The organism is Mesobacillus subterraneus (assembly GCF_003937825.1).
In the GTDB taxonomy this organism is placed as follows: Bacteria; Bacillota; Bacilli; order Bacillales; family Cytobacillaceae; genus Mesobacillus; species Mesobacillus subterraneus.
Map to the genome: position 1 here is coordinate 1 of NZ_RSFW01000026.1, position 57,671 is coordinate 57,671.

Genomic DNA, 57,671 nt, shown 5'->3' on the forward strand with positions numbered 1-57,671 from the left:
TTCAGTAGCGTCTTCTTCAGTAGCGTCTTCTTCAATAGCGTCTTCTTCAGTCACGTCTTCTTCAACAACTTCTTCTTCAGCAGCCTCTACAGCAAGGACAGCTGAACCAGGAGCAGCGTTTTCTTTAGCTGTTTCGCTTGCATGCTCATAAGCCTGAGAATTGATTTTGTTAGCAGCAGAAGGGTTTACTTTTTCATCAGTTTCCTCTTCTTCATCTGCATCCTCATCTTCTTCAGTCTTGATTGTTGCATCTTTATCAAGCTTGATTTCTTCAGATTCAGAGTCATTGTCTTCCTCATCTTCTGGTTTCACAGTTGCATCTGTGTTAAGGTCGATGTTTTCAGTGTCTGAATCTTCTTCGTCTTCTTCATCTTCCTTTTTTACATTAGTATCAAGCTCAGGTTTCTCATCCTCTTCTTCTGGCTTTGCAGCTACATCACTTTCAAGTTCAACAGTTTCTTCGGAGTCCGTTTCTTCCACGATTGGCTCGAGTTCAACAACTTCTACTTCTTCAACCACTGGTTCAAGAGTAACTGTTTCTTCAGCTGGTACTTCCTCAACTGGAGCTGAAGCTGCTTTTCCATGAACAGCTGCATTTGGTGCAGCGTGCTTTTTGGCAGTCTCGCTTGCATAGATGCTAGCCTGTGATTTAGCTGCTTTTTCTTTCACTGCCTTTTCATTCTTTTCAGCTTTTGGTGCTGCTTTTGGCTCAGCTTTGGCAGCTGGCTTTGCTGGAACTGCAGGTTTTGCTTTTACAGACGGCTTTTTAGTATCTGCAGTTTGCACCTTTACAGATTTTGCTTTATGAGTTTGCTCAACCTTTACTTTTTCAGGACCTGCAGCTTGTGTGAACTGGCCTCCTGTAAGCACTCCGACCGACAATACTCCCGCTAAAATAAATGACTTAACAACTTTCGTTCCATTAAATGTATTATTCATTTTCAAATTCGCTCCCTAATTTAGTATCGTGCCCGTGGCTTATGCTGCGGAATACGTTAAAAAATCAGGAGCCTGGAGGGGCGGCGGTGAAGGAGGGGCATTGACCCACTGGCTTCGGTATATAACAATTCGTGACGTGTACGGCTGGATGAGAGTTAAGTAGTATGACTCGTTCCAGATGAACCACTTATCAGTGAATGACGTGCTTGTATTTCCAAAGCTTGTCCTGTCACCGGAAGGCCCCCCTGAAGCCTTCGAGCGTGAAGGAGGATTAGGCAGGTTATCGCCTTTTGGATATCCCTCATTTTTGGATGATGATTCCTGATGATCTTTCTTCTCATGAGAAGGTTTTATGACTGGCGACACTGTGACAGTCTTCTTTTCAATGACTGGTGTCACAGTGGAGTCCTTTTGCAGCTCAACCTTATCCTTCAATCCAGGTGTGATACGCGTTGTATTTGTTGCGTATTCAACCTCATTATGTATGGATTTTAAAGCACTTTTATTGCTGGTTTTTGTTGTCTTTTTTGGCTGATTAGGCTTCGCCTTACTGACTCGTGTAGCCTTCGAAGGCTGGGCTGCTTTTTCATTTTTCTTAATGGATGGTGCTTTCCCATTGGACTTTGCTGCGTCAGCAGGATTTGTTGGAGGTTTTGCCTGGACAGGCCTTTGGTTTACAGGCTTCTTTTGTACCTGCATTTGGACCTCGGGTTTCTTTACCTGCTGTTGTCTATTAGGAGATTTTTCTCCTGGCAGGCCATTTACCGCCTTATCTGGCAATGCAACCTGTTCAGACTTTCCGGCATTGTTCCCTTTTTCTGCAAAAGCAAGGTCAGGCACCAGCATGACAGCACCAGCAATGAAACCAGTAATGATCAGTTTTCGGAAGTGCATCCTTTCACCTCCTTTCAAAGCGTTATTGGAGCTTTCAGGAATAGCATTCTGAATTTTAAACCTCTTTTTGTCGGTTTTTGGAGGAATTTATCATAAACCGTTCTTTTCACCTAGCAAGCTATGAAAAAGATACGAAAATAACTGCTCCAATTATCCTTTGTTTTTGGTACATATTATTTCGGGTGGAAAATACATGGAATTGCTTTCTCTTGCCCTTTTATAAAAAAGGAGTAGAATGATAGGTATGCTTTAATCGTTTAAATGAAAGAAGGATACAACATGAATAACCTTAGAATATATCTGATTCTGGCCGGTACTATGATTCTGTGGGGGCTGAATGTAACGGCATTGAAGGTAATTGTCGGGAACTTTCCGCCGATCACAATTACTTCACTCCGTGTCTTCACGGCGGGAGTCTCGGTTTTTATCATTCTTTATTTCTTTAAAAAAGTTCGGCTGCCATCCCGGAAAGAATGGACCTATATAATAGGAGGAGGACTCCTGAATGTCACGGGGCATCATCTCTTTCTGGGCGTTGGTTTGACTGAAACCTCTGCAGTCAATGGAGGCTTGATCCTCGGTTTGGGACCATTGCTGACCGCCTTGATGGCCATCTTATTTCTCGGCAAAAAGCTTACATTCGTACGGACGCTTGGCTTTATTTTCGGAGGGATAGGGGTAACCTTGACGGTGCTGGCAGGCAGCACAGGGATATCCGGGATGTCGCTCGGTGATTTTTATATATTCCTGTCGATTCTTTCACAGGCGATCAGTTTTATTATCATCTCGAAGGCAGCAAAAACCCTTGACCCCCGTCTGTTGACAGGCTATATGCTTGTCTTCGGTTCCGTGCTATTGTTTATCATCGGACTCTGGAAGGAGCCTAACGGTTTGTCCAGTTTAGGGAGCGGCACTTTTGGATTGTGGAGTATATTTTTCGCATCGGCTGTCTTTGCCACCGCAATTGGACATATGCTGTACAATTATGCCATTGGCCAGGCGGGACCTGCTGAGGCGTCGATTTTCCTTAACTTGAATACGTTCCTCTCCATCTTGTTCGCAGCCATTTTCCTGGGAGAAAGTATCACGTCTTCGCATCTCCTGGGGCTGATTTTCATCGTATCCGGGGTAATCTTCGGCTCAGGTGCACTGGAGGAATTGATGCTGAAGCGCCGGGCAAAACGGAATGCAGCTTAATAGGAAACTCAGATGCAGGGCCACAGGCTCTGCATTTTTTCAGCAGGAATGTGTCCGGATTTTTAAAAAACTGTCCAGATTCTGTACACACTCCTGTCGGTCACCCTTATTTTTCAAGTGAATCGGGTTTGGCACGATTCTTGCTTCATATATATGTAAGAATCTATGAAAAGTGGAGGTCTTACTTATGAAAATGAATGAAGCAAGGGCGATTGTAACGGGTGGAGCATCTGGTCTGGGTGAAGCAACGGTCAGACGCATAGTGAAGAATGGAGGCAAGGCTGCGATTCTCGATCTGTCTGAAGAACGCGGCCGCTCTCTCGTTGAAGAGCTAGGTGAACAGGCGGTATTTTTAAAAACAGATGTTGCGAGTGAGGAAGAGGTCTCGACTTCGGTCAATAAAGCAATCGAGACCTTCGGTTCAGTTAATACGGTTGTTAACTGCGCCGGTATTGGCATCGCGGCAAAACTGCTTTCCCGCAAAGGAATTCATTCACTGGATATGTTCTCAAAGGTGATTTCAATTAACCTGATCGGCACTTTCAATGTGATCAGGCTTGCTGCTGAGCAAATGTCCAAAAACGAGCCGAATGAAGCCGGAGAGCGTGGTGTGATCATTAATACTGCCTCGGTTGCTGCTTTTGAGGGGCAGATTGGCCAGGCAGCTTACAGTGCCTCGAAAGGCGGGGTTGTCGGCATGACGCTGCCGATAGCACGTGAACTTGCTTCGTATGGAATCAGAGTCATGACGATTGCTCCGGGTTTATTCCATACTCCAATGTTCGATTCCCTGCCAGCTGATGCAAGGGATTCCCTCGGTAAAATGGTGCCATTCCCGCAGCGGCTGGGTTTCCCGGAGGAATATGCGCAGCTTGCAGAAAGCATTATCACAAATACAATGTTAAACGGTGAAACAATTCGCCTGGACGGTGCAATCCGGATGCAGCCGAAGTAACTCATACTATAAGCCCTTTCCTTTTACAGGAAGGGTTTTTTTATGATTCCTTGGAAATAATTTCGCGTTGTTGAAAACCCTGAAAAAGAATATGATATTTTTGCAATATAACATTTTAAGAGAACAGGGGACAACGAGAGTGACAACAAAAGTTTTTAGAATTTTCATACTATTACTGTTGGCTGTGATCATATCATGCCCGCAATTCGCATCGGCAATGGCAGAAATCACATCATTCAGCCAGTCAACTGGAACGGTTGCGTACCAGGGAAACAGCGTGCCTGGGTATGTTTCTTTTGAGCTGAAAACAAGCGAGCCAACACGAGGGTATATTTTAGCGGTAGGCAATGGTGTCCAGACGAAGATCAATCTTTCTACCATGGATTATAAAACGGTTCACAAGGTGGACTGGGTGCCATGGGATGATACGAAGAAAACTCCATTGCCTGCAGGGGAATACCAGCTGAAGGCTTATATGACAGACCAGGGCTACAACCAGTTGAGCGGTTACCCGCTAGGAAAACTGACAGTTGTCTCAGAACCCAATCCAAAACCGGTGATTGACCAGGTATCTGTGAATCCTGCCGTTTTCTCACCAGCATATGGCGGCGCATCAACAGTCAAGATACCTTTCAACCTGAATCGTCCCGCTGAAGTTCAGCTGGTCATCTGGCAGAATGGAGCCGAAATTTATACAGGAAGTAAAACGAAGCTGTTGCCTGGCAGCCATTCAGTGAGCTGGAATGGTACGGATAAAATGGGCAGGATCGTCCAGGATGGCAGCTATGAAATCCATTTCAAATATATTGAAACGGCCTTCAATTATCCTGCAACTACTCCATCCGGAATAAAAGCAGGCACCGTGACAATTAAGGACAGCGATTATGATATCCCACAATGGAGACTGCAACAAGTCGTCACGAATGCCGTCTTCCACTCTGATACCATCAGTCCGGATGGCGACGGTGTGAATGATAAGGCATCCGGCCAGTTTACACTTGCAGAACCAGCTAAGCTGTCCATTTTTATTGCCAATGCAGCAGGCGCTCATGTAAATAAAGTCGTCAACGAACAGACCTTCCCAGCGGGAACCCATACCCTTGAATGGAACGGAACCGACTTTATGGGAGGCAAAGCGGTAAACGGGAACTACTTCATAAAAGTTCAGGTCATTGAGGGAGCAAATTCTGGTTACATCACTTTTACGGACACTGTAAAATATGAAGGCGGATATGAAATTAAAGCACTTCAGCCTGAAAAACGAGTCAGGGTCATTACGGATACAGCGAGCCTTTCCATTGACCCAATGGGACAGGGCTATACTGCCGTAAAAGGTGATACCTTCCCGTTGATATCTGAAACGATTGAATCTGGAAAATACCACGTCCTTGTTAAGGAAGGTGTATCAGGGACAATCAATGCAAGTGATGTGGAACTTGTCGTTGAAACGACTGCACCAAATATTCCAAACACGACTGAATACACTGTGGTCAGCGGGGATACTCTGTGGAAAATCGCAGCTAAGTTCAACACGACCATTTCTGAAATTGTAAGATTGAATAATCTTGATCCAAATAAGTACTTGTATATTGGGCAAAAACTGAAGGTGCCTGCAGCAGGTTCACCTGAACCAGTGCGTGACCCTGTCATCCACACGGTCCAATCAGGGGACACCCTTTGGAAAATTGCCCAAAAGTATGGCACAACCATTGATGCCATCGTCAAGGCAAACAATCTTGATCCAGCAAAGCACTTGTACATTGGACAAAAGATTACGATTCCGTCTGAAGCGACGAATCCAGAACCGCCGGCTGTCCAGCCTGTCATCCATACAGTGGTCAGCGGTGACACTCTCTGGAAAATCAGCGTGAAATACGGGACTACGATTGATGCAATCGTAAAAGCCAATAATCTCGACCCGGCAAAATATCTGATGGTCGGCCAGAAGCTGACCATTCCTCGGTAAGTTTCAAACCTGCTCCGAATTCGGAGCAGGTTTTTTATGTTCAATAAAGGAAACGTGCTTTATAATGAATGATATGAGATTGAATATTCAGATATTTATACAGAGAGGAGGGATAGGTTGCTCAGGTTCAAGGATATTGTAACGCCAATTGACTGCTTAATTACGAAAGAGACTACGCTTGAAGAGGCAATTCTCCTTTTCAAAGAGAAAAAGTGGAACTTGCTGCCGGTAACTGATGGCGACCGCAACCTCCATGGTATTTTTACAAGGAGCGGGCTTTATCAGATGATCATGGATGGTCATTCCCTTGCCTCAAAGATCCAACCATACATAAAGAAGGAAGTAAGGTCGATCAGGGTGGATACTCCTTTTCGTAAAATTGAGGAGATCGTCAAAACGAGCAAGGTTGGGACAGGAGTCGTGCTTGATGAGGGTGACAAGGTGATCGGTCTGCTGACAAAAACGGATATGGTTGTCGCCCTGCTGAAAGCGGCCAGCACACTGAAAGACCAACTCGAAACGATCCTGAAGAATTCCAATATAGGTGTTCTGATGACGAATGGGCAGATGGAAATCATCTACGCCAATGATGCTTTTTCAAAAATCAGCGGCCGCCTGGTGGATTCAATTTTAAACAGGCAGCTCGGGGAAGTGTTTCCTGGCTTGCTGAACGAAGGGACTGCACTTCATCATTATCATTATGAGGAATTCAAGTCCATCCTCCATATTTCTTCCTATGAAACCGTCACCCATGAGCAAGGAAAAATCCTGTTATTCCAGGACCTATCTGAAGTGGAAAAGATGGCGGAGGAGCTCGAATCGGTCAAAAAGCTGAAGCTGACGATCGAAGCAGCACTCGAGAATGCCTACGATGGGATCCTCATGGCCGATGAAAGTAAGAAAGTGACGATGGTAAGCCCGCCGATGCTGGAACTGTTCAACCTTGAAAAATCCGACGTATTGCATAAGCCGGTGGAAGAAGTGCTGCCTCAGCTGGAGCTGGGCAAAGTCTTCAAGTCAGAAACAGCTGAAGTCAGTGATTTTCACGAGCTGAACGGAATTAAATATATCGTCCACCGTATTCCAATCAAAAAAGAAGACAAGGTCATCGGGGCGATTGGCAAGGTAATGTTTCGCCAGCTGAACGAGGTCAGCGAGCTGTTCAAAAAGCTGCAGAAGGCCGAGAATAAGGCAAGCTTCTATCATCAGCAATTGAAAAAATCCGAGTCTGCAAGGTTTACTTGGGAGCATATTTTCACCGAGGATCCTTATATGGAAAAATTAAAGAAGAGTGCAGCCAAAGCAGCAAGGGGCCGATCCACCGTCCTGATCCGCGGGGAAAGCGGCACCGGGAAAGAACTGTTCGCCCACGCGATTCACAACAGCAGCGCCCGTACCGATGGCAAATTTGTCGTCGTAAATTGCGCCGCCATTCCGGAGGATCTGCTGGAATCTGAATTCTTCGGTTATGAAGAAGGTGCCTTTACCGGAGCGAAGCAGCGCGGGAAAATCGGGAAATTCGATCTTGCAAATGGAGGCACACTTTTCCTCGACGAAATTGGCGATATGTCCCTTGCCCTCCAGGCAAAACTGCTTCGGGTCCTGCAGGAGCGGGAATTTTACCGGGTAGGCGGAAATGTCAGGGTGAAGGTCGATGTCCGGATCGTTGCCGCAACGAACCGGAACCTTGAAGATATGGTCAAGCAAGGAGAATTCAGGGAAGACCTGTACTACCGGCTGAACGTCATCTCCCTGAACATTCCACCTCTGAGGGAGCGGGTCCATGATGTTGAACACTTGATCAATGGTCTGATGAAAGAGTTGAATTCGATGCTGGGAACGAGCATCACCGGGATTTCGCCTGATTCCAAAACAGCATTGCTGCGCTACGATTGGCCGGGAAATGTCCGTGAACTTCGGAATGTCCTCGAACGCGCCATGACCTTTGCCGAGCATGGAAAAATCCAGCTCGAAGATCTGCCTGACTATTTAATCTCGCAGATTCCCAACAAGTTTGAACCCAAAGTCAGCCTTGCCGAAGACGCAGAACTGGGTGCGATCAAAAAAGCACTCTCCCAAACGAACGGCAACAAAGCACAGGCTGCCAGACTGCTTGGCATCAGCCGCTCCGGTCTTTACGAAAAAATAAAAAAATACCAGCTGCCGGTTTAGGATTTCTGGTTCCATTGATTTTTCATCTCGTGTATTCAATTTTGAAGCGTTACGGAAATAAACATGAAGACTAGCAGTGGACGTGACGGACAAGAAATGGGGAGCAACTGATTTTACTGTCCGTCTACATCTCTCGTTATTCCGGTCTCCCCAGTTGTATTACTGTCCAAAATGAGTATCCAGAAATTGGACACTCATCACTGAGAAAACTTTCTCAGATGTTCGTACAAATGCATTTCTCTTTTTCGGAAAATTGGCATAATTATTGCATATAGAAATATGTATGCGTTTCCAAAATGAATGCAAGGGGGAAGTCGAGTATGGATATTGGTTCTTTTTTAGCACAGAATGCAAGGAAAACACCGGAGAAACTGGCAATTGAGTGTGAGGGAAGGAAGTATAATTACCGTCAGTTTAATGAGGAAGTGAACAGGCTGGCTCATGGATTGCTCAATATGGGTATCGTAAAAGGCGAAAAACTGGCTTTGATGATGAAAAACTCGGATCAGTTCGTTTTTGCTTTTTTTGCGGCAGCTAAAATTGGTGCTGTCATCGTCCCGGTGAATTTTCGACTTACAGCTTCTGAGGTCCATTACATACTCGAACAGTCTGGCACTGTAATAGTTGTTTGTGATGAGGAATTCGAGGATATCATTACATCCGCCCGGGAAGGGACACAGGTCTTGCATGTGATCACAACCGGCACACCGACAACGGTCGGGCATCATTCGTTCAATAGTGTGTTAACGGCAAACACGGATAATCCGCAAGTCGAGGTCGGAGATCATGATGACCTTGAAATCTTATATACATCAGGAACGACCGGGAAACCAAAAGGAGCTTTATTCGACCATAAGCGGGTGTTCAATGTCGGCCTGACGATGATGATCAGCATGGGAATCAACCAGGAGGAGCGGTTTCTCCATATCGCCCCGCTGTTCCATTCGGCACAGCTTAATCTGTTCCTGATTTCCGGTGTGGTCCTCGGGGCAACACATATCATCCACCGTGACTTCCATCCGGTAAAAACACTCGAAGCGATTCAGGAGCATGAAATCACTCACTTCTTCGGCGTGCCGGCGATGTATAACTTTATGCTGCAGGTGCCGAATGCTTCCGATTACGACCTTTCTTCGATAAAAAGATGCGGCTATGGCGCTGCACCAATGGCTCCAGAGCTTGTCCGCAAAAGCATGGAGCTGTTCAGGACAGACCAGTTCTACAATCTGTGCGGGCTGACAGAAGCCGGGCCAGGCGGAATCCTCCTGGGACCTGATGGACATAAAAATCATCTTGGCAAAGGCGGCAAGGCCGCATTCCTGACCGAAGCAAGAGTGGTCGATGAAGAAGGGAAGGACATCAAACCAGGTGCAGTCGGGGAATTTGTCATCAAGGGGGAGTCCATCATGAAGGAATACTACAAAAAACTGGAGGAGACGGCGAAAACAATCAAAGATGGCTGGCTGTATACAGGCGATCTGGCTACGATTGATGAAGAAGGCTTCATCACATTGGTCGACCGGAAAAAGGACATGATCATTTCCGGAGGGGAAAATGTGTACTCCATTGAAGTGGAGGAAGTTCTTTATGAACACCCATCCGTCCTGGAGGCAGCCATCATCGGACTTCCAGATGAAGTCTGGGGTGAAGCCGTATCAGCCGTGATCGTGCCAAAGCAAGGGGCAGTCGTTGATGAGCAGGAGCTTAAAGCTTTCTGCCGCCAAAAACTGGCGGGATATAAGGTGCCGCGGAGAATTTTTATCGAGGAAGCACTCCCGAGGAATGCCTCTGGAAAAATCCTCAAATACCAGCTGCGCCAGAAACTGAATGAAGTGAAGCTGTAAGAGGAAGGGGAGGTACAAGAATGAAGCACCCTTATTTAACGGATGACCATGAGATTTTCCGCAGGTCTTTACGAAAATTTTTAGAAAAGGAAGCTTATCCTTTTTACGATCATTGGGAGGAGGAGCGGATGATTCCGCGCTCCTTCTGGGAGAAGATGGGCGAGCAAGGCTATCTGTGCCCGGATATCGATGAGGAATACGGCGGCAGTGAGGTGGATTGGGGTTTCGCTGTTGTCATCAATGAAGAACTGGAGCGGGTTGGTTCAGGACTTGTTGGCGTAGGGCTTCATAATGACATCGTCGTGCCCTATATCACTGCGTATGGAACAGAGGAGCAGAAGAAGCGCTGGCTGCCAAAATGCACGACAGGTGAAATCATCACCGCGATTGCGATGACCGAGCCTGGAACCGGGTCGGATCTTGCTAACATCCAGACAACGGCTGTCCTCGATGGTGACCATTACATCTTGAATGGCCAAAAGACCTTCATCACGAATGGGATCCAGTCAGACCTGATTGTCGTCGCATGTAAAACCGATCCAAAGGCAAACCCGAAGCATAAAGGAGTGAGCCTCCTTGTCGTCGAGCGGGATGCACCAGGTTTTTCACGTGGACGGAAGCTGAACAAAGTGGGACTGCACTGCCAGGACACAGCTGAATTGATTTTTGAGGATTGCCGAGTCCCTAAGGAAAACCTGCTTGGTGAAGAAGGGAAGGGTTTCCTTTACCTGATGGAAAAGCTTCAGCAAGAACGTCTGCTTGTCGCGATTGCCGCACAAACAGCCTCAGAAGTCATGCTGAAACAGACGATTGACTATGTGAAGAGCCGGGAAGCGTTTGGGAAGCCGGTCAGCAAGTTTCAGAACACCCAGTTCAAGATTGTTGAGATGGCGACGGAAATTGAAATGGGAAGAGCCTTCCTCGACCAGCTGATTGCCGAGCATATCGAAGGGAAAGACATCGTCACGAAAGTTTCGATGGCAAAGTGGAAGCTGACAGACAGCGCGCGAAAAATTGCCTTGGAATGCATGCAGCTGCATGGCGGCTACGGCTACATGGAAGAATACGAGATTGCGAGAAGGTTCCGCGATATACCGGTTGCCAGCATCTATGCCGGGACGAACGAAATCATGAAAACAATCATTGCGAAAAACCTTGGATTATAGAATAGAAGAATCATTTGCAGATGCCGGTTAACAGAAAGGAAGATGGAAATGCGAGAAGTTGTGATAATCGAGGCTGTCAGGACGCCAGTTGGCAGGAGGAAAGGGTTATTAAAGGAGATCCGGTCAGATGAGCTGGGTGCGATGGTACTGGAAGAGGTGGTAAAGCGAGCAGGAATCGATGCCAGTCTTGTTGAGGATGTGATTTTCGGCTGCGTGACCCAGAGTGGAGAGCAAGCGGGGGATATTGCCAGGGTTGCGGCATTGACTGCCGGATTCCCGATTGAAGTGCCTGGGGTCACACTTGATCGCCAGTGCGGATCGAGCCAGCAGGCAGTCCATTTTGCTGCCCAGGCGATTTTGGCGGGTGACATGGATGTCGTCATTGCTGGCGGTGTGGAAAATATGACCCGTGTCCCGATGGGCTCCAATTACCAGCAGGCTGATCCCTTTAGCCCTAAGCTAAGAGAGAAGTATGAAATGATCCATCAAGGCATTTCGGCAGAGCGGATTGCTGAGAAATATGGTTTCACTCGCTCAGAATTGGATGAGTTCTCAGCCGAAAGCCACCGCCGTGCTCTCAGGGCCCAGGCAGAGGGTTATTTTAAAAAAGAGATCATGCCAATTGAGGTCACTCTCGAAAATGGTGAAAAAACATGGCTGTCAGAAGACTCCGGTCCGAGAGAAGGGACGACACCTGAAGTACTTGCTGGTCTGAAAACAGTCTTCAAGGAAGATGGCGTCATCCATGCCGGCAACTCGAGCCAGATTAGCGATGGTGCAGGAGCCATTCTTCTGATGAGCCGCGAAAAAGCTGAGGAGCTTGGATTGAAACCTCGCTTCAAGGTCCACACAAGAGTCGTGGTCGGATCCGATCCAACCCTGATGCTGACAGGGCCAATTCCGGCGACGGAAAAAGCACTGAAAAAAGCTGGACTTAAGATCGAAGACATTGACGTGTTTGAAGTCAACGAAGCCTTTGCCCCTGTCCCGATGGCATGGTTGAAGGAAACAGGCGCCGATCCGGAAAGACTGAACCCGAACGGAGGAGCCATCGCCCTGGGCCATCCACTTGGAGCGAGCGGTGCCCGCCTGATGATTTCAATGATGCACGAACTCGAGCGCACAGGTGGACGCTATGGCCTGCAGACAATGTGTGAAGGACACGGCATGGCAAACGCAACCATTATTGAGAGATTGGATTGAAATGCGGGCTATTGGCGCCCAAAAAACGCCCGAATCGCAAAAAAAGGTCACCAATGAAGCCTATTGGCGTCCCAAAAACGCCCGAAGCGGAAAAAGAGGTCACCAATGAAGCCTATTGGCGCCCAAAAAACGTCTGAAGCGGAAAAAGAGGTCACCAATGAAGGCTATTGGCGCCCTAAAATCGAACCATGCAGATGAAAATGGTCACCAACACCCTTCAGCCAGGCGAAAAAATATTATTAAACTATCAATCTAGTAAGAGGGAACACACATCCATGAGGTAAAGCAGCACAGAGACATTTTTACCAATAGGAGGAATGTAAATGAGCACAACGATCGGCAAAATTTTTGACCTGACGGTAATGAAATTCCCGAACAAGGAAGCTCTCTATGATGTCCGCAAAAATGTCCGCTTTACGTATAGTGAATGGAATGATGAGGTGAACAGGCTGGCCAATGCGCTGCTGGCAGAAGGCGTGAGGAAGGGAGACCGGGTGTCGACTTTCACGTTCAACACCGAGGAATTGGGGACAGCCTTCTTTGCCTGTGCAAAAATCGGAGCGGTTTTCAATCCAATCAACTTCAGGCTGATGGGGGAAGAGGTCGCTTTTATCCTCAGTGACGCCAAGCCGAAGGTGGTTCTTTTTGAAAAAGCGGTGGAGCCGGTCATCTCGTCCATCGAAAGCCGCTTTCCGCAAATCGCCTTTTGGTACATCGACGAGGATACTCCGGATTATGCCCAAAGCTATCATGAAAAAGTGCAAAACGCCGATTCGGCACCGGTTGAGATAAAGGTAGATGAAAACGATTTGTACGCGATCATGTATACGAGCGGGACGACAGGCCGCCCAAAAGGTGTCCTGCACAAGCACAGAAATATGGTGGAGCAGAGCCTGATCGTCATCGGTTCCACAAAGCTGGGCGCGCAGGATGTTGGCCTCGTGACAGCACCGATGTTCCACTGTGCAGAACTCCATTGTGCATTCCTTCCGAGGGTCCATGTTGGCGGAAGAAATGTCATTCTTCACCAGTTTGTACCGAAGAAGGTACTGGAATTGATAGACTCTGAAAAAATTACGAAATTCTTCGCAGCGCCGACGATGTGGAACATGATTCTTCAGGAGAAACTGGAAGACTATAATATCGAAAGCCTGAAGCTGGGCCTGTATGGTGCGGCTCCAATGGCACCATCGCTTGTTCACGCCTGCCATGACCAGTTGGGGATTAAGCTCGTCCAGGCGTACGGGATGACGGAGATGGGACCAGCCATCACTTTCCTTTCCGAGGAAGACCAGCTGACCAAAGCAGGTGCTGCAGGGCAGGCTTGCTTAAACCATGAAATCAGGATCGTAAGACCGAACGAGGATGGTCCTTCCGATCCGGAGGATGTCATGCCGCCTGGCGAAAGCGGCGAAATCATTGTCCAGGGTCCATGCATGATGTCAGGCTATTTCAATCGGGAAAAGGCAACTGAAAAAGCGATGTACAAAGGCTGGTATCATTCAGGGGATATCGGATACCTGGATGAAGAAGGTTATCTGTGGGTGAAGGACAGGGTGGATGACATGATTATCAGTGGCGGCGAAAACATCTATCCGCGTGAAGTAGAAGATGTGCTTCATGCCCATGAAGGCGTCCTGGATGTGGCAATTGTCGGCCAGCCGGATGACCGCTGGGGTGAGACGGTCACCGCTTTTGTTGTAAAAAAAGACCCACAAGTGACAGATGAAGAACTCGATGAATGGTGCAGGAACAGCGCCAGCCTTGCCAACTACAAGCGGCCGCGAAAATACCTGTTTGTGGAGGCACTCCCTAGGAATGCAAGCGGGAAAATCCAGAAGTTCATGCTTAGAAAGCAAATGGAAGAACTGTTTTCAAAAGGGCAGCCGTCCTAGAAAGGATTATCAATTATGTTAGACGGAATCAAGATTATTGACTTCACAAATTATATACCGGGACCATTCGCGACTTTGAGGCTGGCAGAACTGAGAGCAGAAATCATCAAGGTCGAAGCGCCCGAAGGAGACCCTGCGAGGAATACGGGAGAAGGGTACGTCTTCGAAGCTCATAACCGCGGCAAAAAAAGCATCGTCATCAATCTCAAGCATGAAGAAGGGAAAATGCTTGCCCTCGACTTGCTTTCCAGAGCAGATGTAGCAGTGGAAGGGTTCAGGCCGGGAGTAATGGAAAAGCTCGGACTTGGCTATGAAGATGTGAAAAAGTGGAACCCGGGTATCGTCTACTGTTCGGTTACAGGCTACGGAAAGGACGGGGATATGGCCAGTTTCGGAAGTCATGACCTGAATTATATGAGCTTGAGCGGAGCGCTTGCCCAGATGAAGGATTCCAGCGGCAGGCCGGTCCACCCATCCCATACTTTTTCAGATTATCTTGGCGGAATGGCGGCGAGCGAGCGGATTCTTGCCGCCCTAGTGGCAAGAGCCAGAACGGGCGAGGGCAGCTATCATTGCCTTTCCATTGCTGACAGCATGGCGTCATTGATGGCGAACCATGTCCTGATCGAAAGAGAAACAGGCTATCAGCATGGGGTTTCTGTGCTGAACGGAACCGTAATCGGGTATGGCCTGTATGAAACGAAGGACGGACGCTATGTCAGCCTTGGAGCTCTGGAACCGAAGTTCTGGCACAATTTTTGCCAGGCTAATGGCAGGGAGGATTGGCTGCAGGCTCATTACTCACGGCCTGAGGAAACGAATCCTATCTATCGCGAACTGGTCCATTTGTTTAAAAGCAAAACATTATCAGAGTGGGCCAAATTTGGCATGACGGTGGACTGCTGCCTCACGCCTGTCCTTGAAGCGGGAGAGCTGGCTCATTATCCTTACTGGAGCGAAAAGGATTTCGTCCTGCCGGGTGGCCAAATTAAAATGCATGGAGACCTGGAAGCAAAAGAGGGAATAAGCCCACCGGAAAAAGGAGAACAAACCGAAGAGATTTTGAAAGAATGGCTTAGTGCGGGCAGCAGGAAAAATTAAATAAACAAGGTTACTATTTTTATAAAGCGGAAGGGGAAATGTCGGTATGATGAATGTTCCATTGACAGTAGGATCACTATTGGAAAGAGCAGAAAAGTTTTTCCCGAAAAAGCAGGTAGTGTCCAGGACGCTATCGGGTATTCACCGATTCACTTATAAGGAGATTGGTGAACGAACACGCCGGCTTGCAAGCGCATTGGAGAAGCTTGGGGTTGAGAAGGGCGACAGAGTGGGTACATTTGCCTGGAACCACCACCGCCATCTCGAAGTCTATTTCGCAGCACCCGGAATGGGAGCTGTCCTTCACACCATCAATATCCGCCTGTCACCAGAGCATGTCTCTTATATTGTGAACCATGCCGAAGATAAGGTGATGCTGGTTGATGAAGACTTGATTCCGCTGATTGAACGCTGCAAAGACAACTTTAAAACAGTTGAAGCGTACATCATCATGACCGACAAAAATGAACTTCCGGAAACGACACTTGAACCAGTTTATTCATATGAAGAATTGCTCCGTGAGGCAAGCCCTGAGTTTGAATTCGTCAAGGATATTGACGAAAATGATCCAGCAGGAATGTGCTATACTTCCGCTACGACAGGGAACCCAAAGGGCGTGGTCTACTCGCATAGAGGCATTGTCCTGCACAGCTTTGCATTCGGACTGGCCGATACAGCTGCCCTATCCGAAACAGACGTTGTCCTGCCAGTGGTGCCAATGTTCCATGCCAATGCATGGGGAATGCCATTTGCGGCAACGTGGTTCGGCTCCACACAGGTTCTCCCAGGACCACTGTTCACTCCTGCCCTTCTGGCTGAGCTGATTGAGCAGGAAAAGGTTACTTTTACCGCGGGTGTGCCAACGATTTGGCTCGGTTTGTTAAATGAACTTGAAAAAGGAAGCTACGATACGTCCTCCTTGAGGTCGATTGTCTGCGGAGGGTCTGCTGCCCCGCGCGGAATGATCAAGGCGTTTGAAACGAAATACAAAATTCCTTTCCTGCATGCATATGGGATGACCGAGACGACCCCGCTTGCGACGGTCTCCCGCCTGAAAAGTTACCAGGCAGGACTGGATGAAGAAGAGATTCTCGACATTCGCTCAAAGCAGGGGCTCCTTGTGCCAGGGCTTGAAATGAAAGTCATAGGCGGAAATGGCGAAGTGAAGTGGGATGGCGAGGAAATGGGAGAACTCCTTCTCCGCGGACCATGGATTGCCGATGAGTATTACAAGGATGAGCGTTCTGCAGATGCCTTCCGCGATGGCTGGCTGTACACCGGTGATGTTGCGACGGTGGACGAAGAGGGTGTTATCAAGCTCGTCGACAGGACGAAGGATCTGATCAAAAGCGGCGGGGAATGGATTTCATCAGTCGACCTCGAGAACGCCTTAATGGCACACGAAGCCGTATTTGAGGCCAGCGTCGTTGCCGTACCCCATCAGCAATGGCAGGAACGTCCGATTGCCTGCGTCGTCTTGAAAGAGCCTTATAAAAATAAGGTAGATAAGCAGGAACTGCTCGACTTTATCGCACCACAGTTCGCCAAGTGGTGGCTGCCAGATGACGTCGTGTTCATGGAGGAAATACCGAAAACATCCGTCGGCAAGTTCCTCAAACGCGCTTTGAGAGACCAGTTGAAGGACCATTTAGTCCAGAACTCCTAACCAGGAAGGCCGGCTGCAAATCAGCAGCCGGTTTTTTACATGCCTAGAAAAGCTGGGACGAGGTAAAATGTCCAATATAAAGAGTTTAATAGACATTTTATAGCGCTCATAAGATAAAAATGTCTATTAAAAAAGATTTAATAGACATTTCGAACCCATCAGAAAAGAAAAATGTCTAAAATATATTTGCTCAATTTCATATACTAATTTGACATACCGGATTAATTAATAGCTTAAGTTTTTTTTTCAATTCCTTTATCTTTCAATTCAAAAAATTCATCAAAAGAGGTATTATAGAAGATATAAAATTCGAAGGTCGAAATAATTTCAGGTGGTTTCAACTGGGAGGCTTGTCTTCATGACTATTTTTTCGTTTGTAAAACCCTACCGCATCCCAATTGTGGCTGCGTTGTGCTTGATGCTTGTTGAACTGGCGGTCGAACTGGTTCAGCCGCTGCTGATGGCAAAGATTATCGATGATGGAATCGTCGCAGGGGATCTCGACACTGTAATAAAGTGGGGCGGTGTCATGCTCGGGCTTTCCTTCCTGGCGTTTGCGTCAGGCATAACCAATTCCTTCATTGCAGCCCATGCAGGCCAGAGCTTTGGATATGATTTGCGCGAGAAGCTCTTTGCCAAGGTCCAGGCTTTTTCGTTTGCGAATTTCAGCAGTTTTCCCTCATCTTCACTGATTACCAGGATCACGAATGATGTAACACAGCTGCAGAATACCTTATTCATGAGCCTGAGAATCGCCATGCGGGCGCCGCTCCTTGTCATTGGGGGGATCGTCATGGCGATGCTTGTCAATTTCAAACTGGCGATTGCGTTTTTTATCATCATCCCGCCTCTTTTATTATTCCTTATCTGGATTATGACCAAGGCGGCTGGCCTATTCAAAACTGTCCAGAAGCGGCTGGACAAAGTAAATGGCGTCATGCGCGAAAACCTTGTCGGCATGAGACTGATCAAGGCTTTTGCCAGGGGGAACCATGAAGGTACAAGATTTGAAACAGCCAACGATAACCTTAGGGACAAAACGGTATATGCCCTGAGAGTGACAGAGGTGACCATTCCAGTCTTACTGCTGTTCATGAATTTAACCATCATCGCTGTCCTCTGGTTTGGAAAAATAGAGGTCCAGACTGGGACGGCTTCTGTTGGTGAAGTCGTAGCGATCGTCAACTATGCCGCAAGAATCACAAATGCTTTTTCAATGTTTTCGTGGATCATCATGGTGTTATCACGTGCCAAAGCCTCAGCAGAACGCGTCACCGATGTGCTTAATGAGGAAATTGATCTTCAGGATACCGCTGAAAGCCGCAAAGAAAACAGGATCACAGACGGGAAAATTGAATTTGAAAACGTATCTTTTACATTTCCAAATATGTCAATTCCGATTCTCCAGGATTTATCCTTTAGCATCCGGGCAGGAGAAACGGTTGCGGTACTGGGAGCTACAGGTGCAGGAAAGACGTCGATGTTCCAGCTTATTCCCAGACTTTATGATGTTACGGACGGGGTAGTGCGAATTGATGGCCAGGACATAAAAGCAATGAAGCTAAAGAGATTAAGGGAAGGAATAGGCTATGTGCCGCAGGAAGCGATGTTATTCACTGGCTCGATCAAGGAGAACCTCGCTTGGGGCAAAGAGGATGCTACATATGAAGAAATGGTCGAGGCAGCTGCAAGCGCGCAGATCCATGAAACAATCATGAAGCTGCCAAACCAGTACGATACGCTTCTAGGTCAAAAAGGTGTGAATCTTTCAGGGGGGCAAAAGCAGCGCTTATCAATTGCGCGGGCGCTGATCAAAAATCCTAAAATCCTTCTGCTTGATGACAGTACGAGTGCGCTCGATTTGAATACGGAAGCAAAGCTGCTAGAAGCTTTAAGCAAATATAAATGTACAACTGTCATCATCACACAAAAAATAAGCACGGCAAAAGAAGCGGATAAAATCCTTCTGCTGGACGATGGCACCTTGATTGATTCTGGAGACCATGATTCATTATTGAAAACCTCCACCCTTTATCAGGCTATTTACCAATCCCAGTTTGGGGAGGTGAAGGCAGGATGTTAAAAAAGCAAAAAGCAAAAACATCCGGTAAGCAAAGAACCAGCACGAGTGGCCTGGGAAAAACAATCCTGAGAATATGGTCGTATCTTGCGGACCACAAAAGCCTGATGATCCTTGTCCTTCTAATGGTTGTTGCAAGTTCTGCCCTTGGCCTGCTTGGACCATTCTTGATAGGCTGGGGGATTGATGAGTATTTCGCTGCAGCGTCGACCGACGGTTTTATCTGGCTGCTGGTGGGGCTTGCAGCTGTCTATGGCCTGCACTCCATTTCTTTGTGGCTGCAAAGCTATTGGATGATTGGAATTGCCCAGCAGACTGTATATACGATGAGGAAACAGCTGTTTACCCATTTCCATAAGCTGCCGATTGATTTTTTCAATAAACGGCAGCATGGTGAACTGATGAGCAGGGTCACCAATGACATCGAAAATGTAAGTGCAACGTTGAATTCCTCGGTCATCCAGATATTTTCGAGCTTGCTGACTTTGGTTGGCACTCTGGTTGTTATGATTTGGCTGAGCCCGCTGCTCACACTGGTGACTATGATCATTGTGCCATTGATGTTCCTAGGGATGAAGTGGATTACCAGCCGAACAGGAAGGCTGTACAAGGAGCAGCAGCGAAGGCTTGGAGAAATGAATGGTTATATTGAAGAGACCATTTCCGGTCAGAAAATCATAAAGTCTTTTTCACAAGAGCCTAAGGTTATAGAAGAATTCCGGGTCAAAAATGAGCAGCTGAAGCAATCCGGATATTGGGCCCAGACGTTTACCGGCTTCATTCCCAAGTTGATGAATATGCTCAACAACCTGAGTTTCACGCTCGTCGCAGCAGTAGGAGGCTATTTTGCACTCAATGGATATGTTTCCATTGGGACAATCGTCATCTTCACGGAATACTCACGACAGTTCACAAGACCACTGAATGATCTATCCAATCAATTCAACACCTTGCTGTCAGCGGTAGCAGGTGCTGACAGGGTATTTGATATTATTGATACAGACGAGGAAGCCATTGATGAGAAGGATGCTGCTGCCTTGCCAGACATAAAAGGGAAGGTAGAGTTCAAGGGTGTTTCCTTTTCCTATGAGAAAGGCGGGGATACGGTATCAAACCTGTCATTTATAGCTGAACCTGGCCAAAGTGTCGCACTGGTAGGACCGACCGGTGCAGGGAAATCTACCATTATTAATTTGATTTCACGCTTTTACGAACCGGATAGCGGAATAATCCTGATTGATGATACAGACAGCAGGAGCATCACCCGCCGGAGCCTGAGGATGCAAATGGCTTTTGTCCTTCAGGATTCATTCCTTTTTCAGGGCAGTATCAGGGATAATATCCGCTACGGTAGGCTCGATGCAACAGATGAAGAAGTCGAGCAGGCAGCCAGGGCAGCGAATGCCCATTCCTTCATCACAAGAATGCCTGCAGGCTATGATACCGAATTAAGCCAGGATGATGCCGGCATCAGCCAGGGGCAAAAACAGCTGTTGTCAATCGCCAGGGCCATACTTGCAGACCCATCGATCCTGATCCTGGATGAAGCGACTAGCAGCATCGATACGATAACAGAACTTAAAATACAGGAAGCTCTTCAGAAACTGCTTAAAGGAAGAACGAGCTTTATCATTGCCCACCGATTGAACACGATTAAGAGCGCAGATCAAATCATCGTCATCGATAGCGGGCAAATCATTGAAAAAGGAAGCCATGAGGAGCTCCTTGAACAAAAAGGCTTTTACCACAGCCTTTATACGAGCCAGCTGGAAAAGAAACAATTGATGAACACATAGGGAGGCCCCTGGGCTTCTCTATTTTTATTTAGCGTGGTTGCCCCCGTTGCCCTTCGATGTAGCGTTTTTGTGGGGCTGACCAGGGCGCTTGCGATTTTTGTTCTTTTATGACAAATTTCCCGGGGAATAGAGGATAACATGAAAACTTTGTCGTATTTTTATAGGGAAGAAGGTTGCATGCTACGAGTCATTCGTTCGGTCTTTAAGTAAGGCCATTCTGCTTTATAATTTCTTCGATTGGAGAAGATAAGATGCTCGCCGAGAAACTCCTGTTAAATGTATTGATTATCCTGATGCCTGTGTTTATCCAGAGTCTCTTTTTTGAGAATAAGAATATCAGGAAATCCCCTTATCTATGCGGCGTGTTCCAAAGTATTTCCGTCTTTTTGTCACTTGTGTTTTCATACGAAGAAGGCGGCTTGTTTTGGGACCTGAGATACGTTCCTTTAGTGCTGGCCTTCCTTTATGGCGGTCCGATTGCAGGCGGGATGGTGTTGGTGTCGTATCTGGCAACCAGGAGTTTCATGGGAGGAGACCTTTTGCTTGGGTACGCAAGTGGTTTTCTGGCTACGATCGTTCCTTCCCTCTTCATGAAAAAGTTTTGGAAGTTCGATGCAAAGAAAAGGATAAGAACAGCGGTTTTCGTCGGCTTTTGGCCTACGTTTGTCATGCTGGTGATTCTCGTGGCCAATATCATTATCAATGAGGCAACTGCTGAAGATACAAACCGGATCATGATGAATGTAGCAATATTTGGTGCGATACAGGTGTTTGCTGTGTGGGTTGCAGTCATTCTCAATGAATCATTGATTGAAAAAGAAATGATGAGGAAGGAAATCCTGCGGGCAGAAAAACTGAATACATTGGGAGAGCTGGCTGCATCCATTGCTCATGAAATCCGCAATCCGCTGACAGTGGTCAAAGGATTCCTGCAGATGATGCACAAACAGGAAAAAGGGGACAATTATTATTATCTCAGCCTTGTGTTGACTGAACTTGGCAGGGCAGAATCGATTATCAATGACTATCTGAACTTTGCAAAGCCGCAGTTTGAGAAATTGGAGGATGCGGAACTGGCGAAACTTCTGACAGAAGTCACTTTGTTGCTCGAAGCCTTCGCCGCGAAAGAGGGAGTCCAGGTGAATGTCCAGCTGGAATGGGGTGTGTATGTGAAGACAGATCGCAATCAGCTGAAACAGGCCCTCGTCAATATCATTAAAAATGGAATAGAAGCAACCGATGAAGGCGGGGAGGTCGTAATCAGCCAGGCTTCAGCCGGAGACTATTCCTATATTGTCGTTTCCGATACAGGGAAAGGAATGGACAGTGAGCAGCTCGCCAGGCTAGGAACATTATTCTACACAACAAAAGACAAAGGCACTGGCCTCGGGACATCTGTTTCCATCAAGATTATCGAAGCCATGGGTGGAACCATTTCATATAAAAGTGAACCAGGAGTCGGCACGGAAGTCACGGTGATCCTGCCCTCAAAGAAAAAAACTCCAACAGAAGAGGAACCTCGGATTGACCTACCGGAAATCATTGTCAAAGAAGCCTAGAAAAATGATCTAGGCTTTTTGTGTTTATTCAGGAATATTTAAGACCTGATACAAAGTGACTATCGGATATTCATCCGGGACTCCATATAAAGTGCCTGCAGGAATTTTTTAATGTTGGAACGAGGGGGAATTGTACAGATTTCTGTCTTTCCTTCCAATTCCATCATTTTCATCCGGACTTGTGTATAGTCAAAGAAAGTAGCAGAATAATGTTCGAACTTGGGATTTGAGTAATCCAGTAGTCCAAGTGATGCGATATGTTCCAGTGACTGCATGATTGCCCTTCTGACTCGCTGTTCTCCAGCCTTTGTTTCTTTTTTGACTTCAGCCGGAGAGATATTCCTCCCCAGACGTTTGTACACCGACTCTTCGAATAGTTCCTTCAGGGCAGGGGTTTCCCTTATTCCTTTTTTCTCATAATCATAGAGGATGCTTATGAGGTCCAAGAGGTCTTTATAGCCGCTTTCACCTACAATTCCCAGTTCCATAAGAATATTTTTACCAGAGGGAACAATGGAGAGGCTGTTGGGTGTTTTCGTGGATTTTTGCTGAAAGTTAGGCAGCACATTTAGTGTCTTATGGATATCATGAAGTGACTTTTCCAGAAGCATGTGCTCACTGACCTTTTTTATGACACTCGTTACTTCAATCGAATTAATTGGCTTTGTTATATAGTATTCGACCCCCAGGCTATAGGACTCACCAATGATCTCTTTTGATTCAACTTGCGATATCATAATGATCTTCCCCTTGAATGAGGGGCCAATCTCTCTGATGGTTTCAATGCCATCCCTGTTTGGCATCAACAAATCGATTAACAGTATATCAATATTTTTTGCTTCCAGAACATCAGCATACACTTCTGAACCATCTTCAGCCTCGCCCTCAACTGTGCCAAGTTCCTCGTCTTCAATAATATTTGAAAGCATTGCCCTGATAGATGATGAATCATCCACAATAAAAAATCTCATCTGAACTCACCCTCTCTTTTCGCTTAAACTAGTAACGGGCAGTTTAATTGTGAAAATGGTGCCGAATTCTTGATTGTTATTTTCCTGTTCAAGTTCAATACTGCCATCTAAGTGATCAATTACATTTTTCACATGGGAAAGCCCAATCCCATTTGAGGCAGCGCCAGCAAAATCAAATTTTGTAGTAAAGCCAGGTTCGAAGATCAAAGGCCTATTCCTGCCGCCAATTCCAGGTCCGTTGTCTTCTATTTGAATGATAATCCTATCCTCATTCCTGCAAACCTTCAGCATGATCACCCCTGTATCCACAATGGATTCAACCGCGTTTGAGACCAGATTATTAATCACAGATAACAGCATGAAGGTATGGTAAGGAGGATGTGTGCCTGAAATATCACTTCTTAATTCAACTGATTTGCCAAGTGAGCTGCTATATCGAGTATTGCAGGTCACAACAACATTTACGATTTCACTGATATCCATAAAGTCGCTCAAGTTTTCCTTGTCCATTAACTTTGATAGACCAGCATAAATCCTCTGGTTGTCCTTCTTGATTTCATGCATTTCTCCTGCAATTTGCAAAGCATTTTTGGCAAAGTCATTATAATCAAGGCTTTTGAGCGTGCGATAGAAGCCATAGCAATCAGCCGTAACCGTTTCGGCATTTTTCATAGTCTTTTTTAACTGAATCATTTCCACGTAGAGATTGGATATCAGCAAAAGTATCTGCTCATTTCGTTTGCGCTGCTGTTCTTCGGCCAGACGTGCTTCCCTGATGACAAAAATATTAAAGAACCCCAAAACAAAAAAGCTGCGGATAATGGCTATGATTCCAATAGTAATGAAAGTGTTCGCAGTGATTGGAATGTTGGAAAAAAAGGAACGTACAAAAATTTCAGCCATACTTGAAATGATTTCAATCATTACCCCAAGGAGGCCAACTAAAAATGGTGTGCTGTATAGTCTGTAAATCTTGAAGAAATAGAAAAATAATGCAAAAGTCAGATAATAAAAGAAGACTGGGAAGTGCAGGAGAAATATTTGGCCATGCAGCGAAGGATCTTCGACAAGCATATATAAAGCACTTCGAAAAGCCACTACTGACGATCCTGAAACGAGACCAGCAAGAAGCGGGTTCAATTTACGGGACCACAATAAAATGAAGAAAAAGACAGGAGTTCCTAAACTGACCCTCATGTCACCCTCGAAAGGATAAAATTTCATCTCTCCTCCAATAGGAACAGCGAGGGCGATCACCAGATAAATTAACAGCCTTTCTTTCATCACGGCACATCCTTTAGCTTCATTCTATGTTGGAAGAAAAATCCTGAGTTTCTTATTTTACGAGCTTATCACATTTTATTGTAATCGAACATAAATGCCGAGCCTGAAATGAATTATGACAAAATTATTAAGAACCAAAACGAACTTGTTACTTTTTGTAGTTTTTGGTAGGTCGAATTGTATAGTTGCGGTGAAGGGTAATCAATCAATCGTTTCTAATGTGAAATATTTCACAAATAGATAGAAAGCAGGTGTCCACGGAAATAACAGGAATGAAATGATGGATGAACACCAACTAAAAACATTACCGAGGAGGTAATCAATCATGTTCTGGATTCAATTTTTAATTGTATTGATATGCATCTTCATAGGTGCCCGTCTTGGCGGCGTCGGTCTAGGGGTTATGGGGGGCGTCGGGCTTGGAATCCTCGTCTTTGGCTTTGGACTTCAGCCAACTTCAGCGCCAATTGATGTCATGCTGATGATTTTGGCCGTCATTACTGCCGCTGGTGCATTGCAGGCAGCCGGCGGAATGGAGTACCTTGTTTACCTAGCAGAAAAGGCATTACGGAAAAACCCTAAATGGATCACATTCATCGCACCGATGGTAACGTATATCTTTACTTTCTGTGCAGGTACCGGCCATGTAGCTTACTCTGTATTGCCGGTTATTGCGGAGGTTTCAAGAGAATCAGGCATCCGTCCTGAACGTCCGATGTCGATTGCTGTGATTGCCTCACAGCAGGCAATCACAGCCAGTCCGATTTCAGCCGCAACAGTAGCATTGCTGGCACTTCTCGCAGACTTCAATATTACGTTAATGCAAATCCTGTTGATCTGTGTTCCTTCCACCTTCCTTGCGTGTATGGCAGCTGCATTCGTTGCAAGTAAAATGGGCAAGGAACTGAACATGGACGCTGAATATTTAAAACGTCTGGAAGAGGGTCTTGCTCCTATCAAGAAGGATAAAAAGACCTTTGTTCCTAACCAGGGTGCAAAACTATCGGTCATCCTATTCTTATTGGCAGCCGTTCTGGTTGTTATTCTTGGTTCTTTCCAGGAACTGCGGCCCGGATGGGAAATCGAAGGCGTATTTACACGAATGAGCATGCCAGCGGCGATTGAGATTGTCATGCTGACGATTGCGGCAATGATCATTATTTTTGCAAAACCTAAAGTAGAAGAAATTGTATCAGGAAGCGTCTTTAAAGCAGGAGCTGCTGCTGTAGTAGCAATCTTCGGAATTGCGTGGATGGGTGATACATTCTTCCAGGGAAATATGGGGCTGATCTCTGGTTCGATATCTGACTTGGTCACTGCAGCTCCTTGGTTGTTTGCGATTGCACTATTTGCTCTCTCCATTCTTCTGTACAGCCAGGCAGCAACTGTCCGCACTTTAATGCCGCTCGGAATAACACTTGGAATCAATCCTGCACTTTTGATCGCAATGTTCCCGGCAGTTAACGGATATTTCTTCATCCCGAACTATCCAACGGTGGTAGCCGCTATCAACTTTGACAGAACTGGAACAACGCGTATCGGCAAATATATCTTGAACCATAGCTTTATGGTTCCTGGACTGGTTGCAACAATCGGGGCAGTTGGAATCGGGATTCTTTTGAGCACCATTGTCCTATAAGATCAACAAAACATTTAGCAGCCGCTGGGGTTTACAGCGGCTGCTCACAATTATTGAAATGGAGATGGATGAAATGAATGAACATTTCAGAGTGGAAAAAGATTTTTTAGGTGAAAAATTGATTCCAAAGGATGCATATTATGGTGTCCAAACAGCACGTGCCATTGAAAACTTCCCCATTACAGGATCCCGGATTGATGACTCTCTCATCAAAGCCATGGCAATCGTAAAAAAGGCGGCAGCCCTTGCGAATGCCGATACTAGCCAACTCAACAGGAAGCTGGCAGAGGTGATTGCCTTGGCCGCAGATGAGGTAATCAGTGGGAAACTCCATGATCAATTCATCGTGGACCCGATTCAAGGCGGCGCTGGCACTTCCATCAATATGAATACCAATGAAGTGATAGCGAACAGAGCACTTGAACTGCTCGGTGAAGAAAAGGGAAACTATAAAATCATCAGCCCCAATTCCCATGTGAACATGTCTCAATCTACTAATGATTCTTTTCCAACCGCCATCCATTTATCAACATTGGCTACATTGGAGAGTTTGCTTGTGGTAATGGAAGAGCTTCACGAAGAATTTATGTCAAAGGCAAAAGAGTTTGAGGGAGTCATAAAAATGGGCCGGACGCATCTTCAGGATGCTGTTCCAATTCGACTCGGACAGGAATTTGCTGCTTATGCAAGAGTGCTAAAAAGAGATATTAAGAGAATCAAGGCTACAAGAGACCATCTATATGAAGTGAATATGGGAGCAACCGCCGTAGGTACGGGGTTGAACGCGGACCCTGTATACATTGAGAAGGCTGTGGGCTATCTCATCCAATTCAGCGGCTTGCCATTAACAGGATCAGAAAATTTAGTGGACGGTACCCAGAATACAGATTGCTATATTGAAGTCTCGGCAGCCTTAAAGGTCTGTATGTTGAACATGTCAAAGGTGGCCAATGATTTAAGGATGATGACATCTGGACCGCGCTGTGGCTTCGGAGAGATCAATTTGCCTGCGCGTCAACCCGGTTCATCCATAATGCCAGGCAAAGTCAATCCTGTTATGGCAGAGGTTCTGAATCAGAGTGCCTTCCAGGTTGTCGGCAATGACTTAACCATCAGTATGGCTTCAGAAGCTGGACAATTTGAATTGAATGTAATGGAGCCGGTTATCGTATTCAACCTCTTGCAATCCATTAAAATCATGACGAATGTCTTCGCAGTTTTCCGCGAATATTGTCTGAGCGGTGTCACGGCGAATACAGATACACTGGAAGCGTACGTGAATAATAGTGTTGGAGTCATAACAGCCATCAACCCGCATGTCGGTTATGAAATGGCGGCTTCTATTGCACGGGAAGCAATTACGGGTAATAGACCTGTCCGTGACATCGTTTTAGAACGGGGAGTGTTATCGAAGGAGGACCTAGACCTTATTCTCAATCCATTCGAGATGACTCATCCGGGCATTGCAGGCAAAGAATTGATGGCCAGAAAAGAGGAAAGAGAAATCCTGTTTGTATAAAACAATCTGCAGGTAAGGAGAGAGTTTTTAATGGAGCTAAGAAAGAATCAGCATCTTTATCGTAAGTTACACTCGCTGTCAGGAATCATTCCGGTTGGGGTGTTCTTGACGGTTCATCTATTTGTGAATTATACAGCGACATGGGGACAGGAGGCTTATAATACGGCGGCAGGAATCATGGTTAATCTGCCTTTTAAATACTTCCTTGAAGCTTTCATTATTTTTATACCTATGTACTTCCATGCAATATACGGGATTTACATTGCCTTTCAGGCTAAGAACAATGTTGGCAGGTATGGATATACACGGAATTGGAAGTTCTTGTTGCAAAGGATCACGGGTGTCATTACCTTTATTTTTGTGACATGGCATATCTGGGAAACGAAAATTCAGGTAGAGTTTTTTGGGGTAGATGCGAACTATCATTTGATGGCCAATATTGTCGATAACCCGATTTCTTTAATTTTTTACATCATTGGCATTGTTTCAGCAGTATATCATTTCGCGAATGGAATCTGGACATTCCTGATTACATGGGGCATAACTGTTTCACCAAAATCACAGAAGGTTTCTGCATACATTACACTTGGGCTGTTTGTCGTACTGTCCATAATTGGAGTACGTGCAATCTTGGCATTTGCTTAATAGATGGATAGGAGGGCATTCATATGAGTAAGGGAAGAATCGTGATCGTAGGCGGCGGGCTGGCAGGCCTGATGGCGGCAATAAAAATCGCTGAAAGGGGAACGATGGTGGACTTGTTCTCGATCGTTCCAGTGAAAAGGTCACATTCCGTTTGTGCGCAGGGTGGAATTAATGGAGCAGTCAACACAAAAGGAGAGAATGACTCCCCGTGGGAGCATTTTGATGATTCAGTTTATGGGGGGGACTTTTTAGCCAATCAGCCACCTGTAAAGGCAATGTGCGAAGCTGCCCCAAAAATCATCCATATGTTTGACCGAATGGGTGTCATGTTTAACCGGACACCTGAAGGGCTGCTTGATTTCAGGAGATTTGGCGGGACACAACATCATCGAACGGCCTTTGCGGGGGCTACTACCGGACAGCAGCTTCTTTATGCCCTGGATGAACAGGTTCGCAGTTTTGAAGCTCAAGGTCTGGTAACGAAATATGAAAATTGGGAATTTGTTTCAGCTATTCTTGATGACGCAGGCGTTTGTCGTGGAATTACAGCACAAAATCTCCGGACCATGGAGATGAAGGCATTCAGTGCCGATGCTGTCATCATTGCCACAGGTGGGCCAGGACTGATTTTTGGCAAGTCCACGAATTCGACCATCAATACTGGGTACGCTGCAGCGCGCCTATATGAACAAGGCGCTCTGTATGCAAATGGAGAATTCATTCAAATCCATCCTACAGCAATTCCAGGAGATGATAAAAACCGGTTAATGAGTGAATCCGCACGTGGAGAAGGGGGGCGGGTCTGGACTTATAAAGATGGAAAGCCGTGGTACTTCCTTGAAGAGAAATATCCCGCATACGGGAATTTGGTTCCCCGCGATATTGCTACCCGTGAAATATTCGATGTCTGTGTGAACCAAAAGCTTGGAATTGACGGAGAGAATAAAGTATTTCTGGATCTGTCACATATAAACTCCCGCCAGCTCGATATCAAGCTTGGAGGGATTATGGAGATCTATGAAAAATTCATGGGGGATGACCCGCGTAAAGTTCCAATGAAAATTTTCCCTGCGGTCCATTATTCAATGGGCGGACTGTGGGTGGATTATCAGCAAAGGACGAATATACCTGGTCTGTTTGCGGCGGGCGAATGTGATTATTCACAGCATGGAGCCAACCGTCTTGGCGCAAATTCACTCCTTTCGGCTGTCTACGGAGGCATGGTTGCCGGTCCGTCTGCCCTTGAATACGTGCTTGGATTGGATAAATCGGTCGATTCCATTTCAACCAGCTTCTTTGATCAATTTGCCAGAGAAGATAAGACCAAGTTCGAATCCATTCTCAAAATGGATGGCAAAGAGAATGCCTATCTTCTCCATAAAGAGCTTGGAGAGCTGATGACGGCAAATGTAACAGTTGTCCGTGAAAATAAAAAGTTGAAAATGACATATGAAAAATTACATGAATTCAAAGAACGCTATCGCAACATCAACATTGAGGATACAGCAAAATGGAGCAATTCAGGAGCTTCTTTCACAAGACAGCTGGAAGGCATGATCAATTTAGCGCATGTCATTACACTCGGGGCATACCAGAGGAACGAAAGCCGTGGAGCTCATTACAAACCTGAGTTTCCCGACAGGAATGACGATGAGTGGCTGAAGACTACCATGGCGAGTTTTAACACCAATACGAAGCTGCCAGAACTTTTTTATGAGGAAGTGGATGTGTCGCTGATTGCACCAAGAAAACGTGACTACACCAAATCCAAGAAGGGAGTTAAGTAATCATGCCATCTCATGACAAAATCCATTTAATTATAAGAAGGCAAAAGGATGCAGCCTCGGCTCCTTATCATGAGGAGTTTTATGTACCATATCGTACAAATATGAATATCATTTCAGCTTTAATGGAAGTACAAAAGCACCCTGTGAATCGAAATGGGGAAGGAACGACACCTGTCATTTGGGAGTCGGTGTGCTTGGAGGAAGTATGCGGGTCCTGTTCAATGGTCATCAATGGCAAACCCAGACAAGCCTGCTCCACGTTAATTGACCAGCTGGAACAGCCGATCAGAATAGAACCTCTAAGCACATTCCCTGTTGTGCGGGATTTGGTGGTCGATCGACAGCGGATGTTTGACTCTTTAAAAAAGGTGAAAGCATGGATACCAATTGATGGGACACATGATTTGGGCCCAGGACCGAGGATGGCTGAAAAAACGAGGCAATGGGCATATGAACTTTCAAAGTGCATGACTTGTGGGTGCTGTCTTGAAGCATGTCCGAACGTCAACCACCAGTCTCCATTCATGGGGCCTGCTCCGTTATCCCAGGTGAGGTTATTCAATGCCCATCCTACTGGTGCCATGCACAAGGAAGAGCGAATAGAGGCAATCATGGGTGAAGGAGGAATCACTACATGTGGGAATTCCCAGAACTGTGTAGAGGTTTGCCCGAAAGGAATTCCGCTTACCACATCGCTCGCGCATTTAAATCGCCAAGTGACTATCCATTCATTCAAAGCATTTTTTGGAAGCTATTAATGTAAAGGTCCGGCACATTAAAGTGTGCTGGACCTTTATTTATGGCGAGAAATATGGGTTGACCGTGGGGAGTGCTGCATAGATAATTCGACCAAATAGAAAAAGCGAACCGGATCCGGTTCGCTTTCAAGTAACTTGCTACTCCACAAGATGTATATAAGTCATCCATTATAAACTTTTGCCGCGGTAAAAATTCCACTTGATCATTTTAAACCTAAACGACGCAAGCCCTACCTCTCTTGCATCCTTACGGCTCCGAAGCCGATCCAGTGTGAATAAGTTGTTACCAAAAAATATAAGCAGAACGCCATTATTGTTATAGTCGATGTGTTTCAAGTTACTTCTATTGGCGAAGCTTACTTATTGTAATTCATTTTCCAGCAGATGTCAACAGCTAAAGCATGGTTTTCTTAGTCTTTACTGCTTACGGAGGTTTTCCTGTGCCATTCTCACAAGTTCGCGCACCATGCCGCCGCCTAGTCTGCCTCCCACTTTTCCTGCTTCTCGTGTTGTCAGTCCGCCATTATAGCCATTTTTCAGCGGCACTCCAAGCTCCCTTGCAGTCTCGAATTTAGCATCCTCAGCTTTCATCGTACCTGCTACCTGGGCTTTCAAATCATCCAATGCTCTCCTGGCTTCTGGCACCAGGATTTTGTTTCTTCTTGCCATGATGATCCCTCCATGTTGGATATAAAGTTAGTATTTCTCCTGCAAGGGAAATTTATTTTTAATAAGAAAAGTTTGCTGTCTATTAAAAAAGGGTAAATATTATCGCGGTTATTTATCCTCACAGTTATTAACAGGATAAACTATGATGTTTCGAGTATTCCACAGACTTATACACATTATCCACAGAGAATAGAGGTATTGAACAAACCCAATGTATAACAAGCGATGCGGAATTTTATTAACAATATTCACATTCTTGTGGATAACTGAAAAATGAACTTTTGGTGAAGTGTATTGTTAAGAAGAATAAAAGGGAGTATAGTAAAGATATCAAAAGTTAGTGAAAAAGTTCACAAAGAACTCCCCTTATCTAACTGATGATTATTTCTCCCGCCCCTTATGCAAGCAAAAAAGCAGAATCCGAATGTGGATTCTGCTTTTTGCTTGCATTAAGGGTTACTTTCTTCGTTTCTTCGCACGCTCATCCGCTGCTTTTGATCTTGCCATTGCTTCAAGGTCGTCATGATCTGCCAGGTCTCTGTCGAATTCCACGTCGATGCCATCTGACTTCATGTTTTTAGGAACCTGAGGCAGTGATGCTTTATTGCGGTCTCGTGTTTTATGTCCATGTGCTCGTCCCATTCGAAAAAACCCCTTTCAAAGTAGTAAAGGCCTTTTAAAATGAAAAAGTACGGAAAATTTCATTTCCGTACTCATATGGTCTGTCAAAAGCGGCTTCTTAATGCCTAATATCTCTTTCCATTTGTGTAGCCGCCAGCTCTGTCAGCCTTCTTGAATTCATGGCTGTATGTAACTTCCTGCATGCTGGATAATGTGCTTTTTGTTTTATCCCTTTTCTTCTTGTCCATGGTTGCCCACCCTTTCAAAATGATTTACTTTACCAGTATTTCCTTCTTAATCAGGATTAAACAGGATTAATTGCTGAAAATGTCTTGGAGTGCGTCTCTCAGATCAGGGTAACGAAAAGGGTATCCGGCCTTTAAAAGTTTCTCAGGAAGTGCTTGCTGTCCCTCCAATACAAGGATACTCATTTCACCAAGCAGTATTTTCAATGCGAAGGAAGGGACAGGCAGCCAGTGAGGACGTTTCATGATTTGTGATAATACTTTTCCGAATTCATCCATTGTCACAGGGGAGGGAGCAGAGAAATTAACTGGTCCCTCCAAATCGGTGTTCTCAATTGCAAAAAGAACACCGCCAATGACATCCTCGATATGAATCCATGACAGCCATTGATTGCCTGAGCCAATTTTTCCGCCTGCGAACAGATTGTAAGGAAGCGCGATCCGCGGGAGTGCGCCGGCCTTCCGATCAAGGATGACTCCGAATCGGCAGAGAACGATTCTGACTCCGAGAGCTTGTGCTTCACTTGCTGCCGCTTCCCAGTGTTGGACCGTTTCAGCGAGAAAATCATGGCCGGGTGGTGATTGCTCAGTGAATTCTTCGATCGTTGAAGTTCCATAATAACCAACAGCGCTGGCATTGACCAAAACCCTTGGCTTGACCGGGAGTAATTCCATGATCTTTTTTACTTCAGAGGCTGCCTGCAATCGGCTCTCAAGGATTTTCCGTTTATATTCATCTGTCCATCTGCTGTTGATTGTTGCGCCGGCAAGATTCACGATCGCCTCGATTCCTGCAAGCTCTTTTTCTGGCTGGTCCCCGGAATTTAACCACTGAATGTACCTGGGGTTAGAACTGCTATTTAGGCCATTCGTATTCCTTGTTAGAATGTACACTTCATGGCCTTTTTCAATCAATTCTCTGCTCAATGCTTCTCCGACTAGACCTGTGCCTCCAGTAATGGCTATTTTCAAGGGAAACCCTCCTCAAGGATCTATCTTGTTTATATAGTACTCCTTTTCAAATGATAAACCTCCTATGGATGTGTTAAAGTTTCAGTAGAGGTGAAAAACATGCCAGTTATCACAAAAATCTCCGTCCAAAAACATAACAAGAATCGATATAGTGTTTTTACTGACAGCGGCCGCGGGGAAGAATATGCCTTCAGTGTGGACGAGGATGTATTGATCAAATATAGTCTGAAGAAAGGTATGGAGCTGGATGACCTTTCAGTGACAGAAATGCTTTTCCAGGATGATATACGCAAGGCCTATAATACGGCCATTAATTATTTGGCCCATCGGATGCGCTCAGAAGCAGAGGTCTGGGAGTATCTGAAGAAAAAAGAAATAGCAGAACCCGTCATCAAAGAAGCCGTCCATAAATTATATGAATTCAAATTCCTGAATGATGAAGAATTTGCAAGAGCTTTTGTCCGTACAAAGTTGAATACAACGGACAAAGGAGCAGGGGTCATTCAATTGGAGCTGAAGGAAAAAGGCATCGCTCCGAACCTCATTTCCTCAGTCATCGAAGAGGTTTCTTCTGACGATCAATTGGAAAAAGCGATTAAACTGACCGAAAAATACGCTCAAAAAAACAAAAAAGATTCTTCGAGAATCCTTAAGCAAAAAATTGAACAAATGCTGCAGCGGAAGGGATATTCGTTTTCCATCATTCGTGCAGCTATTGACGAAACTCAAATTGAAAAAGAAGAAGATGATGAAATGGACGCCCTCCGGCTTCAGGGAGAAAAGCTTCATCATAAATACAGTAAGCTTCCTGTCCATGAATACAGACAGAAACTGAAGATGGCTCTATATCGTAAAGGCTTCCCGATGGAGATGATTGACGAATTCATTTCCGAGAAGGAGAATGAAGAATAGATGAAAGAAAAGTCATGACAGAGCGTCATGACTTTTTCGATTCAATGATGATTTCGTTTTTTTCCAGGTTGTTCATGATGATGTCCGCTACTTCTGCGGAGGAACGCAGCCTCGAAGGGTCTGAAACATGATCGCTTTTTTCCCAAAATGGAGTATTCATGCCCCCCATATAAGCTGCAACGAAGCGGATGCCGGTATCTTCGTATTCTTTTTGGAGACTTTCAGTGAATCCCCTGACAGCAAATTTGCTGGCGCAATAGACCGCTTCATTCTTTTTGCCGCGAAGCCCCGCAGTCGAAACAATATTCATGACGAGCCCATCTTCGTTCCTTTCGAGGTATGGAAGGATGGCCTTGGTCATATGGATTGTCCCCAAGACGTTCGCCTGGAACATTTCCTCTATTTCCTTATCAGAAATCGCGGAAAACGGACCGAAATGGCCGACACCTGCATTGTTGACGAGTCCATATATGTCATGCTTTTTGCTGATGAGCAATGCTTTTTCTTTAATGTCCTCTAAATTTCTGAGGTCCAGGACCACTCTGTCCGAGCTGCCGCCAGAGTTTTCGATATGTGTCTGGACTTCTTTAAGCTTATCTTCAGTTCTTCCTGTCAAAATCATGTGGTAGCCTTGTTTGGCCAGCAGCAGGGCGAGTTCCTTGCCCAGGCCGGTACCGGCACCAGTCACTATGATTGTTTTCATGATAGCCTCCTTGAGATAACATGCTATAATTTAGTTATATCTTAAATGCTTGATTGAAGAAAGCGAGAACAATCCAGGAGTGAAAAACGATGAGCAGAGAGAAACGCTACAGCGAGATGTCTGATTATGAATTGAACCAGGAAATCGCCAGCTTGCGTGATAAAGCGAGAAAGGCCGAGCAAATGGGAATGGCGAGTGAGCTTGCCGTTTATGAGAGGAAAATCGCCATGGCGAAATCATACATGCTGAATCCGGATGATTTTAAGCCAGGTGAAATTTATGGAATCGATGGAGATCCAGGCTCCTATTTCAAAATTGATTATATGAATGGAGTTTTTGCCTGGGGAGCTCGTTTGGGCGGAGAAGGCAATGAAGAAGCTCTGCCGATTTCCTTATTGATTAAAATGGAGCAAAACCAGAAGTAATATCTGGTTTTGCTCTTTGTTTCTAATGGTCTTTGATGGCTGCGGTCGTGTCATCTTCACGGTGTGATGACGCGTACATTCTCTCCTGTGGATGAGTATTTATTGTACCGTCAGCCCTTCTTGATGCGTATTCAGCTTTTGCCCGCGGTTCACCTTCAAGCTTGTTGTTGTTCTGGTTCGGGAAGTTGGTTACTTTATTTCGCATATTGGCCTCCGTGAAGGGTAAAATTACGTGTATGCCAAAATAGCTGCACGCAATTATAGTATTCGATAAATGCAATCATTGCATAACAAAATAAAAAATTGGCAAAGGGTGATCAGCATGCAGGATATTCATGAAAGACTAGCCAGTCTGCTTCTGGAGAAGAACAGCGGTATTACGTATGAGCAGGCACTGACATGGGTCGAGCTATTGTGGGGCGACTTTGAAGCGACTTACGCAAAAGCGGGACATGATTATATGGGCAGTGAAATGACGGAGAAAGTCGTTCGCCAGTGGATCGAGAATTATGGCGGCCAGCTTCATGAGTTTGTGGCCAGAAATCCAAAGTATAAACATTTACTTGAACAAGGTGATCAGAATAAGCCGAATTAATACGAAAAAAATCCCCGTGCTCCACGGGGATTTTTTTATCCTTCTCCAGGAATGAATTCTAATTTCTTCCGCAATTTTTCTTCACTGTAAATCCATCCGGTATAAGAGCTCAGGATTTCCAGGTCTTTGCTCAGATTCACTACGGCGACAAATGGATAATGGCCATTGCTCCGGTAGCGCAAGTCAATAAACCTGACTTCATAGAAATCATCATATTCATCACATTCCCAGCGGTAGACCGGTGAAAAGCTGAGAAACGCGGAAAGGTTCTTGTCTTTCTTTGCTGCTTCCAGCACAGGTGTTTCAGGTACTGGGACACGATTGAACTGGTCCAGGATCCGGACATGACTCTTATGGCCGCGTCCGACAAAGAACTGGTGCTTATTCATGATAGCAACCCGCCAGTGGTTGAGCCGCATTGTCGGGGCAATGATGATCTCTGTGGCATCCGGGACCATCTGCTCGACCGCCTTCCTGACTCTGTGCTTCATGATGAATCGGTAAATGTAATAGAACACCAGGATGGAGTAGATGACCAGGAACGTGTGGCCTGGATGAAACCCAAAAGCCCACAGGAACAATCCTACGACATGGAAAGCGAAAATAATCGGGTCAAACGTGTTGATTACCCCCAATGCGACCCATTTCGACGAAAATGGCCTCAACGCCTGGGTTCCGTAAGCATTGAAAATGTCGACAAAAACATGGAGGAATACGGCTATAAATGTCCAAATCCATAAATGCAGCAGATTTGCTTCAGGATTAAAAAAGTGAATGCCGCCAGCAATAAGAATCGGCCATAACAGCACTGCCGGTATGGAATGGGTAATGCCACGATGATTTCGGATATATACTGCATTGTTCCTTAATTTTAATACCGTATCAATGTCGGGGATCTGTGAGCCGACAAGTGTTGCGATTAGGACGCTGCTCGCAGTGGCGGTGCTTTCGCTGACAGCGGGGTCAAGTGTGGCCAAGCCGCCAAGAGCGAACCCCATTACCACGTGGGTTCCAGTATCCATGGAAACCGCCTCCTTTTTATCGTATTTTGACTTGCATGCCAGAAAAATTTTTGGCAGGTAAAAGTTCTTGTCACATTCTGAATAATAGTTTACGTTTAAAGGGCTGTACCCATCAGACCCCTTTGCGATTGTATCTTCGAAAAGGAGCTGTCTTACATGATTCAAATGATTGTGCAGTATGAAGTGAAGCAAAATCTGCTTGGCCAATATCAGGAGGCCATCGAGAAAATCTCAGCCATGCTTCCAGAATTCGAGGCAGATATGTTTTCCTGCAGCGAGTCAGACCAGCGAAATCTCTTCGTTGAATCATTTTACGTCCCGACTGAGGCGCACTACCATGCATTGAAAAAAATCCGCCTATCACGTTCACATTCTGTTTTTGGCAGGCTCGAGGATTTTGTGCCGGGCGGACTAGATTGTGTTGGCTTCATGGCGATTAAGCAGAAGCGTTAATATTATATTCCCAAATTTCCGGAAAGTTTAACACCTGGAGGAACAAAAGTGGCAATGGACATCAAGAAAAGTGTAGATAAATTGGATATAAAATCCTTTCAGGATGATTTGATAGGATGGTTTGCAAGCGAACAGCGTGACCTGCCCTGGAGAAAAGACCAGGATCCTTACAAAGTGTGGGTTTCAGAAATCATGCTGCAGCAGACAAGAGTGGATACTGTCATCCCTTATTTTAATCGATTTTTGGAAAATTTTCCAACGATAGAGGCGCTCGCACATGCTGATGAAGAAAAGGTCCTTAAGGCATGGGAAGGGCTTGGTTATTATTCCCGAGTCCGTAATTTACAATCCGCTGTCAGGGAAGTCCATGAAAAATACGGCGGAAAGGTTCCAGATTCACCCGAAGGGATTTCTTCCTTGAAGGGAGTGGGGCCATACACAGCTGGTGCGATTCTGAGCATCGCTTACGGCAAGCCAGAACCTGCGGTCGACGGAAACGTCATGAGGGTCTTGTCACGTATCCTGTTGATCTGGGATGATATCGCCAAACCATCTTCCCGCAAAATATTTGAAGCAGCCGTAAGAGAGCTGATTTCACAAGAAAACCCATCGTATTTTAATCAGGCTTTGATGGAGCTTGGCGCCCTGATCTGTACCCCAACCTCGCCTTCCTGCCTGCTTTGCCCGGTAAGGGAACATTGTCAGGCATTTGAAGAAGGAGCACAAAATGAACTGCCTGTTAAAACCAAGAAGAAAAAGCAGAAAAGCATCCTGCTCGCGGCTGGGATTTTTAAAGATAGTGAAGGGAGAATCCTGATCCGCAAAAGGCCGGAATCAGGATTGCTGGCAAATCTGTGGGAGTTCCCGACAGTTGAACTGAGCCTTGATTTCCAAAGGCAGCGTGACCAGCTGTCAGATCATTTTGAAGAGAGTTACGGAGTCCGTCCTAAGATTGACGAATCATTAGGAGAAATCGGCCATGTTTTCTCGCATCTGATTTGGAACATTCATGTATTTGCTGGTCAATTTGCCGGTGAGATTGATGAAAGTCCACAATTAAAGCTTGTCAATCAACATGAAATTCAGGAGTATGCTTTTCCTGTTCCGTACCAAAAAATGCTCAAACAATACCTGGAATTCACAAAGGCTGACTAACCGCTGGGGTTATCAGCCTTTGTATCTATTTAGTCGTAGCTAACTTTAGTGCCGTGAGTGTAATCCGCTTCATTGCGATTCAAGCCGCCCCTGCGTTCGATTTCTTCAACAATCTCCCTGTGAATCGTTTGTCCTTCGACATTCAGGTAGGGGACCATCTGCTGAAGAGAGTGATGGAAAAAGGCAAGCTCGCTGTCCTTCCAATCTGTTTTAGACATCATAGATAATTCAGTCATATCGCGGCCTACATACATCAGGAATCATCCTTTCAAAAATGATCAATCTAAAGATTAGTGTTTTCATTATGGCTGTTTTTTATCAACGGGGATTTTGTCCTTATTGTCATATATACCTGAAAAAGCTAAAATGAAACAAAATTGGTCAGCTCTATTTTTTACATAAGAGTAATTTGAAGAACATGACTTTGATAACGAAAGGAAGTAATTTCACATGACACAAAAAGTGGCACTTATTACAGGCAGCAGCAGGGGAATCGGCAAGGCGGCAGCCATCAGGCTGGCGACAGAAGGGTACGATATTGTGGTCAATTATGCCCGCAGCAAAAAGGCTGCCCAGGAAACCGCAGACGAAATCGAAGCGCTCGGCAGAAAGGCTCTCGTCATCAAAGCGAATGTCGGCGATGTCAGCAAAATCAAAGCGATGTTCGAACAAATTGATGCTGAATTCGGCCGGCTTGATATCTTTGTCAACAACGCGGCATCTGGTGTGCTTCGTCCAGCCATGGAGCTGGAGGAATCGCATTGGGACTGGACAATGAATATTAACAGCAAGGCACTGCTTTTCTGTGCGCAGGAAGCGGCCAGGCTGATGGAAAGAAACGGCGGAGGGAAAATCGTCAGCATCAGCTCGCTGGGATCAATACGCTATCTTGAAAACTACACCACGGTCGGGGTGTCAAAAGCAGCCCTTGAAGCATTGACGCGTTACCTGGCCGTCGAACTGGCCCGTAAAAACATCGTGGTCAATGCCGTTTCAGGCGGTGCAGTCGATACCGAAGCGTTGACACATTTCCCGAACAGGGAAGAGCTCCTCGCAGAGGCAAGGGAAAAAACACCTGCAGGCAGAATGGTCGAAATTGAAGATATGATCAATGCCATCATGTTCCTTTTAAAAGACGAATCCAGCATGATCCGCGGACAGACAATCATTGTGGATGGCGGAATATCCCTGTTGGTATAGGGGTAGTTTTTGGATTGATTTGGTAAAAAAAGTTCGGATATCTCCCTCCTCGGATGGTTAATCTATTATTCGTGGAGGTGATAACAATGGCAAAACAACCTAATCAATCTCAAGCGGGAACTAACATCCAACAAGTAAGACAGCAAAACGCTCAATCTGCTGGCCAACAAGGTCAATACGGTACTGAATTCGCAAGTGAAACAAACGCTCAAGAAGTACGCCAGCAAAACCAGCAAGCTGAAGCTCGCAAAGGCCAAAACTCTGGTCAACAGCAATAAGCTAGCTGACAGGAAGGCACTCTTTATTCGGAGAGTGCCTTTTCCTTTGTGATTCTGTCGCAGCGAGTGAATAAGAATGCTACATACCAAAAGGGGATAAGTGTCCGCCTGGTAGATGATGAACAAAAAAAGATGAGAAGCGGAAAAAGTACACATTGTAAGATTCAATTATGGCAATTTCATGATTGGGCTATTTTGAATCTAGATCTGATTTCTTTCGACAAAGGTTCCAAATCCTCTACATAACTAGTCAAAGGATTTCATCCGCCATCCAAGAATACTTAAGGAGATAAATTTTACAGGCGGTGGAAAAGCATGGATAAATTTAACGAATTGGTGTCTACACAAATGCAAACGATGGAAAAGCTTCTTTATCTGCAGTCTGAATTAGAACGGTGCCAGGAGATTGAAAAGCAGCTTGATGCTCTTAAACAAAGTGCTGAGCTTGAAGACGTCCGCTTGGAAATAGACAGGAAGAAGCAGGAGCTTAAGGAAATCCACCGGATGTTCGAGAAGCAGACGGAGGAAGTGATCCATACTTATCAGGAGCTTGCTGTGACTTTCCGTTAACAGTCGAATATAGTGAATTTTTATAAAAATTTATGCAATTTTAATGAGCCATCGAGGAAATCGGTGGCTCTTTTGTTTTAAATTCTCTCGTTAACCGTTATAATAATAAAAAATAGGAATCGTTCTTTGTTGCCTTTTGTCGTTTTTCGATTTTTCTAGATAAATATCATTTGATAGGTTGCAAAGTTTCCGGGAAAGGAAAGTAGGGGAGAAGAACATGGGCGTACCCATAGAAGGTGAATCTGTCCAAATCCATAGTTATAAGCATAATGGGCACATCCATCGAGTCTGGGAAGAAACCACCGTCTTAAAAGGAACACAGAATCTTGTGATTGGCGGAAATGACCGGACAGTCGTGACTGAGTCAGACGGCAGGACTTGGATTACAAGAGAGCCTGCGATCTGTTACTTCCATTCTCAGCTGTGGTTCAATGTGATCGGCATGATCCGGGAAGATGGCGTGTATTATTATTGCAATATCAGTTCTCCGTTCATCTTTGACGGAGAAGCGCTGAAATATATCGACTATGATCTCGATATCAAGGTTTTTCCTGATATGACGTTTAATTTACTTGATGAAGATGAATATGAGCGTCATCGTAAAGAAATGCAGTATCCTGATGTGATTGATAAGATCCTGAAATATAATGTCGAGAAGCTTAAGCGCTGGATCAGGCAAAGAAAGGGTCCGTTTGCTCCAGACTTTATCGATATTTATTATGAGCGTTATTTGACGTATCGCCGTTAACCAACCAGGGTAGACAAGTTTCAGCCTGTTGATTGATTCAACAGGTTTTTGTTTCGTATTTAGAAGGCCAGGCTCCATGAGGGGGAACAAAATTGGGCAGCATCAGAAGATATTTAAAATTTGTCAAACCATACCGGCTGCAGATCATCGGCACCATTATCATCGGGGTTCTTAAATTCGCAATCCCGCTGATGATTCCATTATTGATAAAATTTGTACTCGATGACATCATCGGCAATGAGGCGTTGAGCAAGGATGAAAAAATAGACAATCTTATATGGATCATGGGCATTATGGTGGTCGTGTTCGTCGTGTTCCGTCCGCCGATTGAATATTACCGTCAATACTTTGCACAATGGACCGCAAGCAAGATTCTATATGATATCAGGGACAGGCTTTTCACCCATATGCAGCGGCTCAGCTACAAATATTATTCCAATACCAGGGCAGGGGAAGTCATCTCAAGGATGATCAATGACGTTGAGCAGACGAAAACCTTTGTGGTGACCGGTTTGATGAACCTGTGGCTGGACGTTGCTACGATTCTGATAGCAGTCGCTATCATGTTTACGATGGACGTACAGTTGACCTTTGTGTCACTCATTCTCTTTCCTTTTTATGCTTTTTCGGTCAGGTACTTTTTCGGAAACCTCCGAAGCCTCACAAGGAAACGTTCACAGGCATTGGCAGAGGTACAGAGCTATCTGCACGAGCGGGTGGCCGGGATATCGGTCATCAAAAGCTTTGCGATCGAAGATTATGAACAGACTCAATTTGACACCCAGAATAAGAATTTTTTAACGAAGGCATTGGATCATACCCGGTGGAATGCCAAGGCGTTTGCAGTCGTCAATACAATCACCGACATCGCTCCGCTTCTGGTGATCGGTTTTTCCGGTTATCAGGTCTTGCAGGGCAATCTTACCATTGGAGAAATGGCTGCATTCATTGCTTATATCGACAGGCTGTATAATCCGCTCCGTCGTTTGGTGAACTCCTCCACGACCCTGACTCAGTCGATCGCATCAATGGACCGTGTCTTTGAATTCATGGATGAAAAGTACGATATCAAGGATTCAAAGGATGCAGTCGAGCTTAAACAGGTACATGGAGACATCACTTTCAAGGATGTGAGCTTCGCCTATGAGGATGAAGGAGAAACCGTCCTGAAGAACTTGAACATTGATGTAAGAAAAGGGGAAACAATTGCCCTTGTCGGTATGAGCGGAGGCGGAAAGTCTTCGTTCGTAAGCCTGATTCCGAGATTCTTCGATGTGACCGAGGGGCAAATCCTCCTCGACGGGAAGGACATCCGCTCCTTCAAGGTGCGTTCATTGCGCGATAAAATCGGCATGGTTGCACAGGATAATATTTTATTCAGTGAATCGGTAAAATCGAATATCCTGTTAGGAAAGCCAGGAGCAAGCGATGAAGAAGTAATCGAAGCAGCCAGGGCTGCGAATGCGCACGAATTTATTATGAATCTGTCTGAAGGCTATGATACTAAAGTCGGGGAAAGAGGTGTCAAACTTTCCGGTGGCCAGAAACAGCGTGTTGCCATTGCAAGGGTGTTCCTGAAAAACCCTCCAATCCTGATTCTTGATGAAGCAACATCGGCGCTTGATCTGGAGAGTGAGCACTTGATCCAGGAAGCCCTCGACAAGCTCGCGAAGGACAGGACTACTTTTGTGGTGGCCCACCGCCTATCCACCATTACCCATGCTGACAGGATTGTCGTCATCGAACATGGCGAAATTAGCGAAGTCGGCAGCCATGAACAACTGATGGCCAAACAGGGTGGCTATTACAGGCTGTTCCAGGTGCAGCAGCTGGAGAATTAAATAAGAGGAAAAAATCCGGAGCGAAATGTCGCTCCGGATTTTTTTGTTCGTCACCAACGCCCAGGAAGGCTTCGATTGAGTTTTTCTGCTGGATAACATACTAGATTGATGACTGGCATACATATAGTACCAAATGCCTAATACTATTCTAAATTATTATTATATTTAAATAATTAAGAAAAATCAGTAGACTAACTAATAACATTTAATATAAAATGTTTTACACAGACAGATGTGATTTTTATTCAGCAATAATATTTCGGTAATGGAAAGGAGTAGAAATGTGGTCCATGCTCCGGTATTAGAAGTGAAAAATTTAAGGACATCCTTTATCACATCGGATGGTGAAATTCCTGCAGTAGATGACGTCAGCTTTTCGGTGAATAAGGGAGAGGTTCTTGGAATTGTTGGGGAGTCAGGTTGCGGAAAGAGCGTAACATCCTTATCCATCATGAAGCTCATACCACAGCCGCCAGGAAAAATCGCAGGCGGGGAAATCCTCCTTAATGGGGAAAATCTAGTTCATGCCTCAGAAAAAAGGATGCGTGAAATACGCGGAAATGAAGTGGCGATGATTTTCCAGGAGCCAATGACTTCGCTTAACCCGCTTTTCACAATCGGCGAGCAGCTGGTTGAAGCGCTGAAAATACATAAGAAACTAGGCAAAAAAACGGCCTATCAGCAAGCTGTAGAGATGCTGAAGCTTGTCGGGCTTCCGCGGGCGGAGCAAATCATCAGGGAATATCCGCATCAGCTCTCTGGGGGAATGAGGCAGAGGGTGATGATCGCAATGGCTCTTAGCTGCCATCCGCGAGTGTTGATTGCTGATGAGCCAACTACGGCTCTTGATGTGACGATACAGGCACAAATCCTTTCACTAATGAAGGATTTGAACGAAAAGCTAGATACCGCCATTATCATGATTACACATGACCTTGGAGTCGTGGCAGAGGTTTGTCAGCGAGTCGTCGTCATGTATGCCGGGAAAATCGTTGAGGAAGGACTTGTGGAGGATATCTTCAAGAATCCGAAACATCCATATACGCTAGGCCTGCTTAAATCGATTCCGGATATCCGCGACAAAAAAGAACGGCTTTACTCAATTCCGGGAAATGTGCCTAAGCCAGGTTCCATCACTACTGGCTGCCGTTTTGCAGCCAGATGCGAATTTGTCATGGACAGATGCTGGAGCGAGAATCCGGAATTGTACGAAACAGAAAGGCCGGGTCACGCTGTCCGCTGCCTGCTGCATGAGAAGGAGGGGGTAGCCGATGACAGAAGTACTGTTAAAAGTTGATGGACTGAAAAAGCATTTCCCGATAACGGGAGGAGTCCTGGGAAAACAGACAGGAAGCGTGAAAGCCGTTGATGATATAAGCTTCTGGGTCAATAAAGGGGAGACGCTCGGCCTGGTTGGCGAGTCGGGATGCGGGAAATCCACCACCGGAAGAATGCTCATGCGGCTGATTGATCCTACAGAAGGCCAGGTTGTGTTTGAAGGGAAGAACCTCGTCACACTTTCGGACAATGAGATGCGGAAAACAAGGAAGGATATGCAAATGGTATTTCAGGATCCATTTGCATCGCTAAATCCAAGGCATACTGTCGAAAAAATCCTAGAGGAACCGCTGATTGTCCATGGAATCGGCACGAAGAAGGAACGCAAGCAAATGGTGAATGAGATGCTGGAGGTAGTAGGCCTCAGCAGCTATCATGCCAAAAGGTATCCACATCAGTTCAGCGGAGGACAGCGGCAGCGGATCGGGATAGCCCGGGCCCTGATGACCAGACCTAAACTCATCATTGCCGATGAACCTGTGTCTGCGCTGGATGTATCGATCCAATCTCAAGTATTGAATCTTCTGGAGGACCTTCAAAAGGAATTTCAGTTGACTTATATTTTCATAGCCCATGATTTAGGGGTAGTAAAGCATATCAGTGATCGAGTCGGTGTGATGTACTTAGGAAGACTGGTAGAAATCACAGATGCCGACCGTCTTTATGAAAAACCGCTCCACCCGTATACGAGAGCCTTGCTTTCGGCGGTCCCGATTCCAGATCCAGCTGTAAAGAGGGAGATGGAACTGCTGACGGGCGATATTCCAAGCCCGGCAAACCCGCCTAAGGGATGCGCCTTCCACACAAGGTGCAAGGAGTGCATGGAGATTTGTAAGACGGATCGGCCCGAATTGCGGGAAATTGAACCTGGTCATTTTGCTGCCTGCCATCTGTATTCCTGATAAGCTGGGACTGAACTTTTCCAGACAGGAATGTGTGCAGGAAGAACAGCATAGATGATAAATAACATGGACTGGAATACATAAAACTGGTCCGAAAAAACAAGGGGGAAGAATATGAAAAGGCGTTTTGGATTAATGTTTTTTGCTTTTATCCTCATCCTGAGCTTGGGGCTTGCCGGCTGCAGCAATGAATCCGGCGGCAAGAAAACTGGCGGGGAGTCTGGTTCTGACGGCGGATCATCGTCTGGCGGAACTCTTGTATTTGGCCGCGGTGGCGATTCTACATCGCTTGACCCAGCTGTAACAACGGAAGGTGAAGCTTTCAAGGTAACAAAAAACATCTATGAAACTCTCATCGAATTCGGTGAGCAGGATACAGAAATCAACCCGGGTCTTGCAGAGAGCTGGGAGGAATCTCCTGATGGCCTGAAACACACATTAAAGCTTCGTAAAGGTGTTAAATTCCATGATGGAACTGATTTCAACGCCGAGGCTGTCGTATTCAACTTCGAGCGCTGGAAAGCAGGAAACAAAGAGCAATTCTATTACTACAACTCTCAATTTGGCGATGTCATCAAGGAAGTAAAAGCAGTGGATGAGCATACAGTTGAATTCACATTGAACCGTATTCTGGCTCCATTCTATAAAAACCTTGCCATGTCACCATTCGGGATCGCAAGCCCAGATGCAGTCAAGGAGCATGGAGATAAGTTCATTGAAAACCCAGTTGGTACTGGACCATTCAAGTTCAAAGAATGGAAGAGAAACGACAGGGTCACATTGGTGAAAAACGAAGATTACTGGAAAGAAGGACTACCAAAGCTGGATGAAGTCATCTTCCGTGTAATCCCTGAAAACTCTGCTCGACTGAATGCTCTTAACACTGGAGAAGTCGACATCATTGACGGCGTGAACTTCAGTGACGTGGAAGCAATTGAGGGCAATCCGGATCTGCAGACTTTCTATCGTCCTTCTTTGAACGTAGCATACCTTGGATTGACGAACACACGCGGACCGCTTAAAGAGAAGAAAGTACGTCAGGCTCTGAACTATGCTGTAAATAAGCAATCGTTAATCGATGCATTCTATGCTGGTGCAGCTGAACCTGCCATCAATCCAATGCCAAAGTCGGTAGCGGGATATAATGATGCAGTTAAAGATTATGAATATAACCCTGAAAAAGCGAAAGAGCTTCTGAAGGAAGCAGGATTTGAGAATGGTTTTGAAATTGAACTGTGGGCAATGCCAGTTCCAAGACCATATATGCCAGATGGAAAGAAAGTGGCTGAAGCCATTCAGAAAGACTTCGCTGATATTGGCGTAAAGGCAAAAATCGTTTCCTACGAGTGGGCAACATACCTTGAAAAAGCACGTATGGGCGAAGCAGATACATTCTTGCTTGGCTGGACTGGCGACAATGGCGACGCGGATAACTTCCTTTACGTGCTATTAGACCAGGACAACATCGACAGCAATAACTATGCTCGCTACGAGAACCAGGAAGTACATGATCTGTTCATCAAAGCTCAATCTACAAACGATCAGGCAGAACGTGAAAAACTTTATAAAGAAGCTCAAGTCCTTATCAAAGAAGATGCTCCATGGATTCCGCTTATCCACTCTGAGCCAGCCCTGGCAGGAAGAGCTGACGTAACTGGATTCAAGGCACATCCAACAGGTTCTGACGAGCTTGCAACGGTTGAATTCAAAAAATAATGCATCAGGAAAAGGGAGAACATATGCATTCTCCCTTTTTTTGATAAAGAATTTAACATGCTTGCGAACTGCTGCTAATAAATCTATCAACTATTAAACTATGAAGCATCAAGAAAAGAGGTGGGAAGGTGTTTGCCTATTCTGTCAGAAGGATATTTTCACTAGTTCCTGTATTGTTGGGCCTTTCACTTATTGTATTTTTTATGATCAGAGCAATCCCAGGCGATCCCGCCCAAGTCATTCTCGGGCAGCTGGCGACCAAGGAAGCGATTGCGGATTTAACAAGAGAACTGGGCCTCGACCAGCCTTGGTATATTCAATATTTTAACTATCTGGGCGGTTTGCTGACCGGTGATCTTGGACAATCCTTGAGAACGAAATCGGAAATCAGCAGTGAAATCTGGCCATATCTTGCTGCGACAATGGAACTCTCCTTCGTCGCAATGATGATTGCGATTTTCATTGGTGTGAATGCAGGAATCATCAGTGCCTGGTTCCAAAACTCATGGTTTGACTATGCGGCTATGGTTCTTGCGCTTGTGGGTGTTTCCATGCCGATCTTCTGGCTTGGTTTGATGGAGCAATGGCTTTTTGCAATAAATTTGGACTGGCTGCCGACTTCAGGCAGGGAAGAGGTCCGGAACCCTGTTGAATCCATTACGAATTTTTACATCATCGATACCCTTATTCAGGGGCGTACGGACCAATTATTAGATGTCCTGAAGCACCTCGTGCTGCCGGCAATGGCATTGGCGACGATCCCGATGGCGATCATTGCGAGGATTACACGCTCGACCATGCTTGAGGTCATGCGTTCTGATTTTATCAGGACAGCAAGAGCAAAAGGATTGCGCATGTTCTGGGTTGTCTATAAACATTCCCTGAAAAATGCCATTATTCCCGTTCTGACTATTATCGGTTTGCAGACAGGCTTGCTGCTGGGCGGAGCGATCCTGACAGAAACGATCTTCAGCTGGCCAGGAATTGGCCGTTATATTTACGAGGCGATCAATTATCGTGACTATCCAGTAATCCAGACAGGCATCCTGATCATTGCCCTGCTCTTTGTACTCATCAACCTTGTCGTTGATTTACTGTACGCAGCTATTGATCCAAGGATCAAATACCGGTGATGAAAGGGGAGATTTAGATGGAAATTTCAACACAAAAACAGATGCAGCCGCCTGTCATAAAGGCAGAAGAAAAAGTGACATCTCCCTGGGCAGAAGCATGGTATAGCTTCAAAAAGAACAAATTAGCTCTGGTAGGTACCGGAATCGTCATATTTTTTATCTTGCTTGCGATCTTTGCGCCGCTAATTGCTCCTGAGGGCATCAATGATCAAAAAATGTCGGTCCGTCTCCAGGCGCCATCTGCTGACCACTGGTTTGGTACTGATGATTTTGGACGGGACATCTTTTCAAGGGTTGTATATGGAGCACGGATTTCTTTATGGGTAGGAACCTTTGCGGTCATGGGTTCCATCATTGTAGGATGCTTGCTTGGAATCCTTGCCGGTTATTATGGAAAGTGGGTAGATTCTCTTATCTCCAGGATTTTCGATATCATGCTTGCATTCCCAAGTATCCTGCTGGCAATTGCTATTGTGGCTGTATTAGGGCCTTCACTTAGAAATGCGCTCATTGCAATTGCGATTATCAATATTCCGAACTTCGGCAGGCTGATTCGTTCAAGGGTCCTTAGCGTAAAAGAAGAGGAATACATTATGGCTGCCAAGGCGGTAGGGATGAAGGACAGCAGGATTTTGTTCCAGCACATCCTTCCGAACAGTATGGCGCCAATCATCGTCCAGGGCACGCTTGCGATTGCCACGGCGATCATTGAAGCAGCAGCGCTCGGCTTTCTGGGTCTGGGTGCAGACGCACCGAATCCGGAATGGGGAAAGATGCTGGCCGACGCCAAGCAATTCATGATCCAGGCACCGTGGACAATGATTTTCCCAGGGCTTGCCATCATGCTGACCGTTTTAGGCTTCAACCTGATGGGAGACGGCTTAAGGGATGCGTTGGATCCAAGGATGAAAAACTAATTTTTATATGCAAACAAAAAAAGCAGCTGATAAAACCAGCTGCTTTTAAATTTCCGTATTTTTTTCAATTGTCACATTGCTATCGTCCTTATGGTACGACTGGAAGCTTGTGACGAGGGTGTCCAGGTGCTCGACCTGTTCTCCGTATTCCATGATGATCGATACAAGCTGCATCACATGGTAAAGAATCTGGCTGTTCGTTTCGGCGAGCTCATTTTTTTGCATCAGGAACAAGTCGAAGAGCTGTTTTTTGTTCAGGCATACTTCGCCTTCCATGTAGGACGCTTCTGGCCTGATTTTACCGACAAACTTCAGCATGACCTGCTCATGGTGGCTAATCAGGCAGTCAAGCTGGTGCTGAATGACTTCCTGGAATTCAACTGGCATCTGGTTGAACTCATTTTCATACCGGTGTAGTCTTTTTAAGGTTTCCAGCGATTTTTTCACAGTGGAAATCATCTGTCTGTAAATCACGAGCTTCCGTGACTTTGCGAGTTTGTTATTCTTGAAATAATCACGTTCTTCCTTGTACATCATATAAAGCTGATCGAGCTTGATAATGCCTTCACGAAGCTTTTCGATGTCTGCCTTCAGCAGCTGGTGCTCGGATGCGTGCCGCGTGCTCAGCCTGATCCACTTCGTAATTTCCTCTGATAAAACAGAACTCTTGTAAAACAGTTTATTTTCATACTTAGGCGGCAGGAAGACGAGATTGACGATAAAAGCTGACACAACCCCCAGCATGATGGTTGAGAAACGGATCAGGGCAAACATGATGAAATCATCACCCGGTGTTTCCATGATCGCAATCAGGGTCACAAGAGAGAGTGAAATCGTATTCTCGAGCTTTAGCTTAAGGTTCAACGTAATGACGATGACTGCAGCGAGACCAATGAAGAAAATGCTGTTGCCGAACGCCATGACAAACACAACGGCGATAATGGCCCCGATCAGGTTGCCCTGAACATGTTCAATAATAGATTGATAAGAGCGGTAGACGGTTGGCTGCAGGGCAAAAATCGCAGCAATCCCGGCAAAGACCGGTGATGGAAGATCAAAAATATGCGATAAAAATAAAGCAAGAATGATGGCAATTCCCGTTTTCAAAATGCGGGCACCAAGTTTCATGGGAAGTAAATTCCTTTCATTAGAGACAGAAAATCTCATTCATTAATTTATACTTTAAACTATTTTGTTCAAAACTAAACAATTATGTACTATACAACGGATTACCAAGAAGTTCAAGCGGCAAATTAGCGAAAACCAAGCCTATTTTTCATGTAAGTGTTTACAAAATGAATTGTTTATACGAATGTATATCGGTTATTCCTGAATTCATGATGGATATTCCTGAAAAACTGATTATATTCCTTAAAATTTCCTTTTATTCCTGAAAATAAAGGAGATATTCCTTAAAATCGAAATTTATTCCAAATCAGAAAAAAATGGCCCCGTCACTCATCGACGGGGCCATCTTGCATTATTCAGTTGAAACGGCTGGATCTGCCTGCTCTTTGACCGGAACGACCTGAACGAAATGATCTTCAGGATGCTCTAGCAGCAATGCCAGATCTTTTGCTTCGTCTTCCTGATCGTGGCGTCTAAGCATTTCCATGTAATTGCCCAGCAGCTCTTTTACATCTGCGATTCCTTTGGCGGAAAGGGACTCAATGGAGACCTTGGCGCCTTTGGCGATACGGCGGGAGATGGCCTGCGTTGTCAGTCCCATCTCTGGCTGGTGCCTTAAGTAAACGACACCGCCGGTCATCCCTGCACAAATCCATGGACCCGCATCTCCGAGGACAAGTCCTCGGCCGTTGGTCATGTATTCGAAGGCAAAGCCTTTGATATTGGCGTTTGTACCAATGTTACCGAACTCTTTCTCAGGGATTGGCTTCTTCACAAGACCGCCGATGATCATGTCTGCTCCGGATAAACGGATACCTGCACGTGCGTCGGCGTTACCCTGTGCTGCCAGCAATCCTTTCTGTGCTCCGTAACCGAAGCCTTTTCCGACGGATCCATTGTAGAACCCGCCATCCTTGCCTGGTGATTTGGCGATCATGATCGCGCCGCCGAATGATGTCTTGCCGACTCCGTCCTGGCCGCCGCCATCAATTTCAATGTTGATTCCGTCTGTATTGTAAGCGCCCAGTCCGTTACCGAGAATGGATCCCTTATAACGGAGTGATACTGGCTGCAGCTTTCTGTATGAACCATCAAGTCGACCGCGGACTCGGTGGCATGAAACCCGGCTTGCCAGGACACGCTGTTCAGCGGTTACTGCCTGGAATTCACGCGACTGGTGAAGCTCTTCGTCGACAGCATCAAGATACTCTGCACCGGCCGCAACCTGGAGCTGTGCAGAAGTAATGGCAGCGGCTGCTTCTTTCTGGTGCGTGATCTGCCCGATTTCGAGCGGCTTCAGCAAGTAGGTCAAGTCAAGCAAGTCTTTTCCTTTGATTTGCTCCAACAGGTCTGACCTTCCGACTGCTTCCTGGAGATTCTTGATTCCGGCGGATGCAGCTAGTGCCTTCAGTTCGTTTCCGAAAGCTGTGAACAGGTTCATGATACCCTGTACAGCAAGATCGAACTGTCGCGGTACGAAACGGCGCAGTCCATGTTCCTTTGCCTGTGCCTCTGAATCGATCTGTGTCGCGATGCCGACATGGCAAGTGTCAAGATGGCAGCCGCGGCATGTCGTACAGCCGATCGCAAGCATCGATAATGTACCGAAGCCGATACGGTTTGCTCCAAGAAGCATGAATTTAATGACATCCTGTGCGCTCTTGACACCGCCGTCAGCCCACAGCTCGACATTGTCGCGCAATCCGGCTTCAAGCAGGGCATTATGCGCCGCCTTGATTCCAATCTCCGCCGGCAGGCCGACGTACTGCAAAGCGTGGATACGGGCCGCACCTGTGCCGCCATCGAAGCCGCTCAATGTAATGATATCCGCTCCTGCCTTGGCAATGCCGACAGCGATGGTTCCGATATTCGGAACAACAGGAACTTTAACGGCAACCCGTGCCTGGTCATTGGCTGTTTTCAACTCGTGAATCATTTGTGCCAGGTCTTCGATGGAATAGATATCATGGTTGTTTGATGGTGAAATCAAATCAGAACCAATTGTCGCATTCCTGGCTTCAGCGATTTTCGCTGTTACCTTTGATCCTGGCAAGTGTCCGCCTTCACCAGGCTTGGCGCCCTGGCCAATCTTGATCTCAAGCAGGTTGGAGGAGTTCAGCAACTCTGCGTTCACTCCGAAACGGCCGGAAGCAACCTGCTGGCCGCGTGTACGAGGATACTTGCCGAGCATATCCTTGATTTCGCCGCCCTCGCCGTTCATGCTGATCATATTCAGGCGGTCAGCGCCTTCTGCATACGCACGGAAGGCAATTTCGTTCTGCGATCCGAATGACATTGAAGCGATGACGAATGGCAGGCTGTGGTCGCCTACACCAATTTCCACTTCTGCAGGTGAAACTCCGGCATCCATCTTTTTCAAGCCTGTTAAATGGCGGATCGTTGTCGGGTTGCTTTCTTCCTGCTCGGAGATCTTCTCACGGTAAACGCTGTAATCTCCTGTGGAAGCCACCTCGCCAATCGCCTTCCAGATACGAGGGAAGAGATGGAACGTCTTGCCGATCCGCTCTTTTTCATTCTGGAAATCTTTCGCTCTCGCAACCGCATCTTCTTTCATTGCTTCAAAATTATAAGCTAGTTCATTCGAGCCGAAGAAGTTCACGACTACTAAGTAATCTGCGACTTCATCGTTCAGGCCGATTGCTGAGAATAAACGGCCGTATCCGCGCAATTCATGAATCCCAATCGTCGAGATGACCTTTTCAAGGCCCTTAGTCAATGCGCTGTACAAATTAACGAGCGGCTTTACAGATTTATCAAGCACCGTAATGAACATATAATATGGGCTGACTGCGTCTGCGCCAAGTCCAAGGGCGACAATGATGTCGTGCAAAGATCGCAAAGAAGCGGAACGCAGCAGCAATGAGCAGTCACGGCGAAGACCTTCTTTCACAAGTGCCTGGTCGATTGCTGACACAACAAGATGAGGGTCAAGCCATAGTGCGTTTTCCTGATGGGCGACTGCGTCATCAAGCACAAGCAATGTCTTGCCGTCCTTAACAGCATCAATCGCTTTGGCTGCAAGCCTCTCAAGTGCTTCTTTTACCGTTTCCTCACTTGTGAAAACAGTTTCCAGGTATGCTGCCAGTTTCTCATCCTGGTAGCACTGGATAACCTGGTCCATGCTAGGCTGGCCTGTTTGAAGGGAAGCTTCATAGCCCGCTTTTCCTTCAATAAGGAGGGGAGTCAGCAATTCCACCACATTTCCCGTTTCTGTTTTGCCAAACAGGGAAGGGCGCTTGCCTAGAACAGTCCTCGTTGAAAAATGCTCGGCTTCACGGTCACGGTCAATCGCCGGGTTCGTGACGACAGCAACACTTTCTTTGATAAAATCAGTGATATTCCTGCGTTCAGGATTCATTGCAGCTAGCGGAGCGTCATGCCCAAGCGAACGGATTGGCTCAGCCCCTTTTTCAGCCATCTGTTCTACCAGCTGGACATGGTCACGCTCCCAGCCGAATGCTTTATATTGCCCGTTATGGATTTTATCCGGATACGTCATTGTGATCGTTTTGGAAAGCTTTGCGCCTTCCAGTCGGTTGCGCGCATCCTTGAAGTCGAGGCGCTGTGAAAAACGCTTGTAGACTTCGCCCTGGAATTGCTCCATTTCAAACACTTCGATGGTGTCTCCGTTCCATTTCAGGCCGACTTTTTCACCTGGCGCCAATGGCTTCGGCTCACCCGTATACTCGGCAGAAGAAATGATGCCTGGCTCTGAGGAGAACAGGTAAGAGCTTTCCGTTTCAACCATCCAGAGCGGTCGAAGGCCAAGGGCGTCGACGCTGAAAACAGCTTCGTCTGCAAATCGGGAGATGATTCCGGCAGGCCCCTGGGCAAAATGGCCCCAGGCTTCGCGAATATAAGTATATAAATCTTGCAAATGTTCAGGGTATGCTTTGATCTCATTGATGATCGGCGGGAACATCATGTCCATCGCCTCAAACAATGAATAGCCATCGCGGCATATAAATGTTTCAAGTGTACGGCTCAAATCCTGTGAGTCACTTCCGTCTTTTACAAGCGGGACATTGACCATTCGAGCCTCATCACGCAGCCTTGCGATTGTATTGATTTCGCCGTTATGGCCGAGGACGCTGAACGGCTGCACTCGGAAGAAGCTTGATAGAGTGTTAGTCGAATAGCGGTTGTGTCCAAGTGTCATGGTTGAGGCCACAAGCGGGCTTGCCAGGTCATGATAGTATTTCGGCAGGATGTCTCCAGCTCCCATCACCTTATAGACAGCATGATGCTGGCTTAGGGAGGCCACATGTACCTGTTCGTTTTTTTCAAAATCTACGATCATATTAAACAGCTTTCCGGAAAGCTCCTTGCCTGTTTGATCCGCTAGGCACGCAAACTGCCAGAATACCGGATTCTCCTGGATGGCAATCGGGCCGAGCGCTTCCGGAACCGTGACATCTACTGATGAAAAAACGAGTTTCATATTTTGCTGTGACAGCTTCGCTTCAAGCTCCTGCTGGATTGTCTGCGCTTGTTCCGTCCTTGTGATAAAAACATGTCCGACGACAAAATTCTCCGCGTTTGCGGCACTGGCGTCCGATCCCGCTTCAGCCAGCTTTTCCTTCCAAAGAGCACGTGGGATATCAATATGGACGCCGACTCCATCGCCCTCACCATTGATAAAGCCTGCGCGGTGGTTCATGGTCACAAGACCGTCAATACAGTGGAAAATATTCGCGCGTGTCGGGATTTTCTTTTTTTCAACGCTGGCCACGATTCCACAGGCATCGTGCTCAAACCTTGAGAAGTCTTTGAATTGTGAAGGATTCCATTGTGTAGTCATAAAATTCGGCTTATAAAGAGTGCTTTTAAGCCGGTTCACCTCCTGAAAAATAATCTATTGGTTGTTCGTTTGATAGCTTTGTACATGGGGGTATAACAATGGGACGGGATTGTAAAGCAGGGATTTGCGCGGCCATTTGAATGGCTGATTTTAAAAATATTAATCACAATCTTATCATAAGAATTTTCAGAAATCAATTAATTATACAGAAATTTGGATAGAGTAATTTTCCGGATAGAGGTTGTTCGGATAAAAAACCTAATAATGTAAACGGTTTCATTTTCTGTTCCAAAAAATAACAGACGCCAGGCAGGCGTCTGTTATGTATAAAAACTTGTATAATTATTCATTTGCCATTGAAAAAAATGCCTGATCAACTGCATGAAGGGTGGCTTCGACATCCTCCTGTGTATGCGCAATGGTCACAAACCATGCTTCATATTTGGATGGTGCGAGGTTGATTCCCTGCTTCAGCATCAGGTTGAAAAAGCGGGCGAACATTTCCCCATCGGTATTTTCTGCCTGCTCATAGTTCTCGATCTTCTCACTTGTGAAATAGATCGTAAGGGCACCTTTCAATCGATTGATCGTGATTTGAATGCCGTGTCTGCTTGCGGATTCGGTGATTCCTTCTTCAAGCATCGCGCCAAGTTGATCAAGGTATTCGTACACACCTTCCTGCTTGAGCACTTCTAGGCAGGCGATCCCTGAAAGAATTGAAGCAGGATTTCCGGCCATTGTCCCGGCCTGGTAGGCAGGTCCTAACGGCGCTACTTTTTCCATGATTTCAGCTCGGCCGCCATATGCGCCAATCGGCAGACCGCCGCCGATGATTTTGCCAAGGGCTGTGAGGTCAGGCGTAATTCCAAGCAGGTCCTGGGCTCCTCCATACATGAAACGGAAAGCTGTGATGACTTCATCAAAAATGAGCAGTGATCCAGCCTGGCGGGTCAGCTCCTTTACTTCCTCTAAAAAGCCGGGTTTTGGCTCGACAATTCCGAAGTTGCCAACGATCGGCTCGACTAGGACAGCAGCAATCTGGTCGCCCCATTTAGCGAGAGCCTCCTTGAAAGGTTCGATATCATTAAAGGGTACCGTAATGACTTCCTGGGCGATGCTTTTAGGGACGCCTGCTGAATCAGGTGTGCCAAGAGTGGATGGGCCTGAACCCGCAGCCACCAGCACAAGGTCGGAATGGCCATGGTAGCAGCCTGCGAACTTGATGATCTTATCGCGGCCCGTATAGGCACGGGCCACGCGAATCGTCGTCATCACGGCTTCCGTACCGGAGTTGACGAACCTTACTTTATCAAGAGCCGGCATGGCTTCCTTCAGCATTTTGGCGAACTTCACTTCATGAGGGGTAGGTGTGCCATACAGTACGCCTGTTTCAGCTGCCTTTTTGATGGCTTCTGTAATATGCGGATGGGCATGTCCCGTAATGATCGGCCCGTAAGCCGCCAGGTAATCGATATATTGATTGCCGTCCACATCCCAGAAGTAAGCTCCCTGGGCACGCTCCATCACGACTGGAGCACCTCCGCCTACAGCCTTGTATGAACGCGACGGACTGTTCACCCCACCGACGATATGCTCGAGTGCTTCATTATGTAAGCGTTCAGAATTGGTTCTTTGCATCGTAAAACCTCCTATATGTAACTGCCTATCTATTTTATCATTATTTCTGTTTTTTACAGATTGTTTCACTTTTCGTTCATTTTGTTGAGGTGCTGCAGTTCCAGCTTTGGCGGCCAGAAAAAGGCCTTTTTGTATTGGTTGTAATGAAGGAGCGGAGGTTGTGTAGATAGCTGCTGATTGGCAAAAGGGATTAGCATTTCTTGTTCGAGTTCTGCCTGTGCGCGTTGAAGCTCCCATTTTGCGTGATGGATATCCCCTCGGACAAGCTGGTTTCCTCGTTTCGTCCACAGACAATATCTTTCAGTAAGCCAATGTTCCAAGGTTCCTGGCTTCGCAAAAAACACTCCGGTAATGGGCTGGTATCGCACCTTCAGTCTTGCTCCAGTGCCAAGGCGGGTTGATGCCATTTTAAAATCGTCAGCTTGGCTGAAAGTGATGTTGGCCTGTTTATAGTTTAATCCGAATGTCAGTTTTGCTCCGATAACTGTCAGTAAATGATTGGCATCGAGCGAAAAGAAATATACTCCTGTCCTTTCCCTGAACCTTACATATGTCCGTACATTCACTTCAAGATAGGAGCTCAAGAATGGAATGGCAGGTGTAAACCGGCCGCGTGTATTTTTAACCTGGAA

Annotated in this window: 49 protein-coding genes (1 of these 49 running past the window's edge); 33 read left to right on the plus strand and 16 right to left on the minus strand. The window is 46.0% G+C overall.

The window, feature by feature from the left end; genetic code table 11:
* Both EJA10_RS19865 and EJA10_RS19870 read right to left on the minus strand, forming a co-directional pair.
* The coding region (locus tag EJA10_RS19865; protein ID WP_125481778.1) for a hypothetical protein at positions 1–939 on the minus strand (939 nt) is incomplete at its 3' end.
* Positions 940–978: 39 nt separating this feature from the next.
* A complete protein-coding gene (locus tag EJA10_RS19870) occupies positions 979–1,833 on the minus strand; it encodes a hypothetical protein (protein WP_125481779.1) in 855 nt (284 codons plus the stop codon).
* A gap of 279 nt (positions 1,834–2,112) precedes the next feature.
* Between EJA10_RS19870 and EJA10_RS19875 the strand changes: the two genes are divergently transcribed.
* The 13 genes from EJA10_RS19875 (at position 2,113) to EJA10_RS19935 (ending at position 22,433) form a co-directional block, all read left to right on the plus strand.
* Positions 2,113–3,030 (plus strand): DMT family transporter, encoded by a 918-nt coding sequence (locus EJA10_RS19875; protein WP_125481780.1) that lies wholly within the window; start codon positions 2,113–2,115, stop codon positions 3,028–3,030.
* 187 nt (positions 3,031–3,217) lie between these two features.
* Positions 3,218–3,985 carry a 3-hydroxyacyl-CoA dehydrogenase gene (locus EJA10_RS19880; RefSeq protein ID WP_125481781.1) on the plus strand — a complete coding sequence of 256 codons (768 nt, stop codon included), beginning with the start codon at positions 3,218–3,220 and terminating at the stop codon, positions 3,983–3,985.
* 139 nt (positions 3,986–4,124) lie between these two features.
* Positions 4,125–5,951 carry a LysM peptidoglycan-binding domain-containing protein gene (locus tag EJA10_RS19885; RefSeq protein WP_170169202.1) on the plus strand — a complete coding sequence of 609 codons (1,827 nt, stop codon included), beginning with the start codon at positions 4,125–4,127 and terminating at the stop codon, positions 5,949–5,951.
* Positions 5,952–6,068: 117 nt separating this feature from the next.
* On the plus strand, positions 6,069–8,123 hold the full coding sequence (locus tag EJA10_RS19890) for a sigma-54-dependent Fis family transcriptional regulator (protein ID WP_125481783.1): 2,055 nt from the start codon (positions 6,069–6,071) through the stop codon (positions 8,121–8,123).
* 320 nt (positions 8,124–8,443) lie between these two features.
* Positions 8,444–9,967, plus strand: coding sequence for an acyl-CoA synthetase (locus EJA10_RS19895; protein ID WP_125481784.1), 1,524 nt, complete (start codon positions 8,444–8,446; stop codon positions 9,965–9,967).
* A 20-nt stretch (positions 9,968–9,987) separates the two neighbouring features.
* On the plus strand, positions 9,988–11,133 hold the full coding sequence (locus EJA10_RS19900) for an acyl-CoA dehydrogenase family protein (RefSeq protein ID WP_125481785.1): 1,146 nt from the start codon (positions 9,988–9,990) through the stop codon (positions 11,131–11,133).
* Positions 11,134–11,181: 48 nt separating this feature from the next.
* On the plus strand, positions 11,182–12,336 hold the full coding sequence (locus tag EJA10_RS19905) for a thiolase family protein (RefSeq protein WP_125481786.1): 1,155 nt from the start codon (positions 11,182–11,184) through the stop codon (positions 12,334–12,336).
* A 323-nt stretch (positions 12,337–12,659) separates the two neighbouring features.
* Positions 12,660–14,231: a fatty acid--CoA ligase gene (locus EJA10_RS19910; protein WP_125481787.1), complete on the plus strand. Its 1,572-nt coding sequence runs from the start codon at positions 12,660–12,662 to the stop codon at positions 14,229–14,231.
* 15 nt (positions 14,232–14,246) lie between these two features.
* A complete protein-coding gene (locus EJA10_RS19915; RefSeq protein ID WP_125481788.1) occupies positions 14,247–15,332 on the plus strand; it encodes a CaiB/BaiF CoA transferase family protein in 1,086 nt (361 codons plus the stop codon).
* 46 nt (positions 15,333–15,378) lie between these two features.
* Positions 15,379–16,998: a long-chain fatty acid--CoA ligase gene (locus tag EJA10_RS19920; RefSeq protein ID WP_125481789.1), complete on the plus strand. Its 1,620-nt coding sequence runs from the start codon at positions 15,379–15,381 to the stop codon at positions 16,996–16,998.
* A gap of 358 nt (positions 16,999–17,356) precedes the next feature.
* Positions 17,357–19,081: an ABC transporter ATP-binding protein gene (locus EJA10_RS19925; protein ID WP_125481790.1), complete on the plus strand. Its 1,725-nt coding sequence runs from the start codon at positions 17,357–17,359 to the stop codon at positions 19,079–19,081.
* A complete protein-coding gene (locus EJA10_RS19930; protein ID WP_125481791.1) occupies positions 19,075–20,874 on the plus strand; it encodes an ABC transporter ATP-binding protein in 1,800 nt (599 codons plus the stop codon). The genes EJA10_RS19925 and EJA10_RS19930 overlap by 7 nt, the downstream gene beginning before the upstream one ends.
* 251 nt (positions 20,875–21,125) lie before the next feature.
* Positions 21,126–22,433: an ATP-binding protein gene (locus tag EJA10_RS19935; RefSeq protein ID WP_125481792.1), complete on the plus strand. Its 1,308-nt coding sequence runs from the start codon at positions 21,126–21,128 to the stop codon at positions 22,431–22,433.
* 59 nt (positions 22,434–22,492) lie between these two features.
* On the opposite strand, the gene EJA10_RS19940 is transcribed toward EJA10_RS19935, so the two are convergent.
* Both EJA10_RS19940 and EJA10_RS19945 read right to left on the minus strand, forming a co-directional pair.
* Positions 22,493–23,404, minus strand: a complete 912-nt coding sequence (locus EJA10_RS19940) for a response regulator (RefSeq protein ID WP_125481793.1) — start codon at positions 23,402–23,404, stop codon at positions 22,493–22,495.
* Positions 23,405–23,410: 6 nt separating this feature from the next.
* Positions 23,411–24,688, minus strand: a complete 1,278-nt coding sequence (locus EJA10_RS19945; RefSeq protein WP_125481794.1) for a sensor histidine kinase — start codon at positions 24,686–24,688, stop codon at positions 23,411–23,413.
* A gap of 325 nt (positions 24,689–25,013) precedes the next feature.
* Here EJA10_RS19945 and EJA10_RS19950 point away from each other — a divergent pair, with 325 nt between their 5' ends.
* The 5 genes from EJA10_RS19950 (at position 25,014) to sdhB (ending at position 31,036) form a co-directional block, all read left to right on the plus strand.
* The gene (locus EJA10_RS19950) at positions 25,014–26,327 is read left to right on the plus strand and encodes an anaerobic C4-dicarboxylate transporter family protein (protein ID WP_125481795.1); all 1,314 of its coding nucleotides are present in this window, start codon (positions 25,014–25,016) and stop codon (positions 26,325–26,327) included.
* 73 nt (positions 26,328–26,400) lie between these two features.
* Complete coding sequence (gene aspA / locus EJA10_RS19955) at positions 26,401–27,846, plus strand: aspartate ammonia-lyase (protein WP_246017889.1); 1,446 nt, start codon at positions 26,401–26,403, stop codon at positions 27,844–27,846.
* Positions 27,847–27,876: 30 nt separating this feature from the next.
* Positions 27,877–28,491, plus strand: a complete 615-nt coding sequence (locus EJA10_RS19960) for a succinate dehydrogenase cytochrome b558 subunit (RefSeq protein ID WP_125481796.1) — start codon at positions 27,877–27,879, stop codon at positions 28,489–28,491.
* A gap of 23 nt (positions 28,492–28,514) precedes the next feature.
* Entirely contained in the window at positions 28,515–30,278 is a 1,764-nt protein-coding gene (gene sdhA / locus EJA10_RS19965) for a succinate dehydrogenase flavoprotein subunit (RefSeq protein WP_125481797.1), read from the plus strand.
* A gap of 2 nt (positions 30,279–30,280) precedes the next feature.
* Positions 30,281–31,036: a succinate dehydrogenase iron-sulfur subunit gene (sdhB, locus tag EJA10_RS19970; protein ID WP_125481798.1), complete on the plus strand. Its 756-nt coding sequence runs from the start codon at positions 30,281–30,283 to the stop codon at positions 31,034–31,036.
* A gap of 417 nt (positions 31,037–31,453) precedes the next feature.
* Here the strand turns inward: sdhB and EJA10_RS19975 are convergent, their stop codons facing one another.
* The 4 genes from EJA10_RS19975 to EJA10_RS19990 form a co-directional block, all read right to left on the minus strand.
* Complete coding sequence (locus EJA10_RS19975; RefSeq protein ID WP_125481799.1) at positions 31,454–31,705, minus strand: alpha/beta-type small acid-soluble spore protein; 252 nt, start codon at positions 31,703–31,705, stop codon at positions 31,454–31,456.
* Positions 31,706–32,161: 456 nt separating this feature from the next.
* A complete protein-coding gene (locus tag EJA10_RS19980) occupies positions 32,162–32,347 on the minus strand; it encodes a YfhD family protein (protein ID WP_125481800.1) in 186 nt (61 codons plus the stop codon).
* A gap of 104 nt (positions 32,348–32,451) precedes the next feature.
* A complete protein-coding gene (locus tag EJA10_RS19985; RefSeq protein WP_125481801.1) occupies positions 32,452–32,574 on the minus strand; it encodes a YfhE family protein in 123 nt (40 codons plus the stop codon).
* Positions 32,575–32,640: 66 nt separating this feature from the next.
* The gene (locus EJA10_RS19990) at positions 32,641–33,543 is read right to left on the minus strand and encodes a TIGR01777 family oxidoreductase (protein WP_125481802.1); all 903 of its coding nucleotides are present in this window, start codon (positions 33,541–33,543) and stop codon (positions 32,641–32,643) included.
* Positions 33,544–33,642: 99 nt separating this feature from the next.
* Between EJA10_RS19990 and recX the strand changes: the two genes are divergently transcribed.
* Positions 33,643–34,455, plus strand: a complete 813-nt coding sequence (gene recX / locus EJA10_RS19995; protein ID WP_125481803.1) for a recombination regulator RecX — start codon at positions 33,643–33,645, stop codon at positions 34,453–34,455.
* Positions 34,456–34,480: 25 nt separating this feature from the next.
* Here recX and EJA10_RS20000 read toward each other — a convergent pair whose 3' ends face one another.
* Complete coding sequence (locus tag EJA10_RS20000; RefSeq protein ID WP_125481804.1) at positions 34,481–35,158, minus strand: SDR family NAD(P)-dependent oxidoreductase; 678 nt, start codon at positions 35,156–35,158, stop codon at positions 34,481–34,483.
* Between the two features lie 89 nt (positions 35,159–35,247).
* On the opposite strand from EJA10_RS20000, the gene EJA10_RS20005 reads away from it, so the two are divergent.
* Complete coding sequence (locus tag EJA10_RS20005) at positions 35,248–35,583, plus strand: YfhH family protein (protein WP_125481805.1); 336 nt, start codon at positions 35,248–35,250, stop codon at positions 35,581–35,583.
* A gap of 22 nt (positions 35,584–35,605) precedes the next feature.
* Here the strand turns inward: EJA10_RS20005 and EJA10_RS20010 are convergent, their stop codons facing one another.
* On the minus strand, positions 35,606–35,788 hold the full coding sequence (locus tag EJA10_RS20010; RefSeq protein ID WP_125481806.1) for a small, acid-soluble spore protein K: 183 nt from the start codon (positions 35,786–35,788) through the stop codon (positions 35,606–35,608).
* Positions 35,789–35,905: 117 nt separating this feature from the next.
* Here EJA10_RS20010 and EJA10_RS20015 point away from each other — a divergent pair, with 117 nt between their 5' ends.
* The gene (locus EJA10_RS20015; RefSeq protein ID WP_125481807.1) at positions 35,906–36,178 is read left to right on the plus strand and encodes a YfhJ family protein; all 273 of its coding nucleotides are present in this window, start codon (positions 35,906–35,908) and stop codon (positions 36,176–36,178) included.
* Positions 36,179–36,213: 35 nt separating this feature from the next.
* Here EJA10_RS20015 and EJA10_RS20020 read toward each other — a convergent pair whose 3' ends face one another.
* Entirely contained in the window at positions 36,214–37,200 is a 987-nt protein-coding gene (locus EJA10_RS20020) for a metal-dependent hydrolase (protein WP_125481808.1), read from the minus strand.
* Positions 37,201–37,356: 156 nt separating this feature from the next.
* Here EJA10_RS20020 and EJA10_RS20025 point away from each other — a divergent pair, with 156 nt between their 5' ends.
* Both EJA10_RS20025 and mutY read left to right on the plus strand, forming a co-directional pair.
* Positions 37,357–37,653 (plus strand): hypothetical protein, encoded by a 297-nt coding sequence (locus tag EJA10_RS20025; RefSeq protein ID WP_125481809.1) that lies wholly within the window; start codon positions 37,357–37,359, stop codon positions 37,651–37,653.
* A gap of 54 nt (positions 37,654–37,707) precedes the next feature.
* Positions 37,708–38,808 carry an A/G-specific adenine glycosylase gene (mutY, locus tag EJA10_RS20030; protein ID WP_125481836.1) on the plus strand — a complete coding sequence of 367 codons (1,101 nt, stop codon included), beginning with the start codon at positions 37,708–37,710 and terminating at the stop codon, positions 38,806–38,808.
* A gap of 29 nt (positions 38,809–38,837) precedes the next feature.
* Here mutY and EJA10_RS20035 read toward each other — a convergent pair whose 3' ends face one another.
* Positions 38,838–39,062: a hypothetical protein gene (locus EJA10_RS20035; RefSeq protein WP_125481810.1), complete on the minus strand. Its 225-nt coding sequence runs from the start codon at positions 39,060–39,062 to the stop codon at positions 38,838–38,840.
* 196 nt (positions 39,063–39,258) lie between these two features.
* Here EJA10_RS20035 and fabL point away from each other — a divergent pair, with 196 nt between their 5' ends.
* The 10 genes from fabL (at position 39,259) to EJA10_RS20085 (ending at position 49,451) form a co-directional block, all read left to right on the plus strand.
* Positions 39,259–40,008, plus strand: a complete 750-nt coding sequence (gene fabL, locus EJA10_RS20040) for an enoyl-[acyl-carrier-protein] reductase FabL (protein ID WP_125481811.1) — start codon at positions 39,259–39,261, stop codon at positions 40,006–40,008.
* An 86-nt stretch (positions 40,009–40,094) separates the two neighbouring features.
* Positions 40,095–40,286 carry a gamma-type small acid-soluble spore protein gene (locus EJA10_RS20045; protein ID WP_125481812.1) on the plus strand — a complete coding sequence of 64 codons (192 nt, stop codon included), beginning with the start codon at positions 40,095–40,097 and terminating at the stop codon, positions 40,284–40,286.
* 315 nt (positions 40,287–40,601) lie between these two features.
* Positions 40,602–40,856 (plus strand): YgaB family protein, encoded by a 255-nt coding sequence (locus tag EJA10_RS20050; protein ID WP_125481813.1) that lies wholly within the window; start codon positions 40,602–40,604, stop codon positions 40,854–40,856.
* A gap of 217 nt (positions 40,857–41,073) precedes the next feature.
* Positions 41,074–41,604 (plus strand): nucleoside tri-diphosphate phosphatase, encoded by a 531-nt coding sequence (gene ntdP, locus EJA10_RS20055; RefSeq protein WP_125481814.1) that lies wholly within the window; start codon positions 41,074–41,076, stop codon positions 41,602–41,604.
* A 92-nt stretch (positions 41,605–41,696) separates the two neighbouring features.
* On the plus strand, positions 41,697–43,445 hold the full coding sequence (locus tag EJA10_RS20060; protein ID WP_125481815.1) for an ABC transporter ATP-binding protein: 1,749 nt from the start codon (positions 41,697–41,699) through the stop codon (positions 43,443–43,445).
* 283 nt (positions 43,446–43,728) lie between these two features.
* Positions 43,729–44,742 (plus strand): ABC transporter ATP-binding protein, encoded by a 1,014-nt coding sequence (locus EJA10_RS20065; RefSeq protein ID WP_125481816.1) that lies wholly within the window; start codon positions 43,729–43,731, stop codon positions 44,740–44,742.
* Positions 44,717–45,685, plus strand: coding sequence for an ABC transporter ATP-binding protein (locus tag EJA10_RS20070; protein WP_125481817.1), 969 nt, complete (start codon positions 44,717–44,719; stop codon positions 45,683–45,685). Before EJA10_RS20065 ends, EJA10_RS20070 begins: the two co-directional genes overlap by 26 nt.
* A gap of 114 nt (positions 45,686–45,799) precedes the next feature.
* Positions 45,800–47,401 carry an ABC transporter substrate-binding protein gene (locus EJA10_RS20075; protein ID WP_125481818.1) on the plus strand — a complete coding sequence of 534 codons (1,602 nt, stop codon included), beginning with the start codon at positions 45,800–45,802 and terminating at the stop codon, positions 47,399–47,401.
* 128 nt (positions 47,402–47,529) lie between these two features.
* The gene (locus EJA10_RS20080) at positions 47,530–48,534 is read left to right on the plus strand and encodes an ABC transporter permease (protein ID WP_125481819.1); all 1,005 of its coding nucleotides are present in this window, start codon (positions 47,530–47,532) and stop codon (positions 48,532–48,534) included.
* A gap of 17 nt (positions 48,535–48,551) precedes the next feature.
* Positions 48,552–49,451, plus strand: coding sequence for an ABC transporter permease (locus EJA10_RS20085; protein ID WP_125481820.1), 900 nt, complete (start codon positions 48,552–48,554; stop codon positions 49,449–49,451).
* A gap of 45 nt (positions 49,452–49,496) precedes the next feature.
* On the opposite strand, the gene EJA10_RS20090 is transcribed toward EJA10_RS20085, so the two are convergent.
* The 4 genes from EJA10_RS20090 to EJA10_RS20105 form a co-directional block, all read right to left on the minus strand.
* Positions 49,497–50,579: an FUSC family protein gene (locus EJA10_RS20090; RefSeq protein ID WP_125481821.1), complete on the minus strand. Its 1,083-nt coding sequence runs from the start codon at positions 50,577–50,579 to the stop codon at positions 49,497–49,499.
* Between the two features lie 352 nt (positions 50,580–50,931).
* Positions 50,932–55,401, minus strand: a complete 4,470-nt coding sequence (locus tag EJA10_RS20095) for a glutamate synthase-related protein (RefSeq protein WP_125481822.1) — start codon at positions 55,399–55,401, stop codon at positions 50,932–50,934.
* Between the two features lie 342 nt (positions 55,402–55,743).
* Positions 55,744–57,039 carry a glutamate-1-semialdehyde 2,1-aminomutase gene (locus EJA10_RS20100; protein ID WP_125481823.1) on the minus strand — a complete coding sequence of 432 codons (1,296 nt, stop codon included), beginning with the start codon at positions 57,037–57,039 and terminating at the stop codon, positions 55,744–55,746.
* A 65-nt stretch (positions 57,040–57,104) separates the two neighbouring features.
* Positions 57,105–57,671 carry the 3' portion of a YqjF family protein gene (locus EJA10_RS20105; protein WP_125481824.1) on the minus strand. It continues 198 nt past the right edge of the window, so only the last 567 of its 765 coding nucleotides appear in the window; the start codon falls outside the window, past its right edge — the gene reads right to left on this strand; it ends in the stop codon at positions 57,105–57,107.

Bases quoted from the DNA above. Each gene is read 5' to 3' on its own strand.
- EJA10_RS19870 (WP_125481779.1), bottom strand. From the start codon at position 1,833: ATGCACTTCCGAAAACTGATCATTACTGGTTTCATTGCTGGTGCTGTC.
- EJA10_RS19875 (WP_125481780.1), top strand. From the start codon at position 2,113: ATGAATAACCTTAGAATATATCTGATTCTGGCCGGTACTATGATTCTG.
- EJA10_RS19880 (WP_125481781.1), top strand. From the start codon at position 3,218: ATGAAAATGAATGAAGCAAGGGCGATTGTAACGGGTGGAGCATCTGGT.
- EJA10_RS19895 (WP_125481784.1), top strand. From the start codon at position 8,444: ATGGATATTGGTTCTTTTTTAGCACAGAATGCAAGGAAAACACCGGAG.
- EJA10_RS19900 (WP_125481785.1), top strand. From the start codon at position 9,988: ATGAAGCACCCTTATTTAACGGATGACCATGAGATTTTCCGCAGGTCT.
- EJA10_RS19905 (WP_125481786.1), top strand. From the start codon at position 11,182: ATGCGAGAAGTTGTGATAATCGAGGCTGTCAGGACGCCAGTTGGCAGG.
- EJA10_RS19910 (WP_125481787.1), top strand. From the start codon at position 12,660: ATGAGCACAACGATCGGCAAAATTTTTGACCTGACGGTAATGAAATTC.
- EJA10_RS19915 (WP_125481788.1), top strand. From the start codon at position 14,247: ATGTTAGACGGAATCAAGATTATTGACTTCACAAATTATATACCGGGA.
- EJA10_RS19920 (WP_125481789.1), top strand. From the start codon at position 15,379: ATGATGAATGTTCCATTGACAGTAGGATCACTATTGGAAAGAGCAGAA.
- EJA10_RS19925 (WP_125481790.1), top strand. From the start codon at position 17,357: ATGACTATTTTTTCGTTTGTAAAACCCTACCGCATCCCAATTGTGGCT.
- EJA10_RS19930 (WP_125481791.1), top strand. From the start codon at position 19,075: ATGTTAAAAAAGCAAAAAGCAAAAACATCCGGTAAGCAAAGAACCAGC.
- EJA10_RS19935 (WP_125481792.1), top strand. From the start codon at position 21,126: ATGCTCGCCGAGAAACTCCTGTTAAATGTATTGATTATCCTGATGCCT.
- EJA10_RS19940 (WP_125481793.1), bottom strand. From the start codon at position 23,404: ATGAGATTTTTTATTGTGGATGATTCATCATCTATCAGGGCAATGCTT.
- EJA10_RS19945 (WP_125481794.1), bottom strand. From the start codon at position 24,688: ATGAAAGAAAGGCTGTTAATTTATCTGGTGATCGCCCTCGCTGTTCCT.
- EJA10_RS19950 (WP_125481795.1), top strand. From the start codon at position 25,014: ATGTTCTGGATTCAATTTTTAATTGTATTGATATGCATCTTCATAGGT.
- aspA (WP_246017889.1), top strand. From the start codon at position 26,401: ATGAATGAACATTTCAGAGTGGAAAAAGATTTTTTAGGTGAAAAATTG.
- EJA10_RS19960 (WP_125481796.1), top strand. From the start codon at position 27,877: ATGGAGCTAAGAAAGAATCAGCATCTTTATCGTAAGTTACACTCGCTG.
- sdhA (WP_125481797.1), top strand. From the start codon at position 28,515: ATGAGTAAGGGAAGAATCGTGATCGTAGGCGGCGGGCTGGCAGGCCTG.
- sdhB (WP_125481798.1), top strand. From the start codon at position 30,281: ATGCCATCTCATGACAAAATCCATTTAATTATAAGAAGGCAAAAGGAT.
- EJA10_RS19975 (WP_125481799.1), bottom strand. From the start codon at position 31,705: ATGGCAAGAAGAAACAAAATCCTGGTGCCAGAAGCCAGGAGAGCATTG.
- EJA10_RS19980 (WP_125481800.1), bottom strand. From the start codon at position 32,347: ATGGGACGAGCACATGGACATAAAACACGAGACCGCAATAAAGCATCA.
- EJA10_RS19985 (WP_125481801.1), bottom strand. From the start codon at position 32,574: ATGGACAAGAAGAAAAGGGATAAAACAAAAAGCACATTATCCAGCATG.
- recX (WP_125481803.1), top strand. From the start codon at position 33,643: ATGCCAGTTATCACAAAAATCTCCGTCCAAAAACATAACAAGAATCGA.
- EJA10_RS20000 (WP_125481804.1), bottom strand. From the start codon at position 35,158: ATGAAAACAATCATAGTGACTGGTGCCGGTACCGGCCTGGGCAAGGAA.
- EJA10_RS20005 (WP_125481805.1), top strand. From the start codon at position 35,248: ATGAGCAGAGAGAAACGCTACAGCGAGATGTCTGATTATGAATTGAAC.
- EJA10_RS20010 (WP_125481806.1), bottom strand. From the start codon at position 35,788: ATGCGAAATAAAGTAACCAACTTCCCGAACCAGAACAACAACAAGCTT.
- EJA10_RS20015 (WP_125481807.1), top strand. From the start codon at position 35,906: ATGCAGGATATTCATGAAAGACTAGCCAGTCTGCTTCTGGAGAAGAAC.
- EJA10_RS20020 (WP_125481808.1), bottom strand. From the start codon at position 37,200: ATGGATACTGGAACCCACGTGGTAATGGGGTTCGCTCTTGGCGGCTTG.
- EJA10_RS20025 (WP_125481809.1), top strand. From the start codon at position 37,357: ATGATTCAAATGATTGTGCAGTATGAAGTGAAGCAAAATCTGCTTGGC.
- mutY (WP_125481836.1), top strand. From the start codon at position 37,708: ATGGACATCAAGAAAAGTGTAGATAAATTGGATATAAAATCCTTTCAG.
- EJA10_RS20035 (WP_125481810.1), bottom strand. From the start codon at position 39,062: ATGTATGTAGGCCGCGATATGACTGAATTATCTATGATGTCTAAAACA.
- fabL (WP_125481811.1), top strand. From the start codon at position 39,259: ATGACACAAAAAGTGGCACTTATTACAGGCAGCAGCAGGGGAATCGGC.
- EJA10_RS20045 (WP_125481812.1), top strand. From the start codon at position 40,095: ATGGCAAAACAACCTAATCAATCTCAAGCGGGAACTAACATCCAACAA.
- EJA10_RS20050 (WP_125481813.1), top strand. From the start codon at position 40,602: ATGGATAAATTTAACGAATTGGTGTCTACACAAATGCAAACGATGGAA.
- ntdP (WP_125481814.1), top strand. From the start codon at position 41,074: ATGGGCGTACCCATAGAAGGTGAATCTGTCCAAATCCATAGTTATAAG.
- EJA10_RS20070 (WP_125481817.1), top strand. From the start codon at position 44,717: ATGACAGAAGTACTGTTAAAAGTTGATGGACTGAAAAAGCATTTCCCG.
- EJA10_RS20075 (WP_125481818.1), top strand. From the start codon at position 45,800: ATGAAAAGGCGTTTTGGATTAATGTTTTTTGCTTTTATCCTCATCCTG.
- EJA10_RS20085 (WP_125481820.1), top strand. From the start codon at position 48,552: ATGGAAATTTCAACACAAAAACAGATGCAGCCGCCTGTCATAAAGGCA.
- EJA10_RS20090 (WP_125481821.1), bottom strand. From the start codon at position 50,579: ATGAAACTTGGTGCCCGCATTTTGAAAACGGGAATTGCCATCATTCTT.
- EJA10_RS20095 (WP_125481822.1), bottom strand. From the start codon at position 55,401: ATGACTACACAATGGAATCCTTCACAATTCAAAGACTTCTCAAGGTTT.
- EJA10_RS20100 (WP_125481823.1), bottom strand. From the start codon at position 57,039: ATGCAAAGAACCAATTCTGAACGCTTACATAATGAAGCACTCGAGCAT.